General features: G+C 67.4%; 51 protein-coding genes (2 of these 51 cut by a window edge). 20 read left to right on the top strand and 31 right to left on the bottom strand.

The annotated features are described in order from the left end of the window. From IEW24_RS06375 to IEW24_RS06400, 6 genes are all read right to left on the bottom strand, one after another. On the bottom strand, window positions 1-649 hold the 5' portion of the coding sequence (locus tag IEW24_RS06375; RefSeq protein WP_188576445.1) for a branched-chain amino acid ABC transporter permease. 326 nt of this gene lie to the left of the window's left edge; the window shows 649 of its 975 coding nt (coding positions 1-649); the start codon lies at window positions 647-649; the stop codon falls past the left edge of the window. Further along, a complete protein-coding gene (locus IEW24_RS06380; protein ID WP_188576447.1) occupies window positions 618-1,364 on the bottom strand; it encodes an ABC transporter ATP-binding protein in 747 nt (248 codons plus the stop codon). Before IEW24_RS06380 ends, IEW24_RS06375 begins: the two co-directional genes overlap by 32 nt. Further along, window positions 1,361-2,500 (bottom strand): ABC transporter substrate-binding protein, encoded by a 1,140-nt coding sequence (locus IEW24_RS06385; protein ID WP_188576449.1) that lies wholly within the window; start codon window positions 2,498-2,500, stop codon window positions 1,361-1,363. The genes IEW24_RS06380 and IEW24_RS06385 overlap by 4 nt, the downstream gene beginning before the upstream one ends. A gap of 84 nt (window positions 2,501-2,584) precedes the next feature. Further along, complete coding sequence (locus IEW24_RS06390; protein WP_244644184.1) at window positions 2,585-4,147, bottom strand: hydantoinase B/oxoprolinase family protein; 1,563 nt, start codon at window positions 4,145-4,147, stop codon at window positions 2,585-2,587. Between the two features lie 11 nt (window positions 4,148-4,158). Then, a complete protein-coding gene (locus IEW24_RS06395) occupies window positions 4,159-6,222 on the bottom strand; it encodes a hydantoinase/oxoprolinase family protein (RefSeq protein WP_188576451.1) in 2,064 nt (687 codons plus the stop codon). A gap of 3 nt (window positions 6,223-6,225) precedes the next feature. Continuing rightward, window positions 6,226-7,083 carry an IclR family transcriptional regulator gene (locus IEW24_RS06400; protein WP_188576453.1) on the bottom strand — a complete coding sequence of 286 codons (858 nt, stop codon included), beginning with the start codon at window positions 7,081-7,083 and terminating at the stop codon, window positions 6,226-6,228. Window positions 7,084-7,609: 526 nt separating this feature from the next. Between IEW24_RS06400 and IEW24_RS06405 the strand changes: the two genes are divergently transcribed. Beyond that, window positions 7,610-7,789 carry a hypothetical protein gene (locus IEW24_RS06405; RefSeq protein ID WP_188576455.1) on the top strand — a complete coding sequence of 60 codons (180 nt, stop codon included), beginning with the start codon at window positions 7,610-7,612 and terminating at the stop codon, window positions 7,787-7,789. A 113-nt stretch (window positions 7,790-7,902) separates the two neighbouring features. On the opposite strand, the gene IEW24_RS06410 is transcribed toward IEW24_RS06405, so the two are convergent. After that, window positions 7,903-9,249 (bottom strand): dicarboxylate/amino acid:cation symporter, encoded by a 1,347-nt coding sequence (locus IEW24_RS06410; RefSeq protein ID WP_188576457.1) that lies wholly within the window; start codon window positions 9,247-9,249, stop codon window positions 7,903-7,905. Between the two features lie 304 nt (window positions 9,250-9,553). Here IEW24_RS06410 and IEW24_RS06415 point away from each other — a divergent pair, with 304 nt between their 5' ends. Beyond that, window positions 9,554-11,392 carry a sensor histidine kinase gene (locus tag IEW24_RS06415; protein ID WP_244644185.1) on the top strand — a complete coding sequence of 613 codons (1,839 nt, stop codon included), beginning with the start codon at window positions 9,554-9,556 and terminating at the stop codon, window positions 11,390-11,392. A gap of 4 nt (window positions 11,393-11,396) precedes the next feature. Then, window positions 11,397-12,731: a sigma-54-dependent transcriptional regulator gene (locus IEW24_RS06420; protein WP_188576459.1), complete on the top strand. Its 1,335-nt coding sequence runs from the start codon at window positions 11,397-11,399 to the stop codon at window positions 12,729-12,731. 136 nt (window positions 12,732-12,867) lie between these two features. On the opposite strand, the gene IEW24_RS06425 is transcribed toward IEW24_RS06420, so the two are convergent. Both IEW24_RS06425 and IEW24_RS06430 read right to left on the bottom strand, forming a co-directional pair. Then, window positions 12,868-13,218 (bottom strand): ArsC family reductase, encoded by a 351-nt coding sequence (locus tag IEW24_RS06425; protein WP_188576461.1) that lies wholly within the window; start codon window positions 13,216-13,218, stop codon window positions 12,868-12,870. Window positions 13,219-13,251: 33 nt separating this feature from the next. Continuing rightward, on the bottom strand, window positions 13,252-14,178 hold the full coding sequence (locus IEW24_RS06430) for a LysR family transcriptional regulator (RefSeq protein WP_188576463.1): 927 nt from the start codon (window positions 14,176-14,178) through the stop codon (window positions 13,252-13,254). Window positions 14,179-14,270: 92 nt separating this feature from the next. Here IEW24_RS06430 and IEW24_RS06435 point away from each other — a divergent pair, with 92 nt between their 5' ends. The 3 genes from IEW24_RS06435 (at window position 14,271) to IEW24_RS06445 (ending at window position 17,981) form a co-directional block, all read left to right on the top strand. Next, window positions 14,271-15,254 carry an NAD(P)H-binding protein gene (locus IEW24_RS06435; protein ID WP_188576465.1) on the top strand — a complete coding sequence of 328 codons (984 nt, stop codon included), beginning with the start codon at window positions 14,271-14,273 and terminating at the stop codon, window positions 15,252-15,254. A 64-nt stretch (window positions 15,255-15,318) separates the two neighbouring features. Then, entirely contained in the window at window positions 15,319-16,530 is a 1,212-nt protein-coding gene (locus tag IEW24_RS06440) for a putative DNA modification/repair radical SAM protein (protein ID WP_188576467.1), read from the top strand. 20 nt (window positions 16,531-16,550) lie between these two features. Continuing rightward, the gene (locus IEW24_RS06445) at window positions 16,551-17,981 is read left to right on the top strand and encodes a UdgX family uracil-DNA binding protein (RefSeq protein ID WP_188576469.1); all 1,431 of its coding nucleotides are present in this window, start codon (window positions 16,551-16,553) and stop codon (window positions 17,979-17,981) included. Between the two features lie 316 nt (window positions 17,982-18,297). On the opposite strand, the gene IEW24_RS06450 is transcribed toward IEW24_RS06445, so the two are convergent. The 8 genes from IEW24_RS06450 to IEW24_RS06485 form a co-directional block, all read right to left on the bottom strand. Further along, window positions 18,298-18,993 (bottom strand): ABC transporter ATP-binding protein, encoded by a 696-nt coding sequence (locus tag IEW24_RS06450; RefSeq protein WP_188576471.1) that lies wholly within the window; start codon window positions 18,991-18,993, stop codon window positions 18,298-18,300. Continuing rightward, a complete protein-coding gene (locus tag IEW24_RS06455; RefSeq protein WP_188576472.1) occupies window positions 18,993-19,754 on the bottom strand; it encodes an ABC transporter ATP-binding protein in 762 nt (253 codons plus the stop codon). The genes IEW24_RS06450 and IEW24_RS06455 overlap by 1 nt, the downstream gene beginning before the upstream one ends. After that, entirely contained in the window at window positions 19,751-20,635 is an 885-nt protein-coding gene (locus tag IEW24_RS06460; RefSeq protein ID WP_188576474.1) for a branched-chain amino acid ABC transporter permease, read from the bottom strand. Before IEW24_RS06460 ends, IEW24_RS06455 begins: the two co-directional genes overlap by 4 nt. After that, window positions 20,635-21,501, bottom strand: coding sequence for a branched-chain amino acid ABC transporter permease (locus IEW24_RS06465; RefSeq protein WP_188576476.1), 867 nt, complete (start codon window positions 21,499-21,501; stop codon window positions 20,635-20,637). The genes IEW24_RS06460 and IEW24_RS06465 overlap by 1 nt, the downstream gene beginning before the upstream one ends. A gap of 208 nt (window positions 21,502-21,709) precedes the next feature. Beyond that, window positions 21,710-22,936: an ABC transporter substrate-binding protein gene (locus tag IEW24_RS06470; RefSeq protein WP_188576478.1), complete on the bottom strand. Its 1,227-nt coding sequence runs from the start codon at window positions 22,934-22,936 to the stop codon at window positions 21,710-21,712. A 48-nt stretch (window positions 22,937-22,984) separates the two neighbouring features. After that, entirely contained in the window at window positions 22,985-24,220 is a 1,236-nt protein-coding gene (locus IEW24_RS06475; RefSeq protein WP_188576480.1) for a metal-dependent hydrolase family protein, read from the bottom strand. A 19-nt stretch (window positions 24,221-24,239) separates the two neighbouring features. After that, entirely contained in the window at window positions 24,240-24,974 is a 735-nt protein-coding gene (locus IEW24_RS06480; RefSeq protein WP_244644249.1) for a TetR/AcrR family transcriptional regulator, read from the bottom strand. Between the two features lie 148 nt (window positions 24,975-25,122). Beyond that, entirely contained in the window at window positions 25,123-25,911 is a 789-nt protein-coding gene (locus IEW24_RS06485) for an SDR family NAD(P)-dependent oxidoreductase (RefSeq protein ID WP_188576483.1), read from the bottom strand. A 499-nt stretch (window positions 25,912-26,410) separates the two neighbouring features. On the opposite strand from IEW24_RS06485, the gene IEW24_RS06490 reads away from it, so the two are divergent. The 5 genes from IEW24_RS06490 (at window position 26,411) to IEW24_RS06510 (ending at window position 31,019) form a co-directional block, all read left to right on the top strand. Beyond that, the gene (locus IEW24_RS06490; RefSeq protein ID WP_188576485.1) at window positions 26,411-27,331 is read left to right on the top strand and encodes an amino acid ABC transporter substrate-binding protein; all 921 of its coding nucleotides are present in this window, start codon (window positions 26,411-26,413) and stop codon (window positions 27,329-27,331) included. Window positions 27,332-27,460: 129 nt separating this feature from the next. Continuing rightward, window positions 27,461-28,192: an amino acid ABC transporter permease gene (locus tag IEW24_RS06495; RefSeq protein ID WP_188576487.1), complete on the top strand. Its 732-nt coding sequence runs from the start codon at window positions 27,461-27,463 to the stop codon at window positions 28,190-28,192. Between the two features lie 3 nt (window positions 28,193-28,195). Beyond that, window positions 28,196-28,888: an amino acid ABC transporter permease gene (locus tag IEW24_RS06500; RefSeq protein WP_188576489.1), complete on the top strand. Its 693-nt coding sequence runs from the start codon at window positions 28,196-28,198 to the stop codon at window positions 28,886-28,888. A 24-nt stretch (window positions 28,889-28,912) separates the two neighbouring features. Beyond that, the gene (locus IEW24_RS06505) at window positions 28,913-29,644 is read left to right on the top strand and encodes an amino acid ABC transporter ATP-binding protein (protein WP_188577431.1); all 732 of its coding nucleotides are present in this window, start codon (window positions 28,913-28,915) and stop codon (window positions 29,642-29,644) included. Between the two features lie 88 nt (window positions 29,645-29,732). After that, the gene (locus IEW24_RS06510) at window positions 29,733-31,019 is read left to right on the top strand and encodes an NAD(P)/FAD-dependent oxidoreductase (protein WP_188576491.1); all 1,287 of its coding nucleotides are present in this window, start codon (window positions 29,733-29,735) and stop codon (window positions 31,017-31,019) included. A gap of 7 nt (window positions 31,020-31,026) precedes the next feature. Here the strand turns inward: IEW24_RS06510 and IEW24_RS06515 are convergent, their stop codons facing one another. Both IEW24_RS06515 and IEW24_RS06520 read right to left on the bottom strand, forming a co-directional pair. Beyond that, window positions 31,027-32,109, bottom strand: coding sequence for a helix-turn-helix transcriptional regulator (locus IEW24_RS06515; RefSeq protein WP_188576493.1), 1,083 nt, complete (start codon window positions 32,107-32,109; stop codon window positions 31,027-31,029). A gap of 107 nt (window positions 32,110-32,216) precedes the next feature. Then, window positions 32,217-33,314, bottom strand: coding sequence for a LacI family DNA-binding transcriptional regulator (locus IEW24_RS06520; protein WP_244644186.1), 1,098 nt, complete (start codon window positions 33,312-33,314; stop codon window positions 32,217-32,219). 104 nt (window positions 33,315-33,418) lie between these two features. Between IEW24_RS06520 and IEW24_RS06525 the strand changes: the two genes are divergently transcribed. The 9 genes from IEW24_RS06525 (at window position 33,419) to IEW24_RS06565 (ending at window position 44,249) form a co-directional block, all read left to right on the top strand. Continuing rightward, on the top strand, window positions 33,419-34,435 hold the full coding sequence (locus IEW24_RS06525) for a TRAP transporter substrate-binding protein (RefSeq protein WP_188576494.1): 1,017 nt from the start codon (window positions 33,419-33,421) through the stop codon (window positions 34,433-34,435). Window positions 34,436-34,573: 138 nt separating this feature from the next. Further along, entirely contained in the window at window positions 34,574-36,454 is a 1,881-nt protein-coding gene (locus tag IEW24_RS06530) for a TRAP transporter large permease (RefSeq protein WP_188576496.1), read from the top strand. A 28-nt stretch (window positions 36,455-36,482) separates the two neighbouring features. Further along, the gene (locus tag IEW24_RS06535) at window positions 36,483-37,022 is read left to right on the top strand and encodes a VOC family protein (protein WP_188576498.1); all 540 of its coding nucleotides are present in this window, start codon (window positions 36,483-36,485) and stop codon (window positions 37,020-37,022) included. Between the two features lie 7 nt (window positions 37,023-37,029). Beyond that, window positions 37,030-38,295 (top strand): ribulose-bisphosphate carboxylase large subunit family protein, encoded by a 1,266-nt coding sequence (locus IEW24_RS06540; protein WP_188576500.1) that lies wholly within the window; start codon window positions 37,030-37,032, stop codon window positions 38,293-38,295. A gap of 13 nt (window positions 38,296-38,308) precedes the next feature. Continuing rightward, a complete protein-coding gene (locus IEW24_RS06545; RefSeq protein ID WP_188576502.1) occupies window positions 38,309-39,598 on the top strand; it encodes a four-carbon acid sugar kinase family protein in 1,290 nt (429 codons plus the stop codon). A 117-nt stretch (window positions 39,599-39,715) separates the two neighbouring features. After that, complete coding sequence (locus IEW24_RS06550) at window positions 39,716-40,084, top strand: YciI family protein (RefSeq protein WP_188576504.1); 369 nt, start codon at window positions 39,716-39,718, stop codon at window positions 40,082-40,084. An 11-nt stretch (window positions 40,085-40,095) separates the two neighbouring features. Beyond that, complete coding sequence (locus IEW24_RS06555; protein WP_188577435.1) at window positions 40,096-41,397, top strand: RNA polymerase sigma factor; 1,302 nt, start codon at window positions 40,096-40,098, stop codon at window positions 41,395-41,397. An 18-nt stretch (window positions 41,398-41,415) separates the two neighbouring features. Next, the gene (locus IEW24_RS06560; RefSeq protein WP_188576506.1) at window positions 41,416-41,919 is read left to right on the top strand and encodes an SRPBCC family protein; all 504 of its coding nucleotides are present in this window, start codon (window positions 41,416-41,418) and stop codon (window positions 41,917-41,919) included. A gap of 125 nt (window positions 41,920-42,044) precedes the next feature. Beyond that, entirely contained in the window at window positions 42,045-44,249 is a 2,205-nt protein-coding gene (locus IEW24_RS06565; protein WP_244644187.1) for a TonB-dependent receptor, read from the top strand. A 118-nt stretch (window positions 44,250-44,367) separates the two neighbouring features. Here IEW24_RS06565 and IEW24_RS06570 read toward each other — a convergent pair whose 3' ends face one another. From IEW24_RS06570 to IEW24_RS06625, 12 genes are all read right to left on the bottom strand, one after another. Next, entirely contained in the window at window positions 44,368-45,060 is a 693-nt protein-coding gene (locus IEW24_RS06570) for an isochorismatase family protein (RefSeq protein ID WP_188576508.1), read from the bottom strand. Between the two features lie 23 nt (window positions 45,061-45,083). Next, entirely contained in the window at window positions 45,084-46,394 is a 1,311-nt protein-coding gene (locus IEW24_RS06575; RefSeq protein ID WP_188576510.1) for an amidase, read from the bottom strand. 23 nt (window positions 46,395-46,417) lie between these two features. Then, window positions 46,418-47,746: an amidase gene (locus IEW24_RS06580; RefSeq protein ID WP_188576513.1), complete on the bottom strand. Its 1,329-nt coding sequence runs from the start codon at window positions 47,744-47,746 to the stop codon at window positions 46,418-46,420. After that, complete coding sequence (locus tag IEW24_RS06585) at window positions 47,743-47,952, bottom strand: hypothetical protein (protein WP_188576515.1); 210 nt, start codon at window positions 47,950-47,952, stop codon at window positions 47,743-47,745. The genes IEW24_RS06580 and IEW24_RS06585 overlap by 4 nt, the downstream gene beginning before the upstream one ends. 15 nt (window positions 47,953-47,967) lie before the next feature. Then, entirely contained in the window at window positions 47,968-49,407 is a 1,440-nt protein-coding gene (locus tag IEW24_RS06590) for an amidase (RefSeq protein ID WP_188576517.1), read from the bottom strand. A gap of 10 nt (window positions 49,408-49,417) precedes the next feature. Then, the gene (locus IEW24_RS06595) at window positions 49,418-50,524 is read right to left on the bottom strand and encodes an AbrB family transcriptional regulator (RefSeq protein WP_188576519.1); all 1,107 of its coding nucleotides are present in this window, start codon (window positions 50,522-50,524) and stop codon (window positions 49,418-49,420) included. A gap of 8 nt (window positions 50,525-50,532) precedes the next feature. Then, window positions 50,533-51,567, bottom strand: coding sequence for an ABC transporter ATP-binding protein (locus IEW24_RS06600; RefSeq protein WP_188576521.1), 1,035 nt, complete (start codon window positions 51,565-51,567; stop codon window positions 50,533-50,535). Continuing rightward, window positions 51,564-52,628 carry an ABC transporter ATP-binding protein gene (locus IEW24_RS06605; protein WP_188577440.1) on the bottom strand — a complete coding sequence of 355 codons (1,065 nt, stop codon included), beginning with the start codon at window positions 52,626-52,628 and terminating at the stop codon, window positions 51,564-51,566. Before IEW24_RS06605 ends, IEW24_RS06600 begins: the two co-directional genes overlap by 4 nt. Before the next feature lie 49 nt (window positions 52,629-52,677). Beyond that, a complete protein-coding gene (locus IEW24_RS06610) occupies window positions 52,678-53,580 on the bottom strand; it encodes an ABC transporter permease (RefSeq protein ID WP_188576523.1) in 903 nt (300 codons plus the stop codon). 16 nt (window positions 53,581-53,596) lie between these two features. Further along, window positions 53,597-54,550 (bottom strand): ABC transporter permease, encoded by a 954-nt coding sequence (locus IEW24_RS06615; protein WP_188576525.1) that lies wholly within the window; start codon window positions 54,548-54,550, stop codon window positions 53,597-53,599. 64 nt (window positions 54,551-54,614) lie between these two features. Then, the gene (locus tag IEW24_RS06620; protein WP_244644189.1) at window positions 54,615-56,246 is read right to left on the bottom strand and encodes an ABC transporter substrate-binding protein; all 1,632 of its coding nucleotides are present in this window, start codon (window positions 56,244-56,246) and stop codon (window positions 54,615-54,617) included. A gap of 100 nt (window positions 56,247-56,346) precedes the next feature. Continuing rightward, on the bottom strand, window positions 56,347-57,419 hold the 3' portion of the coding sequence (locus IEW24_RS06625; RefSeq protein WP_188576527.1) for an amidase. The gene runs 355 nt beyond the window's last position; 1,073 of the gene's 1,428 nt are visible here — the last part of the coding sequence; its start codon lies beyond the right edge, outside the window; the stop codon is at window positions 56,347-56,349.

The following is a 57,419-nucleotide window of genomic DNA, read 5'->3' on the forward strand; positions in this document are numbered from 1 at the left end:
CCGCGATGCCCAGCGCCCGCGCCGCCTCCTCGCTGCCGGCCACCGCCGAAAGCGCCCGGCCCATGCGCGAGCGCTTGAGGCGGGCAGAGAGGAAGGTCGCCGCCGCCACCACGCTCGCCAGCATGATGAGCTGGCCGCGATCGGAGGTGATCTCGAAGCCGAAGGCACCCATGGGCGGGATGCCGGAGAGGCCCATGTAGCCCTGCGTCACCGAGGTCCACTCGACGGTGATCTCCTGCACAATGAGGCCGATGGCCAGCGTGCCCATGGCCAGATAATGGCCCTTCAGGCGCAGCGTCGGCCAGCCGATGAGGCCGGCGATGACGAGGGCCGCCGCCATGCCCACGCCCATGGCGGGCAGGGGTGTCCACTCATAGGTGGCTGTGAGCACGGCCGAGGTGTAGCCGCCGATGGCGGCGAAGGCGTTCTGGCCGAACGACACCTGATTGGCGAAGCCCATGAACAGGTTGAGGCCGATCACGAACACCGCGTAGATGAGCGCGAAGCCGACCACGGTGGCGGGATAGCCGCCCACCGCGATGGCATAGCCCACCACCGCCGCCGCGAAGCCATAGGGCAGCACGGTGCGCCACGACAGCCGGGGGCGGTGCGCCGTTTCAGGCGAAGTAATGCTGAGCGAGCTCGTCATAGGATGTGATCTCGCGTGGATCGAGGGTGGCGACGATCCGGCCCACCGAAAGCAGGTAGGCGCGGTTGGCGAGTTCCAGCGCCAGCGGCGCCTTCTGTTCCACCAGAATGATGGAGAGCCCCTCGCCATTCAGCGTGCCGAGGGTGGCGAGGATCTCCTCGGTGACGCGGGGGGCGAGGCCCAGCGAGGGCTCGTCCAGCAGCAGCACCTGCGGCCCGGCCATGAGCGCGCGGCCGATGGCCAGCATCTGCTGCTCGCCCCCGGACATGGATCCCGCCACCTGCGTCAGCCGCTCCTTCAGGCGCGGGAACAGCGTCATCACCCGCTCGCGGCGGCGGGCGAACTCGGCCCGGTCACGCAGGCGATAGGCGCCGAGTTCCAGATTCTCCGCGACGCTCATGGGACCGAAGATGCCGCGCCCCTCCGGCACCAGAACGACACCGCGGGACGCGACCGCCACCGGATTCTGCCGGGGGAGGGGCGTTCCGCGCAGGCTGACCGTGCCGGAATTGCTCACGAGGCCGAGGATGGCGCGCAGCAGGGTGGATTTGCCCGCGCCGTTCGGCCCCAGCACCGCCACCAGCTCGCCCTCGGCCACGTGCAGGTCGATGGGATGGAGCGCCTCCACATGGCCGTAGCGCGCCGCAAGGGCGCGCGCCTCCAGCACCGGGGCGGTGCCGGAGGTGGCATCAGGCAAGGCGTGGACGACGCTCATTGCACCACCTTGATCTTGCCATCCACGATGGTGGCGATGAGGAAGGGATTCTCGGTGATGCCCTGATGCACCTCGGGCGAGAAATTGTAGATGCCCGTGGTGCCCTGGAAGCCGGTGATGCCCTCATAGGCATTGCGCACCGCCTCGCCCTCGAACGACTTGCCCTTCTCGATGGCGGCGACCGTCAGCATCAGCCCGTCCCAGCCGCGCGAAGCCCAGTTGGGGTCGCGATCGCCATACTTGGCCTTCCAGGGGCCGAGGAACTTGCCGATCTCGGCCTTCAGCGGGCTCTCGGGGATGGCGTCATAGACCTGCGAGGGCGCGGCAACGAACAGGAACTTGTCGCCCAGCACCTCGGCCACCGGCTTGAAGACGGCGATGTCCTCAAGGCTGGTGAGCAGCAGCATATCGGCACCGAGCTGCTTGATGTTCTTGGCGGCGGTGAGCGTGGAGCCGCCAAGGCCGATCTTCAGGATGGCGCCGGCCCCGGCCGAGCGCATCTTGCTGATCTGCACCGACAGGTCGGCATCATCCTGCTTGTACTGCTCGATGCCCACCACCTCGATGCCGTACTTGGCGGCGATCTTCTCGGCCACGCTCTTCTGGAGGTTGGCGTAGGGGGTGGGATCGTGCAGCACGCCCACCTTGCGGATCTGCGTCTTGTCGCGCAGATATTCGAGCCGCTTCTCCACCTCGAAGCCGGCGGGCGGCAAAGTGGAGAAGGCCCATTTCAGCTGGGCATCCTGCTGCGGCAGGATGGAGCACAGCATCATGGGCACCTTGGCGCGCACCAGCAGGCCGGCGGCGGCGAAATTGCCCGCCGAGACGCAGCCTGAGACGAACACCTGCGCGCCATCGGACGACAGCATCTTGCGATAGACGGTGACGGCTTCCTGCGGTTCGGAGCGGTTGTCCTCCACGATCACCTGGATCTTGCGGCCCATCACGCCGCCGCGGGCGTTCACCGTCTCGGCGGCCAGCTCCACGCCATCGCGCCAGGCGCGATCGACGGTGGCGGCATAGCCGGTGAGGCCGGCGGAAATGCCCACCTTGTAGGTCTCCTGCGCGCTGGCGGGCGCGGCGAGGATCGTGGATGCGGCCAGCAGGGTCGCTGCGGCGAGGGTGCGAAAAGTCACGGCGTCCTCCCTGTCATTCTTGTTATGGATGGCGGCGTGGCCCGGCTGTCTGGCGTCCGGGCCACGGCCTCTTGTCGGGTCGTGTCAGGCGGCGGTGCCGAAGCCGCCGCCGCCGGGGGTGTCCAGCACCACCACGTCGCCGGCCTGCATGGTGAGCTTCTTGGCCTCGCTCACCGGCTTGCCATTGACGAGGAAGCGCCCCGCAGCGCCCGGCGCGCCACCGGCAATGCCGTCCGGGCCGTTTTCCAGCCGGCTCGGCACCGCGTTGAGCAGCCACGGATAATCGGTGCGCATGTGGAACTGGATGGACTGGCCGTCGCCGCCCCGCGTGCGCCCCGCGCCACCGGAGCCGCGCCGCAGCTCCTTGCGGTCGAACACGATGGGCATGGCCGCTTCCAGGATCTCGATCGGCACCGCCGCGACGCCGGTGGGATAGCAGGTGGCGCTGGGGCCGTGCTTTTCCGCCCGCGCGCCCATGCCGCCGGAATAGTTGAACATGGAGGAGGTGAAGGGCCGCCCGTCCGCCTGCCGGCCCTGGATCTGGATGGTCCACACCGCGCCCGAGCCTTCCGCCAGCACGCGCTCCGGCATCACCTGATGCAGGGCTTTGAGGATCGGCATGGGCACATACATGCCCACCACATGGCGGGCGTTCACCGGGGCCGGATAGGCGCAGTTGATGATCGAGCCTTCCGGCGCCTGGATCACGATGGGCGCCAGCGAGCCGGTGTTGTTCGGCAGGTCCGGATTGAGGCAGGAGCGGATGGCGAAGGTGGAATAGGCGTGGGTGTAGTTCAGCACCACATTGATGCCGGTGGCCGTCTGCGGGGATGAGCCGGTGAAGTCCACGGTGATGGTGCCGGTGTCCGCATCCACGGTGACGGCGGTCTTCAGGGTGATGATCTCGCCGCCGGGCACGTCGAACTGGCTCTCGCCATGATAGGTGCCGGGCTTCAGCTTGCGGATGGCGTTGCGGGTGGCATCCTCCGAGCGCTGGATGATCTCGTCCGAGAGCTGCTCGATGTCTTCAAGCCCGGCGCGCTCGCACAAGGCGATGAGATGCTCGGCCGCCGCCTGCCCGGAGGACACCTGCGCCGAGAGATCACCGAACACCGCATCCGGGGTGCGCACGTTGCGCCGGATCATGGTGTGCAGCACCTCCACCGGCTGGCCCTTCTCATAGAGCTTCAGCGGCGGGATCCACAGCCCTTCCTCATGCACGTCCCGCGCGCCCGCACCGATGCCGTAGCCGCCGATGTCGGTGTGGTGGATGGTGGATCCGATATAGGCGATCAGCCGCTCACCGTTGAAGATCGGGGTGAGGATGGTGATGTCGAAGAAATGGCCTGCCGACAGCCAGGGGTCATTGGTGATCAGCACGTCACCGGGGGCGCACCTGCCCTCGAATTCGCGCACCAGATGGGCGCCGGCGAACGCCAGCGAATTGATGTGGCCGGGGGTGCCGGTGTTGGCCTGTGCCACCATGCGGCCGCGCAGGTCGAACAGGGCGCAGGCGAGGTCGCCCGCCTCGCGCACGATGGGGCTGAAGGCGATGCGCTGGAGGGCTTTCGCCCGCTCCGTCACCACGCCGATCAGGTTGGACCACAGGATTTCCAGCTCAACGCCGTCCATTTTGAGTTCAGACATGACGCAATTCCTCAATTCTTGGTGGCGACGATGCAGCCGAAGCGGTCGATGGTGGCGGTCCAGCCGGGCGGGATGGCGGTGGTGGTCTCGCGCTCCTCGATGATGGCCGGGCCGGCGACGCTCTGGCCCACCGCCAGCGTCATGCGCTCATAGACGGCGGCGTCCTGATCATCTTCCCAGGCATGCACCTTGCGGAAACCCTTCGGCGTGCCGGGGGCCTGCGAGGCGCGCATGGTGGCGTGGAAGGGCACCACCGGGCCGCGCGCGGTCACGCGCCAGGTCACGATCTCCATGGGGACGTGGGAGGGGTTCACGCCATAGAGGTGATGGTAGGCGGCCGCGAACAGATCGCCGATGGCGGCGGTGTCGCGGGCGATGCGCGGATCGGCCTCGAAGGTCACGGTCACTTCGTGCTGCTGCCCGAAATAGCGCATGTCGGCGCCGATCAGGATGGTGACGTCGGCAGCCGCGCAGCCGGCCTCGCGCAGGGCGGCGCGGCCCTCGGCTTCCAGATCGCCGAGGATGCGGGTCACGCGGTCCCAGTCGAGATCATCGAGGCTGGTGAGGTCGGAGCGCACGAGATCGAGGCGCACCGGCGTCACCAGCGTGCCGAAGGCGGACAGGACGCTGGACTGCGGCGGCACGATCATGGCCGTGCTTTGCAGCAGCTCGGCGACGCCGCAGGCATGCAGCGGGCCGGCGCCGCCGAAGGCGAACAGGGGCAGGCCGCGATAATCCACGCCGCGATCGGTGGCATGGGTGCGGGCGGCGGAGGCCATGGCCTCGGTGACGATGCGATAGATGCCGCGCGCGGCCTGCACGCTGGACACCTTCAGGTCCGCGCCCAGTTTGCCCATGGCGGTGCCGGCGGCCGCCAGATCCAGCGGCATGTCGCCGCCGAGGAAGTTATCCGCATCGATGAGGCCGAGCACGAGGTCGGCGTCGGTGACGGTGGCGTTCTTGCCGCCGCGTCCGTAGCAGGCCGGTCCCGGATTGGAGCCGGCGCTCTCCGGGCCGACCTTCAGGAGGCCGAGATCGTCCACATGGGCGATGGAGCCGCCGCCGGCGCCGATCTCGATCAGGTCGATGGAGGGCACGGTGACGGGCAGGCCGGAGCCTTCCTTGAAGCGATAGCGGCGATCCACCTCGAACAGGCCGGTGACGAGGGGGGTGCGGTTCTCGATCAGGCACGCCTTGGCGGTGGTGCCGCCCATGTCGAAGCTCATGAGCCGGTCGATGCCCAGCATCTCGGCATAATGGCAGGCGGCGAGCGCGCCCGCGGCCGGTCCGCTCTCGATCATGCGCACGGGATTACGCCCGGCGGTCTCCGCGCCCACCACGCCGCCGGAGGAGAGCATGATAAGCGGGGTGTTGGCGAAGCCCTCGTCGCGCAGGCGCTCGGAGAGGCGGCGCAGATAGGGTTGCGAGATGGGCATGGCGTAGGCGTTCACCGTGGCGGTGGAGGCGCGCTGGTATTCGCGGATCTGCGGCGCTACGTCGGACGAGGTGCAGATGAAGGTGTCGTTGAGCAGGCGCTGCAGCTCGGTCGCCACCTTGGTCTCGTTGGTGCCGTTGGCGAAGGAATTGAGGAAGCAGATGGCCACCGCCTTCGCGCCGGAGGTGCGAATGGCCTCCGCCAGCGTGGCGATGTCGGCGTCGGTGGGGCTTTCGAGCACGGTGCCGTCCGCCAGCACGCGCTCCTTGATGCCGAAGGTCAGGTCGGAGGAGACCAGCGGCTCGGGGAATTCGATCTGCGGATCGTACATGTCGTAGCGGTGCTCGTTGCGGATGGCGAGCACATCGCGAAAACCGTCCGTGACCACGAGGGCGGTGGGAAAGCCCTTGCGCTCGATGAGCGCGTTGGTGACGACGGTGGTGGCATGCACCACCACGCCATTCACGTCGTCGGCGGAAACGCCGGCCTTGTGCAGCACCTGATCAACGCCGCGGAAGAAGCCTTCCAGCAGGTCGTGATGGGTGGTGAGCGTCTTGTCCACCTGCAGGCGCCCGTCGGAATGGCGCAGCACGATGTCGGTGAAGGTTCCGCCGATGTCGACGGCCAGCGAATAGGTCATGGGTCAGCTTCTCCATCCGAGGCTGCGGGAGATACGGCCGGCGGCGCCGGTCACTTCCGAAACCTGCGCGTCTTCGGGATCGGGGGGGATGAACTGCGTGGCGCCGACGATGGCGAGCGAGCCGACCAGCGCGCCGCGATGGTCGAACACCGGGGCGGCCACGGTGTTGACGCCGGTGATCACTTCGTCCGGCGCGGTGGCCCAGCCGCGGGCCTTCACCTCGGCGATGGCGGCGGTGAGCGCCTCCGGGGTGGAGAGGGTGCGCGGGGTCCAGCTCTTCAGCGGGGCGGCCAGCACCCGCTCGGCCAGTTCCGTGGGGCCGAAGGCCAGCCACACCTTGCCATGGGCGCTGGCGTGGAAATCGAGCCTTGTGCCGGGGCGGGTGGCGAATTCGATGAGGGTGCGGCCCTGCACCAGTTCCAGCACCACCAGTTCGCCGTCGATGAGGGCGCAGATGGTGACGGCCTGCCCGGTGCGGTCGCGCAGGTCCATCAGCTCCGTGCGGGCGGCGGAGAGCACATCGAAGCGGGCGCGCAGGGCCTCGCCCAGCACCATGAGCTTGACGCCGGCCTCATAGCGGCCGGTCTCCGGCTCCTGCCGCACGAAGCCGTGGCGCTGGAGCGTCACGAGGTGGCGATAGCAGGTGGCCTTGGAGGCGGCGAAATGGCCGGCGATCTGGGCCAGCGGCAGCGGCCGGCTTTGCAGCGCAAGGTATTCCACCATGCGCAGCGCGAGATCGAGCGTGCTCGTTCCCGTGGCGGAAGATGACTGCCCGTTGGCCGAAGACGGGCCGGCTCCGGATTTGGCGTCCGGTGGCGGCGCGGCTTTGCTGCGGGCATGCGTGGTCGTGCGTGGTGGCACGCGCCCATTCCCTTGCTGGCGTTTCCTCTGATGTTTCGTTTTGAATAATGAAACATCGTTTTGTTATAATCAGGCTACGATGCGTTTTCTGCTTGGTCAAGCATGCGATCTACTTTCCTGCGGGGAGGCCGGAAGCGGGAAATCGACCCGGAAGGACGCTATTCGACGGCGCCAGCATGTCTCTGCTCAGAGATAATCATCGGATCAGTAATGCATATGAGGAAAGGGCGGTGGCGCGGGCTGGGCCTGCGCGGAACTTCGGTCGCGGGCAAAGCATGCTGCTCCCGCAGATGATCGAATGCACAATTTATGACAGATCGCTGGCGGCGGGGCGAACCCCGGGGCGGGGCCTCCATGCAGCACGGCGTTTCCGACCGTTATGGGTCGATTTCGGACTGCCACAGGCCGCGCTGCCACGCTTGTCGAGTCCGGCTTGGTCATGGACGGAACGCAAGGCCCGCCGTCGATGGACCGCCCCGCAGCTGTAAATTAGGATGGGCTGGGGGAATTCTAGCGGAGCATCACCATGAGCGACGAGCGGACAGCAGCGGACAAGGCCGCCAACCCGGAAGCCGAGACGGTCGATACGTCGGTCCCGGCAAGCCAGCCGGAGCCCCTGTCCGACAAGGCGCTCGACGCGGTCGCGGGTGCCGGCCGCATTAATTCCAGCCAGTATCCCAAGGGCTGGGTCAGCGAGACGGAATAGTGGCGCGCCGGGCCATCCGCCGCCGGTAACGCCGCAAACAAAAAAGGCGGGCCGAAGCCCGCCTTTCTCGATCAGGAAAACCCGAGGCGCTTGCTCGCCTCGGTCTCCGTATGTCATTCGGCCGGGACGGGGGCCGGGAAGGTCTCGGGGCCGTCCTGCTCCAGCGGGATCGGGTTTCCGGCCAGAGCGGCGTTGAGGCGCTCCACGTCCAGCTCGCCTTCCCAGCGCGCGACCACGATGGTGGCCACCGCATTGCCGATGAAGTTGGTGATGGCGCGGCATTCCGACATGAAGCGGTCGATGCCGAGGATCAGCGCCATGCCGGCCAGCGGCACGGTGGGCACCACCGAGAGCGTGGCGGCCAGCGTGATGAAGCCCGCACCCGTGATGCCGGCGGCGCCCTTGGAAGAGAGCATCGCCACCAGCAGCAGCAGGATCTGGTCCCACAGGCTCAGGTGGATGCCGGTGGCCTGCGCGATGAAGAGCGCGGCCAGCGTCATGTAGATGTTGGTGCCGTCGAGGTTGAAGGAATAGCCCGTCGGGATGACGAGGCCCACCACCGACTTGCGGCAGCCGGCCTGTTCCATCTTCTCCAGCAGGCTCGGGAGAGCGGCTTCCGAGGAGGAGGTGCCGAGCACCAGCAGCAGCTCTTCCTTGATGTAGCGCAGCAGCGCGAAGATGGAGAAGCCGTTGTAGCGGGCCACCAGACCCAGCACGACCACCACGAACAGGAAGGACGTGAGGTAGAAGGTGGCGATGAGGAACAGCAGGTTCGCCACCGAGCCGATGCCATAGCGGCCGATGGTGAAGGCCATGGCGCCGAAGGCGCCGATGGGGGCGGTCTTCATCAGGATGTGCACGAGGCGGAACATGGCGGCGGACGCGGACTGGAACAGCCGCATCACAGGCTCGCCGCGATCACCCACGCCGGCCAGGGCGATGCCGAACAGCACCGAGAAGAACAGCACCTGCAGCACGTCGCCGGAGCCGAACGCGGCCACCGGGGTCGCCGGGATGATGTTCATCAGGAAGCCGACGATGGTGCTGTCATGCGCCTTCGCCACGTAGGAGGCGGTGGCCTTGGGGTCCAGCGTCGCGGGGTCGATGTTCATGCCCGCGCCGGGCTGCACCACATTGGCGATGATGAGGCCGATGATCAGCGCCAGGGTGGAGAAGGTGAGGAAGTAGAGCATGGCCTTGCCGGCCACGCGGCCGACCTTGCCGAGATCGCGCATGCCGGCGATGCCGGTCACAACGGTGAGGAAGATCACCGGCGCGATCACCATCTTCACCAGCTTGATGAAGGCATCGCCCAGCGGCTGCAGCTGCACGGCGAAGGCCGGATAATAGTGGCCGAGCACGATGCCGACGAGGATGGCGAACAGCACCTGCACATAGAGCTGCTGATAGATCTTGCGCGGCTTCTTCGGGGCCGACCCCGCTGGGATGGCGATGGCCATGGACGTTTCTCCTGTCGGCCCTTCCTGCCTCGGAAACACGGGCAGCGTGGGGAACCGGGTGGACACACGAGGCGTGACGCCTCTGCGGCAGGAAACCGCAAGAGGCGTGCCAAGTGCGCCGAGCCACCTTTCGGCCGCCAGATGACTGAATCTTAAGGAGAAGTTTTTCGCCCCGCGCGGCCGATTTGACCGGATGTGCGGAAAATCGCACATTGTGGCCGCCGGGGCTGTGTGAAATCTCGCACAGAATGGCCCGGGAGAAGGCTTCCGGAAGGCTTTTCAGAGAACGCGTGGGATCTGCGCCGTGACCACTGATCTGCGCGACCGGCCGTTTCCGGTTGCTCGCAAGGCTCGACCTATATCGTGGCTGTTTCTGGGCGTGCTGGCCATCGCCAGCCTGATCGCGCTGGATGCGCTGGCGCGGCGGGGGGCGGAGCGCTGGGCGCTGTCGCAGGTGCGGCTCAATGCCGAGGCGGCGGTGGGGCTTCGCGTGGCCATGCTGCGCTCGGAGATCGAGAAGCAGCGGACCCTGCCGCTGGTTCTGGCCGAGGACCCCGGCGTGCGCGCGGCGCTGGAACGGCCGGAGGAGGCCCGCCTGCTCTCGCTGGACGCCCGGCTGGAGGCGCTGGCCGAAGCCACGCGCGCAGGCGCCATCTATCTGCTGGATACGCGCGGCATGACCATTGCCGCCAGCAACTACCGTTCCGACGAGAGCTTCGTCGGCAGCGACTATTCCTTCCGGCCCTATTTCCAGACCGCCATGACGGACGGCCACACCGAGCATTTCGCCTTCGGCACCGTGAGCCTGCGCCCCGGCCTCTACATGTCCCGCCGGCTGGAGGGGAACACCGGCCCGTTGGGCGTGATCGTGGTGAAGGCCGAGTTCGGGCAGGTGCAGGACGAATGGCGGCGCTTCGTGGAGCCCACGTTTGCCACCGACGAGCGTGGCATCGTGCTGGTCTCCAGCGAGGCCGCCTGGCGGTTCCGGGCCACGGTTCCGGTGCCGGAGCACCAGCGGGCGGAAATCCGCACGAGCCTCCAGTTCGGCGATGCGCCGCTGGACATCCTGCCCATCCGCCCGGTGCAGGTGCCGCCCGAGACGGTGGTTGTGGATGCCCCGCAGGCACTGGCCGGCCAGACCTTCGTGGAGGTGGAGGCGCCTGTCCCCACCACCGGCTGGACCCTGCACATGCTGGCGCCCACCGCGCCCTCGCTGCCGCTGGCCACCACAGCGGCGCGCTCGCTGGCGCTGCTGTTCGCGGTGGCCGGCTTCGGCTCGCTCGGCTTCTGGCTGGCCCGCCGGCGACGGCTGGAGGAGGAGCGCGAGCAGGAGGCCGCCGCCCGTCGCGAGCTGGAAGCCCGCGTCGCCGAGCGCACCGCGGAATTGTCTGATGCCAACGATCTTCTGCGCGGCGAGATGGAAGAACGCCAGCGCACGCAGGCGGAAGTGACCGAATTGCAGGACGAACTGGTGCAGGCCTCCAAGCTGACCGTGCTGGGCCAGATCGCCGCCAGCGTGGCCCATGAGGTGAACCAGCCGGTGGCCGCCATCCGCACCTATGCGGAGAATACGAAGCTGTTCCTCGATCGTGGCGATCAGGATGCCGCCCGGCAGAACCTTGCCATCATCGGCAATCTCACCGATCGCGTGGGCAGCATCACCGGCGAACTGCGCGCCTTCGCCCGCAAGAGCCCGGCGGAGGTTTCGCGGGTGTCCCTGCGCGCGGTGATCGACGGGGCGGGTCTCCTCGTGGGCCACCGCCTGCGCCAGCAGGATATCGCGCTGGAGGAGGAGCTGGGCGCTGAAGACCTCACCGTGCTCGCGGCCCCCGTGCGGCTGGAGCAGGTGTTCGTGAACCTGTTGCAGAACGCGGCCGAGGCGCTGGGCGACAGGGAGGGCGGGCGCATCCGCATCGCGGCGCGGGCCGATGCGGAGCGGGTGATCATCACCGTCTCCGACAATGGCCCCGGCCTGCCGCAGGAGGTGCGCAAGGCACTGTTCATGCCGTTCGTCACCACCAAGTCCGCCGGGCTCGGCCTCGGGCTGGTCATCTCGCGCGACATCATCACCGAATTCGGCGGCACCTTCAGTGCCGACGAAGGGGAGGGCGCCATCTTCACCATCACCCTGCCGAGGGCCTGACGCCATGGATGTGGCCTTCATCGACGACGACGAGATTCTGCGCGCGGCCAATACGCAGGCGCTCATGCTGGCGGGCCTGAAGGTGGCGCCCTACGGCTCGGCGCAGGCGGCGCTGGAGGAGATCGACGCCAGCTTCGCCGGCGTGGTGGTGAGCGACGTGCGCATGCCGCGCATCGACGGGCTGGAGCTGTTCCGTCGCCTGAAGCGCATCGATCCGCATCTGCCCGTCATCCTCATCACCGGCCATGGCGACATCGCCATGGCGGTGGAGGCCATGCGCGAGGGCGCCTATGACTTCCTCGCCAAGCCCTATGCCGGTGATCGCCTGCTCGGCAGCATCCGCCACGCGCTGGAGAAGCGCCGGCTCGTGCTGGAGAACCGCGAGCTGAAGCGCACCGCGCAGGCGGGCGGGGATGCCTTCCCGCTCATCGGCGCCGATCCGGCCATGGAGCGCCTGCGCCAGACTCTGCACCAGCTCGCGGATGCCGACGTGGACGTGCTGGTGGAGGGCGAGACCGGCTCCGGCAAGGAGGTGGTGGCCAATCAGCTGCATCTCCTGAGCCACCGTGCCCAACGCCCGTTCGTGGCGGTGAATTGCGGCGCGCTGCCGGAGACCATGATCGAGAGCGAGCTGTTCGGCCATGAGGCGGGGGCTTTTACGGGCGCGGCCAAGAAGCGGGTGGGGCGCATCGCCTTCGCGCACGGGGGCACGCTGTTTCTGGATGAGATCGAGGCCATGTCGCCGGCCCTGCAGGTGAAGCTCCTGCGCGTGCTGGAGGCGCGCGAGGTGATCCCGCTCGGCGCCAACGAGGCGCGCAAGGTGGATATACGCGTGGTGGCGGCCTCCAAGATCGACCTGCTGGACCTCGTGCGGACGGAAAAATTCCGCGAGGATCTCTACTACCGCCTGCATGTGGCGTCCGTGCGTATCCCGGCGCTGCGCGAGCGGCGGTCCGACGTGCCGCTGCTGTTCGGCCACTTCCTGGCCCATGCGGCAAAACGCTTCCGTCGCGAGCCGCCACTGGTGGAGCGCTCGGTGCTGGACCATCTGGAGGGGCATGACTGGCCGGGCAATGTGCGCGAGCTGATGCACTATGCCGAGCGTGTGGCGCTGGGGCTGGAAGGGGCGCGTCCGGCGCAGCCTGCTGCCGACGTCTCCCACCTCACCTTGCCGCAGCGCATGGATGCCTTCGAAGCCGACCAGATCCGCGCCGCGCTCGCCGCCAGCCAGGGCGATGTGCAGGCCACCGTGAAGGAGCTCGGCATCCCGCGGAAAACCTTCTACGACAAGCTGCACCGCCACGGCATCGACCAGAACGCCTTCCGGGTGGGGAAGTAGGGAGGGGCCTCGCCGTCCCGCGCCACAGGCTCCCTCTCCCGCTTGCGGGGGAGGGTTGGGGAGGGGGCTGGACCAGGTGCGCCACTGTTCAAGAGCGCATGGCGTGGTGTGCGTTGGAGAGGGCCTCCCTCTCCGCTTAGCCCGCGAACGCCTCATACTCCGCCGGCTTGAAGCCGACGAGGATCTTGCCGCCCTTCGCCAGCACCGGGCGCTTGATCATGGAGGGCTGCGCCAGCATGAGGGCGATGGCCTTCTCCTCCGTCAGGTCCGCCCGGTCGTCCTCGGGCAGCTTGCGGAAGGTGGTGCCGGCGGTGTTGAGCAGAGGCTTCCAGCCCACGAGCCTGATCCAGCCTTCCAGCGTCTGCCGGTCGATGCCGGAGGCCTTGTAGTCATGGAAGGCGTAAGCGACCTTGTGTTCGTCGAGCCACGTGCGGGCCTTCTTCATGGTGTCGCAGTTCTTGATGCCGTAGATGGTGGGCGCGGCCATGGCGGGGTCCGTGAAAACAGGAAAGACGGGCGCTTATAGCAGAGGATGCGTGTGCGCGCCGGGGCCGGGTTCCGCGCAATAGGCTTTCAGCGCCTGTGCCAGATGATCGAAGGTGACGCGCACCCGCCGCACCCGGCCGAGGTCCGCGTGCATGGCCAGAAACGTCTCCAGCCCATGCGAGAACAACTCCGGCAGCACCGGCACGAGACACGGTGCGCGAGCTGCCAGCGCCACCTGACAGAGGCCGATGCCGGCCCCGGCGCGAATGGCGGAGAGCTGGGCAAGGTGGCTGTCGGTGCGATAGCGCAGCGCCCGCGCCACATCCACGCCCAGCGCGTCCACGATCTGTTTCAGCTCTTCGCCGAGGCGGTCGGGCCCGATGATGGGGAAGGCGGCAAGCTCGCCGAGTGTGCGCGGCGTGCCGTGACGGGTGACGAAATCCGCGCTGGCGAACAGGCCGAGCCGCACCACGCCCACGCGCTTGATGCGCAGCGCTGCCTGCGCGGGGCGTACCATGCGCACGGCGATGTCCGCCTCCTGCCGCATCAGATCCTGCGTGCGGTTGGAGAGCTGCACCTCGAAGGCGAGGGCGGGGTGGCGCGCGCTCAGGTCCGCCAGCATGGCGGGCAGAACTTCCGCGCCCACGATCTCGCTGGCGGTGATGCGGACGGTGCCTTCCAGCGCCTTGCCCGGCCCGGAGGCCGCGCGCTGGAAGGCGGCGGCGGCAGACGCCATGGCTTCCGCATGCGGCCCGAGGGCGCGGGCGGCGTCCGTAGGCATCAGGCCGGCGGGCGAGCGGGTGAAGAGCGGCGTGCCCAGCGCCTGCTCCAGCGCCTCCAGCCGGCGCCGCACGGTGGGCTGCGCCACGCCCAGCGCGCGGGCGGCGGCGGAGAGGCTGCCGCCGGTGAGCACGGCGAGAAAGGCACGCTGGTTTTCCCAGTCGGAGGCGGCGAGGTTCATATAAAACAGACTAGCAGTCCGTACGTCTTTGGCAATTCTGTTCCAGCCGTGGTGCGCACATGGTCCGTCCCATGATGGAGAGGACGGATCACATGGACCGACAGGACACACGCACCGCACTGGTGCTGGGCGCCACGGGCGGCATCGGCGGCGAGACGGCAGCCGCGCTGTTGCGCCGTGGCTGGCGGGTGAAGGCGCTGGTGCGCGATCCTGTTTCCGCCTCCCGCCGCTGGCCGTTCGCGGGGTCGGCGCCGGAATGGATCGCCGGGGACGCCATGATGCGGGATCAGGTGATCGCGGCGGCCGAGGGCGCGCAGCTTATTGTGCACGGGGTCAACCCGCCGGGCTATCGCGACTGGGACAGGCTGGTGGTGCCGATGATGGAGAACACCATCGCCGCCGCCCGCGTGGCCGGTGCCCGCGTGGTGCTGCCGGGCACCGTCTATAATTTCGGCCCCGACGCCTTCGCCGACCCACATGAGGATGCGCCCCAGAACCCGCTGACCCGAAAGGGCGCCCTGCGGGTGGAGATGGAGCGCCGGCTTGAAACGGCGGCGGGCGAGGGCGTGCCTGTCCTCATCGTGCGCTTCGGCGATTTCTTCGGGCCGCGTTCCGGCAACACCTGGTTCGCGCAGGGGTTGGTGAAGCCGGGCAAGCCGGTGACGTCCATCGCCAATCCCGCCGCGCCCGGCATCGGCCACCAGTGGGCCTATCTGCCGGATGCAGCCGAGACCATCGCCCGGCTGGTGGAGCAGGCAGACCACCTGCCGGCCTTCGCCCGCTTCCACATGGAGGGCCATTGGGATGCGGACGGCACGGAGATGGTCGGCGCCATCCGCCGCGTCACCGGCGGCACGGCCAGGGTGAAGCATTTTCCGTGGTGGGTGCTGCCGCTCGCGGCGCCCTTCGTCACCGTGTTCCGCGAATTGCGGGAGATGCGCTACCTCTGGCAGGTGCCGCTGCACATGCGGAACGCCCGCCTCGTGGCGATCCTCGGCGCCGAGCCGCACACGCCGCTGGATGAAGCCGTGCGCGCGACGCTGCGGGGCCTCCGCTGCCTGCCGCGCTCACCTTGAGCGCGGCCGCAACTGGTAATTCCGTGCGGTTGCATGCGGAACAAAATAAGAACATTTTGATGCTATGGACCTCGCCCGCAAACTCTCCATCCTCGCCGACGCCGCCAAATATGACGCGTCCTGCGCCTCCAGCGGCACCAGCCGGCGCGACTCGGTGGGGGGCAGGGGCATCGGCTCCACGGAAGGGGCGATCTGCCATTCCTATGCGCCGGACGGACGCTGCATCTCGCTGCTGAAGGTGCTGCTCACCAATGCCTGCGCCTTCGATTGCCTCTATTGCGTGAACCGCGCCTCCTCCAACGTGCCGCGTGCCCGCTTCACGGTTCAGGAGGTGGTCGATCTCACGCTGGATTTTTACCGGCGCAATTATATCGAGGGCCTGTTCCTCTCCTCCGGCATCATCCGCTCGCCGGACTACACCATGGAGCAGGTGGTGGCGGTGGCCCGCACCCTGCGGCAAACCCACGATTTTCGCGGCTACATCCACCTCAAGACCATTCCCGACGCCTCTCCCGAGCTGATGGCCGAGGCGGGGCTTTATGCCGACCGCCTCTCCATCAATATCGAGCTGCCCTCGGAGGCGAGCCTGAAGACGTTGGCGCCGGAGAAGGACGTGCGCGCCATCCGCCGCTCCATGGGCCGCATGCGAGCCCGCATCGAGGAGGCGAAGGAGGAGAAGCGCGCGCCCGCCTTCGCGCCCGCCGGCCAGAGCACGCAGATGATCGTGGGGGCGGACGATGTGAACGACCGCACCATCCTCGCCACCAGCGCCAATCTCTACGGCGCCTATCGCCTGAAGCGGGTCTATTATTCCGCCTTCAGCCCCATTCCCGACGCCAGCCGCATCCTGCCCCCGCAGGCGCCGCCCCTCGTGCGCGAACACCGGCTCTATCAGGCCGACTGGCTGATGCGCTTCTACGGCTTCGAGGCCGGGGAGATCGTGGATGAGGCGCAGGGTAATCTTGCGCTCAACATGGACCCCAAGCTCGCCTGGGCGCTGCGGAACCGGGAGCGGTTTCCGCTGGACATCAACCGGGCCGACAGGGGCGAGCTTCTGCGCGTGCCCGGCCTCGGCAAGACGGCGGTGGACCGCATTCTGGCCGCGCGTCGCGTGCGCGCGGTGCGGCTGGAGGATCTGCCGCGGCTGAACGTGCCGCTGGGCAAGGTGATGCCCTTCATCATCTGCCCCGGCCACCAGCCGCATAGGCTGATCGACCGCGCGGATCTGGCCAGCCGGCTGGCGCCCAAGCCGCGCCAGCTGGCGCTGGCTTTGTGACCCCGCTGGAGGAGGCCGCCATGCTGCATGTGACGCTGGAGAGCGAGACCGATTTCGAGGGCTGGCGGCGGCAGGCGCGGGCTCTGGTGCGGCGGGGCGTGCGCCCGCGCGATGTGGTGTGGTCGCCCGGCGGCACGGCGGACCTGTTCGGCGGTGGCGAACTGCCGGAGATGGGGGAGGGGCAAGGGGAGGCGGCCGCCTTCACCGTGCCGCGCGCCTTCGTGGAGCTGGCCGAAACGGTGGTGCTGCACGCCGATCCGCAGCGCTTCGCCCGGCTCTACAACCTGCTGTTCCGCCTGCGCGAGACGCCGCGCCTGATGGAACTGGCCATTGACCCGGATGTGGCGCGCCTCCAGGCCATGGCGAAATCCGTGCGCCGCGACATCCACAAGATGCGCGCCTTCGTGCGCTTCCGGCGGGTGGAGCTTGAGGGCGTGGAATGGTTCGTCTCGTGGTTCGAGCCGGAGCACCATATCCTGAAGGCCAACGCGCCCTTCTTCAGACGCCGTTTCGCCGGCATGAATTTTTCCATCCTGACGCCGGAGGCGAGCGCGCATTGGGATGGTGTCGCGCTCAGCTTCGGCCCCGGCGCCACCCGCGCGGAGGCACCGACCGACGATGCGCTGGAAGAGCTGTGGCGCGGTTATTACGCCAGCATCTTCAATCCCGCCCGGCTGAAAATCTCGGCCATGAAGAGCGAGATGGCGGTGAAATACTGGCACAATCTGCCGGAGGCGCAGTTGATCGCGCCGCTGATCGCCGATGCGCAGCGCCGCACCGTGCACATGATGGAGGAGGGGGCGACCGCCCCCAATGCGCGGCCGCACAAGCCCGCACCGCAGGTGGCGGAGCCGGTGCCACAGGACGCCCTCGCCGCCGCCCGCGCGGAAGCGGCCTCCTGCCGCGCCTGCCCGCTCTGGGCGCCGGCGACGCAGACCGTGTTCGGCGCAGGGCCGGTGGATGCGCCGGTGATGTTCGTGGGCGAGCAGCCGGGTGATCAGGAGGATCTGGACGGCCGGCCCTTTGTCGGTCCGGCTGGGAAGATGTTCGATCGTGCGGCGCAGGAGGCCGGGCTGGAGCGGGCGCGCGCCTATGTCACCAATGCGGTGAAGCACTTCAAGTTCGTCCCGCGTGGCAAGCGCCGCATCCACCAATCGCCGGCTGTTGCGGAAATCCGGGCCTGCCGTCCGTGGCTGATGCGCGAACTGGAGCTGGTGCGACCGAAGCTGGTGGTGGCCATGGGCGCCACGGCGGCGCAGGCGGTGTTCGGCAAGGCGATGCCCGTGGGCAAAAATCGCGGCCGGCTGCTGGCGCTGGAGGATGGGCGACAGGCGCTGATCACCGTCCACCCCTCCTATCTGCTGCGCCTGCCGGATGCGGCGGCGCAGGCTGAGGAATATGCGCGTTTCGTGGAGGATCTGAAGCTGGCGCGGCCGTTTCTGGCGGTGTGAGGGAGGTTGATGGTCAGTCGATCATCAAATCCCGCCCTAATCACTCGTCATGCCCGGACTTGATCCGGGCATCCACGTCGGGCCGATGGCGGATCACTGAGGGGCAAGGAGCGCGTTTCCGCTCTCATCCCAATCCGTCCTCCGAGCGGAGGGACGTGGATGGCCGGATCAAGTCCGGCCATGACGAGTGGAGAGGGGGCGCCTTATCCCGAGGGAGGGCCATCCCCATTCATCGCACCGTCATGCCGGGACAAGCCCGGGCATGACGTTGTGCTGTGGCCGAAACGTTGTGGCGCGATCCAGAACGTACGCTAACTCAGGCGTGGCCGAGATAGAGCTTCGCCGCGCGCTCGTCCGCCAGCAGCGAGGTCGCCTCGCCCGCCAGCGCCACCTTGCCGCCGTCGAGGATGGCGCCGCGCTGGGAGATGGCGAGCGCCTGACGCGCCCGCTGCTCGATCAGCAGCACCGCCGTGCCGGTCTTCGCCAGCGCGGAGATGCGGGCGAAGCTCTCGTCCACCTTGGCGGGGGAGAGGGCTGCGGTGGGCTCGTCCAGCACGATGACGCCGGGCCGGGTCATCAGCGCGCGGGCAAACGCCAGCTGCTGGCGCTCGCCGCCGGAGAGACTGCCGGCGCGCGAGCGGCGGCGTTCCGCCAGTGCGGGGAACATCTCCAGCATTTCCGCCACACGGGCCGAGCGGTCCTTCACGCCCTCCACCACCTGCAGATTCTCGGTGATGGAAAGGGAGGGGAAGACGTTCGACACCTGCGGCACATAGCCGATGCCGGCCTTGGCGCGCAGCTCGGCGGGCAGGCGGGTGATGTCCTTGCCCTCCAGCAGCACGCGGCCTTCCACGCGCGGCAGCAGGCCGACGACGGCCTTGGCGAGCGTGGACTTGCCGGCGCCGTTAGTGCCGGCAACGGTGAGGATCTCGCCGGCATTGAGCACGAGGTCGATGCCGTTGAGGATGTTCACTTCGCCGTAGCCGCCGGCGAGATTTTCGATGGTGAGCATCAGGCGGCCGCGCCTCCCAGATAAGCGTCGCGCACGCGCGGATTGGCGAGCACCTCGGCGGGCGTGCCGGAGGCGATCAGCTCGCCGCGATCCATCACATGCAGCGTGGACACCAGCTTGTTGAGGGCCGGCAGGTCATGCTCGATGATGAGGAAGCCGATGCCCCGCTCGTTCAGCTCGCGGATGCGCACGGACAATTCCTCGATGAGCACCGGATTGACGCCGGCGAAGGGCTCGTCGAGCAGGATCATGCGTGCGCCGGTCATCAGCGCGCGGCCCAGCTCCACCAGCTTCTTCTGGCCGCCGGACAGGCGCCCGGCCGGCACGTCCGCCACCTTGGCGAGGCGCAGGAAGGCGATGGTCTCCTCCACCTTCGCCGCGATCTCCTTCTCCTGCGCCTTCACGGTGCCGAAGCGGAAGAAGGCGTCGATGAGACGCTCGCCCGCCTGTCCCGGAGCTGCGGCCATCAGGTTCTCGCGCACGGTGAGGTGCGAGAATTCGCGCGGCACCTGGAAGGTGCGCACCATGCCCGAACGCGCCCGCTCCATGGGGGAGGCGCGGCCGAGCGAGCGGCCCTCGAAGGCCACGTCGCCCGCATCAGCGGCCAGGAAGCCGGTGATCAGCGAGAAGAGGGTGGACTTGCCGGCGCCGTTCGGCCCGATCACCCCCACGAGGGCGCCCTTGGGCACCTCGAAGCGCACGTCGCTCACGACATGCAGGCCACCATAGGCCTTGGTCAGTCCCTGGATTGCGAGGCTCATTTGCGGGTGAAATCCCCCATCAGGCCCTGCGGGCGATACATGGTGAAGAGGACGAGCGCGAGGCCCACCACGCCGAGGCGCACGCTGGCCATGGCCACTTCCGAGATGAAGGGCATGACATCGCGCAGGAAGCGGGAGCCCTCGAGGAACACCATCAGGATGATGGCGCCCACCAGCGCGCCGGAGATGCGCCCGACGCCGCCCATGATGATCGCCATCCAGATCTGGAAGGTGATGAGCGGGATGAACTGCTCCGGCGAGATGAAGCCGATGTAGTGGGCATAGGCCGCCCCGGCGAGGCCGGTGAGGGCGGAACCCAGCACCAGCACCTGGATCTTGAAGCCGGCGGGGTCCTTGCCCAGCGCCTTCACCGCCTCCTCATTGTCGCGGATGGCCTCGATCATGCGGCCGAAGGGCGAGCGCACGATACGCAGCATGGCGGCGATGGCGACGAGGTTGAACACCACCAGCAGGCCGAGCACGGCCAGCGCCTGCGTGGTGCCGGAGAACGTGCCGAACATCTTGGGGATGCCGGGGATGCCCTGCACGCCCTGCGTCAGCCAGCCCTCGCTGGTGGCGACAAGCCGCACCACTTCCGAGAAGCCGAGCGAGACGATGGCGAAATAATCCTCCCGCAGCCGGATGCTCACCAGTCCCAGCGGCCAGGCGAAGGCCATGGCCAGCAGGGCTGCGAGCGGGAAGGTGATGTACTGCGGCACGCCCTTCTGGCTGAGGATCGCCGTGGTGTAGGCACCCACGCAGAAGAAGCCAACGACGCCGAAATTGACCAGCCCGGTGAGGCCGTACTGGAGGTTCAGCCCCAGGGCCATCAGCACGTAGATGGCCGTGATGATGGCGATGGCAATGAGATAGGCATCCATCAGCGCACCCCCTCGACCCGGCCGAACAGGCCCTTCGGACGCACCAGCAGCACCACCAGCAGGATGATGAAGGCGAGTGCCAGCTTGTAGGTGAAGCCCACATAGGGCGTGGCGATTTCCTGCACGACGCCGAGGATGACGCCCGCCAGCACCGCGCCCACCGGGTGGCCGATGCCGCCCAGAACGGCGGCGGCGAACACCGGAATCAGCATTTCCCAGCCCATCTCGGGCCAGATCACGGTGCGGATGCCGAGCAGCACGCCGGCCAGTGCCGCCACCGCGCCGCTCATGGCCCAGAGTGCGAACATCACCTTGCGCGGGGCGATGCCGGAGACGCGCGCCAGCATCGGATCATCCGCCACCGCGCGCATGCGCCGGCCGATGGGGGTGGCGTGCAGCACGAGGAAGACGACGAGAAGCGCCAGGAGCGCGGTGGCGCCGATCTTCAGGTCGTTGGGCTGGATGCGCACGTCGAAATAGCGCCAGGGGCGCACCAGCGGCAGCTGGAACACCTGCTGGCCGTGGCCGTAGATCACGCCCAGCACGGAGCGGATGATGAAGCCGACGCCGATGGAGGCGAGCAGCGCCGAGACCGACGGCCGGCCTTCCAGCACCCGGAACACCAGGAAATAGGAGATGACGCCCGACACCGCACCGATGAAGAGGCCGAGCAGGCCGCCGATGACGATGGAGCCGGTGGCGGTGAAGCCGAACACCGCCGCATAGGCGCCGATGGTCATGAAATCGCCGGTGGCGGCATTGGCGAAGCGCGCCACGCCGAACACGAGGGTGAGCGCGAGGGCGGCGAGGCCGATGACGAGACCCGACATCAGCCCGCTGATCGCGAGTTCAAGGAAGCCGCTCATGACGACCTCGCGGAGGGGGCGACCCTCGCGGAACTGGCGGCCCGTGCGGGCGCGCGGCGGGAAACGGATGCGGTCTTGGTCACGGTTCTGTCGGTCCTCTGCCTCGGCCGGGGCGCGGCGGGGTAGGGGGGATGGCCCGGAGGGACCGGGCACGGAAATGGGTGGAGGCCCGCCCCGTCCGGAAGACGGGGCGGGCGGATCATCGGGATCAGGCGCTGAGCTTGACCACGTACTTGCGCTCGATCTTGCCCTTCTCGGCGACCGAGACGGAGAAGTCCGGCGTCACGTCGCCAAACTTGTCGAAGTCGAGCACGGAGGAGGCGCCCTGATAGTCGATCTTGCCCGACTTCAGTGCTTCCTTGCCTTCGGCGAAGGTGGCGACCGGCTTGCCGCCGGGGCCGGCGACCTCGAACATCTTCTTGGCGATGGCCGGCACGTCGGCGTTGGGGCCGGCGGCCTCCATGGCCAGCGCCAGCACGATCACCATGTCCCAGGTCATGGCGGCGTAGACGTTGTTGAGGCCGCTCTGGCCCATGGCCTTCTGATAGGCCGCGTCATAGGCCTTGAACGCCTCGGAGCCCTCGTTGGAGATGCTGTCGACGGCGATGATGCCTTCGGAGACCTCCGGGCCGAGCGCCTTCACGAGGTCCGGATTGCCGGCCCATGCGGGCATGATGAACTTGGTGGTCTCGCCGGTCTGGAACCACTCGCGCAGGATGATGGTGGTGTCGGCGAGGTAGGAGCCCATCACGATGACGTCGGGCTTGGCGGCCAGCGCCTTCTGCAGCTCGGCGCGGTAGCTGGGCTGGTTGGGCTCGTACACGATGCTCTCGTACACCTTGCCGCCCTGCGCTTCCCAGGCCTTCTTGAAGCCGTCCGCATTGCCGATGCCGGAAGCGTTGTTGAACGCCATGGTCACGGGGCGCTTGAAGCCTTCCTTCTTGGCCACTTCCGCGAAGGCGCGGCCGAAGCGGTCGTTGGTGGCCTGGAAGCGGAACAGCAGGCCCTTGGCATTGGCCGGCGGCACCGAGAGGGCCGGGGCGCCGGAGGTGTTCATGAGCATGATGTTGGCGTCGTTGGTGAGCGGCGCCACGGCCAGCGACACGCCCGAGGCCCAGGTGCCGAGGATGGACTGCACCTTGTTGACGTCGATCAGCTTCTTGGCGGCCAGCACGGCGGCCTGCGGCTGGCTCTGGTCGTCCTCGGCGAAGACTTCCAGCTTCTTGCCGGCGGCGCCGCCGGCGGCATTCACCACCTCGGCGGCGGCCAGGATCATCTTCTGCATGCCGGAGCCGTAGGCGGCGCCGGAGCCGGTGATCGGGTTCAGCGCGCCGATGCGGAAGTTGGCGGCCTGCGCGAAGGCGGTCCCGGACAGGGCCGGAAGCAGCATGGTGCTGGCGAGGCCGGCGAGGGTCTGGCGACGGGTGATGTTCATTTTTCTATCCCTTCAGGTCTGGAAGTGATGGTGTTCTTGTTCATCAACTCAGTTGAGGCCGGTGTTCTTGAACGCCACGCCGCCCTGCATGATCAGCGGCATGTGGGCACCCTGGCGGGTGAGCAGGGAAAGATCCTTCAGCGGATCGCCGTCCACCACGATCAGGTCGGCGAAGGCGCCGGCGGCGATGGTGCCGATCTGGCCTTCCATCCGCAGCAGCTTGGCGGCGATGGAGGTGGCGGAGGCGATGACCTCGTGCGCCGGCATCACGCGGCCGCGGATCACGAACTCTTCCGACTGGTGGCGGTGCATCTCGCCCAGCAGGTCCGAGCCATAGGCCATCAGCAGGCCGGCTTCGCGCATGATGGCGATGGATTCCATGCCGGCGAGGCGCACGTTGTCGATCTTGGCCACCGAGCCGGCGGGGAAGCCCATTTCCGCGCCCTCGCTGGAGAGCTTGTCGTACGTCACCAGCGTGGGCACCGCGATGGCGCCCTTGCTGGCGGCGAACTTCGCGGTCTCGGACTTGATGAGGTTGCAGTGCTCCAGCGAGTGGACGCCGCACTCCACCGCGCGGCGGATGGCCTCGTCGGTGTAGAGATGGGCGGACACGTAGGTGCCGGCATTGGCAGCCTCTTCCACCACCGCGAACAGCTCCTCGCGAGAGAAGCCGAGGAAGTGGATGGGATCGGTGGGCGAGGCGACGCCGCCATTGGCCATGATCTTGATGAACTCGGCCCCGCCCTTGATCTCCTCGCGGGCGGCGCGGCGCATCTCCGGCACGCCGTCCACCACGCGGCCGAGGGCGCCGAGCTTGAAGCCGGTGCGGGTGGTCTCGCGATCGTCATAGGGGCCGCGGAAATCGCAATGGCCGCCGGTCTGGCTCAGCGCCTTGCCGCAGACGGACAGGCGCGGAGTGGGCAGGGCGCTTTCCGCCGCCGCCACCTTGAGGCCCTTGTCGGCGCCACCCACGTCACGCACGGTGGTGAAGCCGCGCATCAGCATCTCGCCCATCAGCTTCATGGCGCGCACGGCGACGAGGCTGTCGGGCAGCTTGGCGTTGGCGCCGAGGTCCGGGTTGCAGGCGATGGTGTGCACGTGGGCGTCGATCAGGCCGGGCATCAGGGTGCGGCCCTTGAGGTCGATGACTTCGGCGCTCGCGGAGGTGATCTTCGGGGCCACCTCGCGGATGGTTTCGCCCTCGACCAGCACGTTGACCGGCGCGCCGCGCTCGGCCTGGCTGCCATCGACGATATGGGCGTTGGTGAACAGGAACGACGACATGTTTCTACTCCGGACGTGTTCAGACGCGGGCCCCGCGCGGACGCGCGGCGCGGGCGGGGGATTGCGAGGGGCGGGCCGGCGCGGCCTTCGGGGCGGGTGCCGGCTTGAGGGAGCTGTTGGTGGCCGGGGGCGGGACGGCGACAGCGGCCCCCTGGTCGGGGAATTGCTGGGCGAGCTGCATCTTCCAGAAGCCCAGCATGTCGGAATAATAGCCGGGGTCTTCGCGCAGCACGGTCTGGGCGATCATGCCGCGCACCAGGCACATGGTGGTGTTCATCACCGTGCGGGTGTGGTCGGGATCCACGCCGCGGCTGGTGGCGAGCGCCATCCAGATGGCGTCGAGGCCGGCATGGAAGTTCTTCACCACCGGGATCAGCCGGTCCTTGAACTCGTCATTGTGCCGGGCCTCCGGCAGATATTCCATGGTCACGTAGAACAGCCGGTCGGACATCATCCGCCAGATGTAGTCGACGATCTCGTCGCTGGAGCCGCGCCGGCGGGCGATGTCCTCCGCGAAACGGTGGAGGTCCGCCGTCACCTGTTCCAGCATGTGGTTGATGGCGTCCGTCACCAGTTCCTCCTTGGAGGAGAAATGGTGGGTCAGCGCGCCGCGCGAGACGCCGGCCTGGGCGGCGATGAGGGGCGTGGAGAGGCGCGAGAAGCCATTGTCGTGCAGGAGATCGACCGTCGCGTTGAGCAGCCGGGCGGAGGTTTCCGCCGCGCGCTCATGCTGGGATCGCCTGCGACGCTCCACCAATTTCCACCTCCACCGGCTGGTATACCGCTAGAGCAAGCCATCCAACTTACAAACAGTCAAGCCTGTTTATAACGCATTATATGGCTAGCTAACGAGCAGTTCCCCGGTAGGGGCTCTCCGGCCGGAACCGGAGAGCGGAGAGGGATCAGCCGTTGCCGCTGGTGCCGCGCAGGGTGGGCAGGCCGATGCCGGCGGCATCGAAGCCGCCATCCACCGCCAGCTCCTGGCCGGTGATGTAGCTGGCCCGGTCGCTGCACAGGAAGAAGATGGCCTCCGCCAGTTCCTCTTCCAGCCCGTAGCGGGCGAGGGGAATCGCGTCGTGATAATCCTTGCGGATGGCAGCGGAGTGCACGAGCTTCGCCATGGCTGTTTCCACCGGGCCAGGCGCCACAGCATTGACGCGGATGTTGGAGCTGGCCAGCTCCACCGCCAGCTGCTTGGTCAGATGGGCGAGGCCCGCCTTGCTGGTGCCGTAGGCGGCCCGGAGCGTGGAAGCGCGCAGGCCCGAGATGGACGTGATGTTGACGATGGCGCCGCCACCGCCATCACGCATCAGAGGTGCAGCCGACTTGGTGCAGTTGAAGGGGCCAGCGAGATTGACCGCCAGCACGCGGTCCCACTCCTCGTCCTCGATGTCGAGAATCGGCTTGAAGACGGCGACGCCCGCATTGTTCACCAGCGCATCGAGTCGGCCGAAGCGCTCCGCCACCTTGGCGACGGCGGCCTTCACGCCGGCCCGGTCGGCCACGTCGCAGGGGAGCGCCAGCGTGCGCTCGGGCTCGTTCAGCTCCTTGACGGCGGCGGCGAGCAGTTCGCCCTCGATATCCAGCAGGGCGACATTCCAGCCCTCGGCCAGCGCGCGCCGCGCCACTGCCAACCCGATGCCCCGCGCCGCGCCCGTGACGAGAGCGACCTTTGCCTGCGACTTTACCATGGCGTCCTTGTCCTCACCTTTTGGGTCTTGATGTTGGCCCCTGTTTATAGCGGGCGATGAAAAACGGGAACGCCCCCTGCCGCATAGCTCGACGCCCGGTCCAAAGTTTGCCGCAGGTCTGATCTTCGCATTGCTGAGATGATGCTGCAAAACGCTGCAAGTGAAGGAAAATATATGGGTCCAAATTGTGGACCTTGCGATGGGGTAGCAGCAAATAGCGCTCCTGACGCGATTGCGACCATTGTCGCGTATGGCATGGCTTCCCGACAGCCGTCCCGCTGCGGTAGGCTCACGGTGGTTCCGCTGCAGGACGAGGCCCGTGCCATGACGTCATCTTTGGTCGCCGACGGTGCTCCTGCCAGCGCGTCCCGGGCTTTTTCATGCCCGGGGGTGGACCTCATCACCGACACCATCTGACATTGCCACCGGCGGGCGACGCAGAAGCGCCCGGCGGATCCGAACATCGTTCCGGCACCTGTTCATCCAGAGGAGAAGTCACATGCGCACCGCACGTCTGTTGTTGGCCGGTTGCCTTGCCGCAGCCTTCAGCCTGCCCGCCGCCATCCCGGCCTCCGCGCAGGAGCTGACCGGCACGCTCAAGAAGATCAAGGACACCGGCGCCATCACCATCGGCTACCGGGAATCGTCCGTGCCCTTCTCCTATCTCGACGACAACCAGAAGCCCGTGGGCTTCGCCATGGACATCTGCGCCAAGATCGTCGACGCAGTGAAGAGCAACCTCAAGCTGGACAAGCTGGAGGTGAAGTATAATCCCGTCACCTCCGCCACCCGCATCCCGCTGATCGCCAACGGCACGGTGGATCTGGAGTGCGGCTCCACCACCAACAATGTGGAGCGCCAGAAGCAGGTGGGCTTCACCAACACCCACTTCCTCACCGCCAGCCGCTTCGTCTCCAAGAAGGCGAGCAACATCAAGTCCATCGCCGATCTCAAGGGCAAGACGGTGGTGTCCACCGCCGGCACCACCAATATCAAGCAGGTGACGGAAGCCAACGCCGCCAAGAGCCTCAACATCAACGTGGTGCCGGCCAAGGACCACGCCGAGGCCTTCCTCATGGTGGAGACCGACCGCGCCGTCGCCTTCGTGATGGACGACATCCTGCTGGCGAGCCTTGTTGCCGGCTCCAAGGATCCCTCCGCTTATGTGATCTCGGAGGACGCCTTCTCGCTGCCGGAGCCCTACGGCATCATGCTCCGCCGCGATGATCCGCCGTTCAAGGCGGTGGCCGATGGCGCGACCGCCGCGCTCTACAAGAGCCCGGAGATCCAGACCATCTACACCAAGTGGTTCCAGAGCCCGATCCCGCCGAAGAGCCTCAACCTCAACGTGCCGCTGGGCGCCGAGCTGAAGAAGGCTTTCGCCACGCCCACCGACAGCGGTGATCCGGCCGCCTACTGAGCTTTGGGCACCGGCTGAGCCCGGTATCTGACGCAAACGCGATCCGCCGTCCCCGCGGCCGGCGGATCGCATCATTTCGGCATGCCCATTGCATGACGAAGGCCGGGGATGGCTGCCGGGAGTCGGGGCGTGAATTATCACTGGAACTGGGGCATCCTGCTGGAGCCTTCGCCGGACGGGCAGGGCACCTATCTCGACATGCTGCTGGGCGGCCTGCGCTGGACCATCGTCACCGCGCTCTGCGCATGGGTGGTGGCGCTGGTGTTCGGCTCGGCCATCGGCGTGCTGCGCACCCTGCAGTCGCGCACGGCCCAGTGGGTGGCGGGCGCCTATGTGGAGCTGTTCCGCAACATTCCGCTGCTGGTGCAGCTGTTCCTCTGGTTCTTCGTGGTGCCGGAACTGCTGCCGCGCGAATGGGGCATCTGGATCAAGCAGTTGCGCTACGGCGCCTTCTACACGGCGGTGGTGGCCATCGGCCTCTACATGTCGTCGCGCGTGGCGACGCAGGTGAGCGCGGGCATCAGTGCCCTGCCCAAGGGCCAGCGCATGGCGGGAACCGCCATCGGCCTCACCCCTGCGCAGACCTATCGCTACATCCTGCTGCCCATGGCCTATCGCATCGTGCTGCCGCCGCTGACGTCGGAATTCCTCAACACCATCAAGAACACCTCCGTGGCCCTCACCATCGGGCTGATGGAGCTGACGGGCGCAGCGCGCTCCATGCAGGAATTCTCCTTCCAGGTGTTCGAGGCCTTCACGGCGGCCACCGTCATTTATCTCCTGCTCAATGCCATCGTGACCTTCGGCATGCGGGCGCTGGAACGCCGTCTGGCGGTCCCCGGCTTCAACGCGGCGAGGTGAGCGATGTTCAGCGATTTCGACTTCGGGGTCATCCTGCGCTCGCTGCCCTACCTCTTCAAGGAGGGCATGACCTTCACCCTCACGCTGACGGCGGTGGCGACCGTGGGCGGCGTCATCCTCGGCACGCTGATCGCCATGATCCGGCTCTCATCCCTGCCGGTTCTGCCCAAGATTGCGGCAGGCTATGTCAATGTGATGCGCGCCTTGCCGCTGGTGCTGGTGATCTTCCTCTTCTACTTCCTCATGCCCTACATCGGCCAATGGGCGCTGCGCGCGGACCAGCCGATCCAGGTGGGGGCGCTGTCTTCCACCATCATCACCTTCACTTTGTTCGAGGCGGCCTATTTCTCCGAGATCATGCGGGCGGGCATCCAGTCCATTCCGCGCGGACAGGTGGCGGCGGGTTATGCCATCGGCCTCACATACCGGCAGGTGATGAGCTATGTGGTGCTGCCGCAGGCGTTCCGGAACATGCTGCCGGTGATCTTCACCCAGACCATCGTGCTGTTTCAGGACACCTCGCTGGTCTATGTGCTCTCCATCACCGATTTCCTCGGCGCCGCCTCCAAGATCGCCCAGCGTGATGGGCGGCTGGCGGAAATGTATCTGTTCGCAGCCGCCGTCTATTTCCTCATTTCCTTCACTGCGTCCATGCTGGTGAAGCGGCTGCAACGCCGCCTCGCCGTCGCCCGCTGACGCGCCCGGAGTAGCCACATGTCCATGATCTCCATGCGCAATGTCAGCAAGTGGTACGGCCCGCAGTTTCAGGTGCTGAAAGACTGTAGCGTCGAGGTGGAGAAGGGCGAGGTGATCGTGGTGTGCGGGCCGTCCGGCTCCGGCAAGTCCACGCTCATCAAGACGGTCAATGCGCTGGAGACCATCCAGAACGGCGAGATCGTGGTGGATGGCGTCACCGTCAACGCGTCCAAGACCAATCTGCCCAAGCTGCGCGCCCGCGTCGGCATGGTGTTCCAGCATTTCGAGCTGTTCCCGCATCTCTCCATCATCCAGAACCTGTGCCTCGGACAGGAGAAGGTGCTCGGGCGCGGGCATGATGAGGCGGTGGCCAAGGCCGAGGCGCTGCTCAAAAGGGTGGGGCTGAGCGCCCACGCCCAGAAATTTCCCGGCCAGCTCTCCGGCGGCCAGCAGCAGCGCGTCGCCATCGCCCGCGCGCTGGTGATGGACCCGGTGTGCATGCTGTTCGACGAGCCCACCTCGGCGCTGGACCCGGAGATGATCACCGAGGTGCTGGACGTGATGGTGGAACTGGCCCGCGAGGGCATGACCATGATGGTCGTGACCCACGAGATGGGATTCGCCCGCAAGGTGGCCCATCGCGTTGTCTTCATGGATCAGGGCGAGATCGTGGAAGATGCCCTTAAGGAAGACTTCTTCGGCACCCCGCGCAGCGAGCGGGCCCGGAATTTTCTCTCCAAGATTTTGTCGCATTGATGTTGCAGTGCAGCATATATCGCGCAACAAGCGATGTATGCGGCAGGGCGTTTCCTTGCCAAGGTAGAGCGGCAAGGAGTGGTTTTTCATGGGTGAGCATCACGTCGTGGTGGTCGGGGGCGGCTTCGGCGGCATCCAGCTGGTCCACGACCTGCACGGGCCCGACGTTCGCATCACGTTGATCGACCAGCGGAATCATCATCTGTTTCAGCCGCTGCTGTATCAGGTCGCGACCACCCTGCTGGCCACCTCCGAGATCGCCTGGCCGATCCGCCACCTGTTCCGCGACCGGGCTGACGTAACGACACTCCTCGCCGAGGTGAAGGGGGTGGATCGTGCGGCACAGCAAGTGATCCTCGCCGATGGTCAGCGGGTTGCCTATGACACGCTGGTGCTCGCCACCGGCGCCCGCCATGCCTATTTCGGCCATGACGAATGGGAGCCCCATGCGCCCGGCCTGAAGACGCTGGAGGATGCCACCACCATTCGGCGTCGCATGCTGCTGGCCTTCGAGCAGGCTGAGCTGGAAGAGGATCCCGCCCGGCGCGCAGCGCTGCTCACCTTCTGCATCATCGGTGCGGGACCGACCGGAGTGGAGTTGGCCGGCATCATCTCCGATCTGGCCAAGAAGGCGCTGGTGAAGGAATTCCGCCGCATCGATACCCGCAATGCCCGCATCCTGCTCATCGAGGCCGGCCCGCGCGTGCTGCCCGTCTTCTCGCCGGAGCTGTCCGCTTATACGGCGCATGAGCTGGAGCGGCTCGGTGTCGAAGTCCGCACCGGCACGCCCGTGACCAATTGCGATGCCGAGGGCGTCACCATCGGCACCGAGCTGGTGCCGAGCCGCACCATGATCTGGGCCGCCGGCGTGCAGGCCTCGCCCGCCGCCGCATGGCTCGACGCGCCGGCCGACCGCGCCGGCCGCGTCAAGGTGGAGCCGGACCTCACTGTGCCGGGGGACGCGAATATCTTCGTCATCGGCGACACGGCCGCCGCCTCCACGGCGGATGGCAAGCCGGTGCCGGGCGTGGCCCCTGCCGCCAAGCAGCAGGGCAGCTATGTGGCCAAGGTGATCAAGGCCCGCCTCGCAGGCCGGCCGGCACTGCCGCCTTTCGCCTACCGGCACCTCGGCAATCTGGCGACCGTGGGCCGCAGCGTGGCGGTGATCGAATATGAAGGCTTCAAGCTGAAGGGCTGGCTGGCGTGGTGGATCTGGGGCCTCGCCCACATCTACTTCCTGATCGGCACCCGCAGCCGCCTCGCGGTGGCGATGAACTGGTTGTGGATCTTCCTCATCGGCCACCACTCGGCCCGCCTGATCACCCAGCGTGACCATCGCCGGGCACCGCCGCCGCCGACCCCTCCGGCGGAGTAAGAGGCCTTCAGCGCAAGCTGGCGATGATCGAGACGACCTCGGCCTGCCGGTTGACGTCGAGCTTGCGGAAGATCGACTTGATGTGGATGCGAGCCGTTTCCTGCGAGATGGCCCGCACTTCCGCGATCTCCTGCACGCTCTTTCGCTGCGCGAGCAGGAGGGCGATGACAGCCTCGGCCGGGGTGAGGCCGAAGGCTTGCTGGATAGTCCTCGGGTCTGGCTGCGGCGGCATCTCCAGATCGGTAATGATGGCCATGACCTTGGCTCTGGCGAAGAAATCCCGGATGAAGCCGCTGACCTGCTGGAAGCGGATGACGAGAGGCCGCTTCCCGTCGCGCGACAAACGGACGGCATCGGCCATCGTCACATCACCGGCGAGGCCCGCCGCGATCCGGATCTGACGATGCAATTGCTTGGTCTCGGCGGGGAGGCGCGCCCGAATCTCCCCTCTTGAGACGTTAAGATCCTCGCCCATCAGGGCTTCGGCGCAGGCATTCATGCGCACGACGTGGCCGCCCCGGTCGAAAAAGATGGCGCCGGTTTTCATGCGGTCGAACGCCTCGCCGAGACCCTCGACCTTGGCATCGGAAATCGCGCTGGCGAATGACGCCGCCAACGTCAGGCGCTCTGACAATCCATTCAGTATCAGGGCTTCTTCCGGGCTGTAAGGCGCGGCGTCTGCGTGGCGGTGCAGGGAGCAGGAGAGAGCCTGCTTTCCCGACCCGAAACCCACGAGCGCACTGTACTTCAACTTGTGGGAGCCCATGAACCGAAAGAATTCGTTATTATAGTCCTCCCCAGACATGAAATCGCTATCAATGATGACACGCTGCGTCTGGAAAAGGGGAATGGCCCGGGCGCGATAATCCCGCTCGGCCCAGCCTTCGGCGAAATACGCCTCCACCGACCTGGAGATGCTGGAGCTGTACTGGATGGCGGGAAATGAGCTGGCAGCGCTCATGAGGTTGACGCCCTGGGCGCCTGTTGCGATCTGCAACTGATCAAGCGTCTCTGTCCATCCGGTCACACCCATTGCGGCCGGGAGAACCCCCTCCATGGCGATTTGCAGACGACCAAGGTCGACCTTCATCAGTCGCCCCCACAGGCTTTGATGTACGCCTTATGGTTGTACTGCGCGGAGCGAATTGCCATCCTTTTCTGCAGGGCAAGTGAGCACGGGGGCGCGTTTCGTCGGCCTCAGGGCAGGTTCTCCCGCAGCACGATGTCGATGCGCGGTGGGGCGATACCCATCATCGGATCACGCCCGGCACGCAAATTCGAGAAAATGCCGACGCAGCTCTGGATCGCGCTTTCCGGATTCTGCGTGATCACCGCATCCATGGTGCCGTCCAGCAGCAGTGCGCGGGTATCCGGGGTTAGGCCGTGGCCGACGAACACAACGTCGGTGCGGCGCATCTCGCGCAGCGCCTTGCCGACGCCAGCCGCGCCGCCGCCGATATTGTAGATGCCCGCGAGATCGGGATGCTTGGCGAGGAACTGCCGGGTCTGGCGATAGTTGCGGGCCTCGTCGTCCTGTCCCTCGCGCAGACCCACCACCTCGATCTGCGGATACATCTCCTCGAACAGATGCAGGAAACCCATCTCGCGCTCCTCATGGGCGCGGTAGGAGAGTGAGCCGGCGATCATCGCCACCTTTCCCGGCCGCGCGCCAATGAAGCGGGCGATGAGCGAGCCCGCCGTGCGCCCCGCCGAGCGGTTGTCGAGGCCGATGCAGGCCACGCGCTTCGCAGCCCCCAGGTCCGAGATCAGCGTCACGGTGGGCACGCCCTTGTCGGCCAGTGCGTTCACCGCCTCGCGCACCGCCGGGTGTTCCAGCGCCATGAAGGCAATGCCGTCGGCGCTCTTGCCGTGCTGGAGCAGGGCGCGGGCCAGAAGGTCGGGGCTGAAGCTCTTGATATATTCGACCTTGGCATGAATCTGCCGCTCGGCGAGGTCCGGCGCGCCGCTCGCGATCAGTCGGCCCAGCAGGCCAAGGAAACGGTTGGTGCCGGCGGGCAGGAGAAAGACGAGGCGCAGCGGCGCCACCGGTGGCGCGATCTCGCTTTCCAGAATGTAGTTCAGCTCCGCCGCCGCTTTCAGCACCCGCTGCACGGTGACGGGGCGCACGCCCGGCCGTTTGTTGAGGACGCGGTCCACTGTCGCAGTGGAAACACCGGCCCGGCGCGCCACGTCCGGCAGGCGGGCGAGGGCAGGGCGCGGCAGGCCCCCGCCGCCATTGGCCTCGTCTCCACCGGCGGACTCCGGAATGCCTGATGTCATGGCATCGGAAGACATCAAATCACATCATTCTTTCAAATTGACGGCACTGGATGGTACTTCATATCATCGCAAAACGTTGCAGGAAAAACATCAAAAAACATCATTTTGGGGAGGATCCGATGCCGTCTCTGTCCCGCCGCCAGTTCGTTGCCGCCGCCGGTGCCGCTTCCGCCGCAGGCCTCATCGGCATGCCGAGCATCCTGCGTGCCGCCGAATATGAGCTGCGCTACGCCAACAACCTGCCCATGACCCATCCCCTCAACATCCGCGCGCAGGAGTTTGCGAAGCGGGTGGAGGCGGAGACCAAGGGCCAGGTTACGATCGCGATCTTCCCCAACAACCAGCTCGGCGGCGACACCGACATGCTGGCGCAGGTGCGCTCGGGCGGCGTCACCTTCTTCACCCCCTCGGCGCTGGTGATTGCGACCCTGGTGCCGGCCGCCGCCATCAATGCGGTGGGCTTCGCCTTCGCCGATTATGATCAGGTGTGGAAGGCCATGGATGGCGCGCTCGGCGCCCATGTGCGCGGCGCCATTTCCAAGGTCGGCCTCTATGCCTTCGAGAAGATGTGGGACAACGGCTTCCGCCAGATGACCTCGTCCAAGGCGCCGATCAAGGAAGCCAAGGACATGGAGGGCCTCAAGATCCGCGTGCCGGTGAGCCCGCTCTCCGTCTCCATGTTCAAGGCGCTGGGCTCGGCTCCCGCCAGCCTCCAGTTCTCGGAAGTCTATTCCGCGCTCCAGACCAAGATCGTGGACGCGCAGGAGAATCCGCTGCCCATCATCCAGGTGGCCAAGCTCTATGAGGTGCAGAAGTTCGCCTCGCTGACCAACCACATCTGGGACGGCTACTGGTTCATCGCCAACGGCCGCGAGTGGAAGGGCCTGCCGGAGAACCTGCAGAAGATCGTCGCCTCCGCCATCAATGACGCCGGTCTCGCCCAGCGCGCCGACATCAAGTCCCTGAACCAGGGCGTGCAGGCGGATCTGGAGAAGAACGGCCTCGCCTTCAACACCACCAACCCCGACAGCTTCCGCGCCAAGCTGCGCGACAGCGGGTTCTACGTGGAGTGGAAGGGCCGCTTCGGCGATGACGTGTGGGGCCTGCTGGAAGGCGCGGTCGGCAAGCTCGCCTGATCCTCGATCCCGGTCATCCGGCGGACGTGCGCGGCACGTCCGCGTCGGGATTGCCAAAGAACGGAACGGAGCCATCCCGCTTGTCCTCGGAAGAGGCGGGAGGCCCGGACTTTTGCTGAACGTCTGAACGGAGGCCCCATGTCCGGCTCCCTGTCTCACACGGCGGCCGATGCCTCGGCCGCCGAACGACCGGCTGCGTCCGCCGTCGCGCGGGTGGAAGGGGCCTTCTTCGGGCTCATCGAGCTGGCGGCGGCGGCCATCGTTCTGGTGGAGATCGTCGTCCTCTTCGCCGGCGTGATGGCACGCTACGTCTTCCACGCCCCGCTGGTGTGGTCGGACGAGCTGGCCTCCATTCTCTTCCTCTGGCTGTCCATGCTGGGCGCGGTGATCGCGCTCCGGCGCGGTGAGCACATGCGCATGACCGGCTGCCTCGGCTTCGCCGGTCCACAGACCCGTGCCGTGCTTGAAGCGCTCGGCATCGTCGTGCCGCTGGCCTTCCTCGGCCTCATCCTGCATCCGGCGCTGGACTATGCCATCGAGGAGCAGTTCATCGTCACCCCGGCGCTGGAGATTAGCAATTTCTGGCGCGCTTTGGCCATTCCGGCCGGCCTCGCGCTGATGGTGCTGGCTTCCTTCGCCCGCCTCGCGCGCTTCGGCTCGCTGAAGGCGCTGCTGACGGCCATCGCCATCACTGCCGTGCTGATGGGCGCCTTCTATTTGCTCGGCCCGGTGCTGAAGCCGCTCGGCCAGCTCAACCTCATCATCTTCTTCGTCGGCGTGGTGGGGCTGTGCGTCTTCACCGGCGTGCCCATCGCCTTTGCCTTCGCGCTGGCTACCTTCGGCTATCTGGCGCTCACCACCCGCACGCCCATGCTGGTGATGGTCGGGCGCCTCGACGAGGGCATGAGCCATCTCATCCTGCTGGCGGTGCCGCTGTTCATCTTCCTCGGCGCGCTGATCGAGATGACCGGCATGGCCAAGGCCATGATCGCCTTCCTCGCCAGCCTGCTGGGCCATGTGCGCGGCGGCCTGTCCTATGTGCTCATCGGCGCCATGTATCTGGTGTCCGGCATCTCCGGCTCCAAGATCGCCGACATGGCGGCCATCGCGCCCATCCTGTTCCCGGAGATGAAGGCCCGCGGCGCCAAGGAGGGCGACCTCGTGGCTCTGCTCTCCGCCACCGGCGCGCAGACGGAGACCATTCCGCCCTCCATCGTGCTCATCACCATCGGCTCGGTCACGGGCGTCTCCATCGCCGCGCTGTTCACCGGCGGCATGGTGCCGGCCCTCGTACTGGGCGCGTGCCTGTGCACCGTGGTGTGGTGGCGCTACCGCAAGGAAGACCTGAGCCACATCCGCAAGCCCTCGGCGGCGGAGATCGGCAAGCTGGCGCTGGTGGCGATCCCGGCCATCGCGCTGCCCTTCGTGATCCGCGCCGCCGTGGTGGAAGGCATCGCCACCGCCACGGAAGTGTCCACCATCGGCATCGTCTATGCGGTGGCGGCGGGGCTGCTGATCTATCGCCGGTTCGACTGGCGGCGTCTCAAGCCCATGCTGATCGAGACGGCCTCGCTCACCGGCGCCATCATCTTCATCGTGGGCTGCGCCACGGCCATGGCCTGGGGCCTGACCCAGTCCGGCTTCTCGCAGAATCTCGCCCGTGCCATGGCGGCGATCCCCGGCGGCGCCTACGGCTTCCTCGCCATCTCCATCGTGGCGTTCATCATCCTCGGCAGCGTGCTGGAGGGCATCCCGGCCATCGTGCTGTTCGGGCCGCTGCTGTTCCCCATCGCGAAAGCGGCGGGCGTGCACGAGGTGCATTATGCCATGGTGGTGATCTTCGCCATGGGCATCGGCCTCTTCGCCCCGCCGTTCGGGGTTGGCTATTACGGCGCCTGCGCCATCTCCAAGATCAATCCGGACGAGGGCCTCAGGCATATCTGGGGCTATGTGGCGGCCCTGCTGATCGGGCTCGTCATCGTGGCAGCCATTCCGTGGTTCTCGATCGGCTTCCTGTGATCCATCGCTCAATAAACGAGGTAACGTCATGAGCCGCTTTTTCGGCGACATCCGGCAGGCCGGATATGTGGTGAAGGACATCGAGGCGGCGATGGACTACTGGAGCCGGGTGCTCGGCATCGGCCCGTGGTTCTATAATCCGCGCGTCCCGATCGTGAACTACACCTATCGCGGCGAGCGCTACGAGGTGCACAATTCCGTCGCGCTGGCCAATTCCGGCCCGTTGCAGATGGAACTGATCCAGTGCCGCAACGACGCTCCCTCCATGTATCGCGACTTCCTGCAGGCGGGGAACACCGGCCTCCAGCACGTGGCCTACTGGACCGAGAATTACGACGCCGATCTTGAGCGCCTCCTCAAGGAAGGCTTCAAGCCGGTGATGGGCGGCGAAGTGGGCGAGAAGGGCCGCTTCATCTATTTCGACACCGAATATCACCCCGGCACGGTGATCGAGCTGTCCGAAGTGGCTGGCCCCAAGGGCAAGCTGTTCAAGATGATCCGCGAAGCCTCCGAAGGCTGGGACGGCACGGATCCGGTGCGGCCCTTCCCCGATCTCTCGACGCTCTGAGGCTGTCATGTCGCGTTTCGAGGCCAGTTACCTGATCGAGACCCCGTTCGATCCCGCCAAGGTGGCGGACGTGATGGCGGGGGAACAGTCCAGCGGCACCTTCACCCGGGTGCATGGCGAGACGGACGAACTGCGCGCCCGCTCACGCGCGGAAGTCCTCTCCGTGGTCGAGCTTGAAACGCGCGATACGCCCAGCCTGCCCAACGCCTTCCTGGAACGGCGCGGCGTCACCGGGCCCTATCGCCGGGCGCGCATCCGGCTGGCTTTTCCGGTGATCAACGTGGGCGCCAACCTGCCCACGCTCGCCTCGACGGTGGCCGGCAATCTGTACGACCTCGGCGAGGTCACGGGCATGCGGCTGGAGAGCATGTGGCTGCCCGACGACTACCGCCTCGCCTTCGACATGCCGAAGCAGGGCCTTGCGGGCACCCGCGCCCTCACCGGCGTGGAGGCAGGGCCGCTTGTGGGCTCCATCATCAAGCCGAACGTGGGCCTCTCGGCGGAGGAAACGGGCGAACTGGCGGGGCAGCTCTGCGCCGCCGGGCTCGATTTCATCAAGGATGACGAGATCTGCGCCAATCCCGCCCATGCCCCGCTCGCCGAGCGCGTGCCGGCGGTGATGCGCCGGGTGCGCGACCATGCGGAGCGCACCGGCAAGCTGGTGATGGTCGCCTTCAATATCACGGACGAGACCGACGCCATGCTGCGCCATGCGGAGCTGGTGACTCGCGAAGGCGGCACCTGCGTGATGGCGAGCCTCAACTGGTGCGGCTTCTCGGCCATCCAGACCCTGCGCCGCGCCACCGATCTGGCGCTGCATGGCCATCGCAACGGCTATGGCGCCTTCGCGCGCGATCCGTTGCTCGGCATCGGCTTCCAGGCCTATCAGGTGCTCTGGCGTCTGGCGGGTGTGGACCACATGCATGTGCATGGTCTGCAGGGCAAGTTCTCGCAGCCGGACACCGAGGTCGTCGAAGGCGCGCGCGATTGCGTGCAGCCGCTCTCCACCACCGAGGACGACCGGGTGATGCCCGCCTTCTCGTCCGGCCAGTGGGCCGGCACGGTGCCCGCCACCTATGCGGCGACCGGCAATGCGGACCTGCTGTTCATGGCCGGCGGCGGCATCATGGCCCATCCCGATGGGCCGGCGGCGGGCGTGGCCAGCATCCGCGAGGCGTGGGAAGCGGTGATGGCGGGCGAGAGCCTGGAGAGCGCCGCCACCCGGCATGACGCGCTGGCGAAGGCGCTTGCCTTCTTCGGCAAGAAGCACTGACAGGCAGAAACTGATGGCCCCGCGCTACGGCTGGTACGGCGACGACTTCACCGGCGCCAGCGATACGCTCGCCGTGCTGGCCCAGCGCGGGCAGAAGGCGATCCTGTTCCGGGGCATCCCCACGACGGACCAGCTCCGTCGTGCCGGCGACCTCGATGCGGTGGGCATCGCGGGGGCGTCGCGCGCCATGGCGCCGGGCGAGATGACGGCGGAACTTCTGCCCGTCGCGGCCTTCTTCGCCGATCTTGGCGTGCGGCTGATGCACTACAAGTGCTGCTCCACCTTCGACAGCGCGCCGCATGTGGGCAGCATCGGGCATGCGGTGTCCGTGCTCGGCGGGGCCTTCCCGAACGCGCTGAGCCCCATCGTCGGTGGGCAGCCGAACATCGGGCGCTTCTGCACCTTCTCCAATCTGTTCGCGGCGGCGGGCACGGGCGGGGAGGTGTTCCGCATCGACCGCCATCCCACCATGAGCGTGCATCCTGTGACGCCCATGGCGGAGGCGGACCTGCGCCGCCATCTGGCCGCGCAGGGACTCGCCCGCGTGGCGGGGCTGCACTATCCGGCCTATGCGGAGGGCGCTGACGCCCTCGACGCGCGGCTGGGCACGCTACTGGCGGACACGCCGGACGCGGTGCTGTTCGATGTCTCCCGCGTGGAAGATCTCGCCATCGTCGGCCGCCTCATCTGGCAGGCGGCGGAACGGGAAAAGGTTTTGGCAGTGGGTGCCAGTTCCGTCGCACAGGCGGTCTGCGCCCATTGGGGGGCGGAGCCGGGCCCCTCCGCACGGCTCGCGCCGTCGGAGGGGCCTGTGTTCCTTCTGGCGGGCAGCCTGTCGCCCATCACCCGGCGCCAGCGCGAGGCGGCGGTCTCCTATGTGAAGCTCCAGCTCGACGCGGAGCAACTGGCGCGCGATCCCGCCTATGCCGCAGCGCAGGCCGAGGCCATCGGTGTGGACCTGAAGGCCGGACGTTCCGTGCTCGCCACCACCGCGCCCGAGGGCGGGGAGGGGGACACGACCCTGCCGCCGGGCGAAGTGGCTGTTGCCACGGCCGCCTTCCTGAATGCGGTTCTGGCCAAAGCGCCGGTGAAGCGGCTGGGCATTGCGGGCGGCGATACGTCGAGCCGCGCGGTGCAGGCGCTGGACCTGTGGGGCCTTGCTTATCTCGGCATGCCCTCGCCGGGCGTGGCGCTCTGCCGGGTGCACAGCGATGCGCCGGGGCTGGATGGGCTCGAACTCATGCTGAAGGGCGGCCAGATGGGCTCGCCGGACCTGTTCGAGCGCCTGATCCACGGCGACTGAATAAAATCGGATCTGAATGTCGGCACCTGCATGCCGTCTGCGTCCTTTGGGTATCGGCGGCTTGGGGCGGGGTGCATCCCGCTCTAAGCTCGCCGCTCCAATGGGAGAGACGCCACCATGCAGTATGCCATCCTTTGCTATCATTCCGAGGACGTGGTCGGGGCCTGGAGCGCCGAGGAGGATGCGGCGGTTATGGCGCGCCTCATGGTGGTGCAGGATCGCCTCGCCAAGGAGGGCAAGCTCGGCCCGGTGGTGCGCCTGCTGCCCACCACCGCCGCCACCACCCTGCGCAAAGACACCGACCCGCCGCTGGTCATCGACGGCCCGTTCGCGGAGACGCGCGAGCAGCTTCTGGGCTTCTACATCATCAACGCAGAATCGCTGGACGAGGTGCTGGACATCGCCCGCGAGCTCGGCAGCGCCAATCCCGGCGGTTCCTATGAGATCCGCCCGACCGCGCTGTTCTTCCCCGGCCCGCCCGCATGAGCGCCATCGACATGCCGGACGCTGGCTGGATCGCCGCCACGCTGTCCGGCGCGCGGCCGCAGGCAGTGGCGGCGCTGCTGCGCTATTTCCGCGATCTGGATGCCGCCGAGGAGGCGGTGCAGGATGCCTGCCTCAGGGCGCTGAAGCACTGGCCGGAGAACGGTCCGCCGCGCGATCCCGTGGCATGGCTGGTGATGGTGGGGCGCAATGCCGGCATCGACGGCGTGCGGCGACGCCAGAAGCTCACCGAATTGCCGGACGAGGCGGTGCTGTCCGATCTCGATGATGCGGAAGCCGATGCGGCGGAGCGGCTCGATGGCGCGCATTATCGCGACGACGTGCTGCGCCTGATGTTCATCTGCTGCCATCCCGACCTGCCCGCCACCCAGCAGATCGCGCTTGCCCTGCGCATCGTCTCCGGCCTCTCCGTGAAGCAGATCGCGCGGGTGTTCCTCGTGGGCGAGAGCGCCATGGAGCAGCGGATCACCCGGGCCAAGGCGCGGGTGGCAGCGGCCGGCGTGCCGTTCGAGACGCCCGGTGCGGTGGAGCGCAGCCAGCGGCTCGCGGCAGTGGCGGCCATGCTCTATCTGGTTTTCACCGAGGGCTACACCGCTGCCACGGGAGATGGCGAGACGCGCGGTGCGCTGTGCGAGGAGGCCATCCGCCTCGCCCGCCTGCTGCTGCGCCTGTTCCCCGCCGAGCCGGAGCTGATGGGCCTGCTGGCCCTCATGCTGCTCCAGCACGCCCGCGCCGCTACGCGCACGGATGCGGAGGGCGCGGTGGTGCTGCTGGAAGATCAGGACCGCACCAGGTGGAACCGGCGCATGATCGCCGAGGGGCTGGCACTCATCGACAAGGCCATGCGCCACAGGGCGCGGGGGGCCTATCAGATCCAGTCCGCCATCGCCGCGCTGCATGCGCGGGCAGAGCGGGCGGAAGACACCGACTGGCCGCAGATTGCCCGGCTCTATCTGGCGCTGGAGCGGCTCAATCCCTCGCCGGTCATCACCCTCAACCGGGCGGTGGCGGTCTCCAAGGCCGAGGGGCCGGAGGCGGCGCTGGCGCTGGTGGAGACGCTGGGCGAGCGGCTTGGTGGGTATTTCTATTTCCACGGCGTGCGCGGCGGCCTGCTGATGCAGATCGGGCGCGGCCGCGAGGCGCGGGAGGCCTTCGACCGCGCCATCGCGCTGGCCTCCACGGCGGGAGAGGCAGCGCACATCCGCATGCATCTCGACAGGCTGGAAAAAGAGGCGGCGGATGTCGGGTCCGGCATTCCGCACGCGTCCTCGGAAGGCGCCCGCAGCGGCGCGTAAAGGGAAAGGGAACCGCCAATGAGTGACGCCACCACGCTCCCCGTCTTCCACCTGAGCCGCCGCTTCGCCGCGCCGCGTGACACGGTGTGGGCGGCCTTCACCAAGGCTGACCAGCTGAAGCAATGGTGGGGGCCGAAGGATTTCACGGTCGGCAGTGCACAGCTGAACCTCGTGCCCGGCGGCCTGTTCGTGTTCCAGCTGCTGGGGCCGGAGAATGCGGAGATGTGGGGCCGCTGGCTGTTCCGCGAGATCGCGCCCACCCGCCGGCTGGAAGTGCTGCACGGCTTTGCCGACGCGAGCGGCCATTCCGTGCGCCACCCCGCCATGAGCGACTGGCCGCAGGACATGCTCGGCCAGTTCGGCTTCCATGCCGACGGCGGCGAGACCCGGCTGGAGCTGGACTTCTCGCCCTATCAGGCGAGCGCCGCCGAGGCGCAGGTGTTCGGCGCCAATCTCGAGAGCCTCAATACCGGCTTCTCCGGCACTTTCGACAAGCTCGACGCCTTCCTCGCCAAGGGGTGATGTTGCCGCCGTGCCACGGTTGCGGACGGGCCGTGTGGAGGGCATGGATATACTGTATCATTCTGTTGCGTTCCGGCTTCGCTTCCGTCAAATGATGCAATGTATCATTTGCTGGAGGGCCGGCCGTGGCTGCCGTTTCACGTTTTCTCGTTTCCGTCGGCATGCTTGCGCCGCTCGTCTCGCTCGCGTCCGCAGCTCCCGCTCAGGCGCAGTCCCGCAGCAATGCGGCGGATGCCACCGCGATGGAGCTGCCGGCCGTGAACGTGACCACCGCCAGCCCCATTGGCGGCGACGGCGCGGCGGCGGCGTTCTGGAATTACGGCTCCTTCTCCTTCGTCAATGACGCCTTCGCGCCGGTGACGGTGGCTGGCCAGCGGCAGATCGAACTGTCCCCGGCGGCGACGCTGGCGGACGTGCTGTTCACCCAGCCCGGCATCACCTCCAGCACGTTTGCCCCCGGCGCGAGTCGGCCGGTCATCCGCGGGCTTGAAAGCGTCCGCGTGAAGATGGCCGAGAACGGCATCGATGCCATGGACGTGTCCGCACTGGGCGAGGACCATGCGGTACCCATCGACCCCATGTCGGCGCAGCGTATCGAAGTGATCCGGGGACCGGCGACCCTGCGCTACGGCTCGCAGGCTATCGGCGGTGTGGTGAATGCGGAGAACAACCGCATTCCCACCGAGCTGACCAAGGACGGCTACAAGGGCTCCATGCAGGGCGCCGGCACGGTGGTGGATGACGGCATCGACGGTTCGGTGAGCGTCGATGCACGGCAGGGGGCCTGGGCGGTGCATGCTGACGCCTTCGGCCGCTCCTTCGGCGACTATTCCATCCCCGGCGGCGGCAAGGAGGCGAACACCTATGTGCGCTCCAACGGGCAGGCGGTGGGCCTCACCTACAATTTCGACGGCGGCTATGTGGGCTCGGCGCTGACGCGCTTCGCCTCCACCTACGGCATTCCGGGGGGCGAGGAAGCTGAGCTTCAGACCAATATCGACATGGAGCAGCTCAAGTGGCTGAGCAAGGGCGAGTATCGCTTCGCGTCCGGCCCGGTGGAATCGGTGCGTTTCTGGACCGGCCTGTCCAAGTATGAGCACAGCGAGCGCGGCCTTGAGCACGAGCACGACCATGAGGAAGGCGAGGAGGAATCCGCCGCCGACATCCTGGCCGCGAACCAGCAGGTCACGCACGGTAGCTTCAAGAGCAAGGCGTTCGAGGGCCGCGTGGAGATCGCGCACGTGCCCGTCGGCACGCCGATCGGCTTGATGCGGGGGGCGCTGGGCTTCCAGTTCAACTATACCGACCTCGACACGACCGGCGAGATGTACGAATTCCTCGCCCCGACGCGCACCACCAGCGCGGCCTCCTACCTGTTCGAGGAATTCACCCTCGCCCCTTCCACCCGGGTCCAGATGGCCGGCCGCATCGAGGGCGTGAAGGTCAATGGCGCGGCGGGCGACATCCCGGCCAACTATCTGCCGCCGCCGGAGGAACTGACCACCACGGGTGCCGAGCGGACCTTCGTGCCGGTGAGCGTTTCCGTGGGCCTGTTGCAGGATATGGCCTGGGGCATGACCGGCCGCCTGACGGCGCAATATGTGGAGCGCGCGCCCACCGCCCCCGAGCTCTATGCCAAGGGCGCCCATGACGCCACGGGCACGTTCGACCTCGGCAATCCCGACCTCCAGAAGGAAGGCGCCAGCAGCATCGAGATCGGCCTGTCGCGCACCGTTGGGCCGGTGCGCTTCGATGCCAGCGCCTATTACACCCGCTTCAACGGCTTCATCTACAAGCAGCTCACCGGCATCACCTGCGGCGAGGATTTTGCCAGTTGCGGCGCTGCGGACGGCGAATTCGACCAGGTGGCCTATGACCAGCGCAACGCCACCTTCTATGGCGTGGAACTGAAGGCGCAGTATGACGTGGGCGCGCTGTGGGGTGGCGTCTGGGGCGTGGAAGGCCAGTATGACTTCGTCCACGCCACCTTCTCGGACGGCTCCTATGTGCCGCGCATGCCGCCCCATCGTCTCGGCGGCGGCCTGTACTGGGGCGATGGCGCCTTCGCGGCGCGCGTGAACCTGCTGCATGCTTTCGGGCAGGATCAGGTGGCGGCCTTCGAGGACACCACGCCCGGATACAACCTGCTCAATGCCGAGCTGAGCTACACCCGCAAGGTGGGTGACTACGGGCTCAATCCGGTGATGCTCACGGTGGGCCTGACGGGCACCAACCTGCTCGACGAGGACATCCAGAACTCGGCCTCGTTCAAGAGCGACGTGCTCCTGCCCGGCCGCAACCTGCGCGGCTTCGCCAAGGTCACGTTCTGAGATCTGCCGATCCCCGCCGTACATCCGGTACCGGCGGGGACGGCACATGGCGACTGTCGGCCCCCGCCCGGCAGTCGTGCGCACCCGCAGCGGCAAGGCGCTGCGGGTGTTGCGCTTTTCAGGTGTTGAGCAAGGGCTGCTCTTCGAGGCTGGCCACATAGGCCAGCGCCTTTTCCAGCGGCTCCACATCGCCGAACTTGGCGTCGATGTCGAACAGGTTCCAGGCCACCGCACCGGCGATGCGGTCGCCCACCGCCTCGCGCACCACGATGGGCCGGAAGCCTTCCGCGATGGCGTCCTCGCAGGAATGGCGCACGCAGGCCGAGGCGGTGACGCCGGTGATGATCACCGTATCCACGCCCATGGCTTTCAGCATGCTGGAGAGGTTGGTGCCGTGGAAGCCGCTGGCGCGCTTCTTCAGGATCACGAACTCGCCGTCCGCCGGCTTCAGCGCATCGTCGATGGCCGCCTCCCAGCTGCCGGTCTTCATGGCTTCCAGCGGAACCTTGCGCGACCACAGGCCCATGTCCGTGTTCGGGCCGGAGGTGACGTCATAGGCGGTGGTGGTGAAGACCACCGGCAGGCCCTTGGCGCGGAAGGCGGCGAGCAAAGCCTGATTGGCCGGGATCACCGTTTCCATGCCGCCGCAGGAGAAGGGGCTGCCGGGCTGGGTCCAGCCATTGGCCATGTCGATGATCACGAGGGCGGGCTTCCTGCCATAGCCCACCCGCCGCTCGAAGCCGCGCTCGTTATAGAAAGCCGAGTTGGCGGCAAAGATCGCCTGAAGGCTTTCGGTCATCACGTCGGTCATGTGGAAGCTCCAATCCCAGCGTTTCAGGCTGCGGCCGCATAGGATGCGGTTTCCTGGTCGATGACGGGCGCCAGTGCTTCGCCGAGCGCCAGCAGGCGGGCATCGCCATAACGCGGCGCGACGATCTGCACGCCCACCGGCAGGCCCTTTGGGCCGGTGGTGCAGGGGATGCCGAGGCAGGGCACGTGCAGCAGCGTCCACATGGCGTTGAAGATGTGGTTGCCGGTGTTGTAGCTGCCCTCCGGCGCCTCGCCGGGGGAGGCGGGGGTGAGCACCACGTCGAAATCGGCATAGAGCGCCTCGAAGGCGCGGCGGCATTCGGCGGCGAGATTGTAGGCGGCGATCAGCTTCTCCGGCGTGATGCCGAGGGCATTGTTCGCCCGATCATGAAAATCGGCATGCAGGCGGTCGCCGAACTCCAGCGACACGTCGAGGAAGGACGCGCGCCCTTCCGCCATCATGATGGTGTTCTGGGCCTCGAACATGCCGTCGAAGGCGGGCGGCAGGGTCAGCTCGATGAGTTTGGCGCCGGCCTTTGCGAGGCGGTCCCGCGCCATTTCCAGTGCCTTCTCGCCCGCCGGCTCGATCTGGTCCCAGAAGGGCGAGCGGCACCACGCGACCTTGAGGCCGGCCACGTCCGGCATCGCCACCTCGCCCACGTCATGCAGGCGGAACGCGGACCCCACGAGCGCCAGATCGGCCACCGAGCGGCCATACCAGCCGATGGTGTCGAGCATGTTGGAATACTGCTTGGCGCCCTCACGGCTCACCGAGCCCCAGGTGGGCTTGAGGCCATAGATGCCGTTGAAGGAAGCGGGGCGGATGTGGGAGCCGCCGGTCTGGGTGCCGAAGGCGAGCTGCACCTGCCGGTCGCCCACCGCCGCGCCCGAGCCGGAGGAGGAACCGCCGGGCGTGTGGGCGAAGTTCTTCGGATTGCGGGTGGCGGCGCGGCGACCGGCGGTGGCGAATTCCACCGTATCCGTCTTGCCGAGGATGACGGCGCCGGAATAGCGCACCACACCCACGCAGGCGGCATCGCGCGCCGGCTGGTAGCCCTGAAAGACCGGCGAATTATAGGTGGTGGGCATGTCGGCGGTGTCGATCATGTCCTTCACGCCGAAGGGCAGGCCGTGCAGCGGGCCCATGGGCGCGCGCTTGTCCAGCTCGCGGGCGGTGGCGATGGCCTTCGCCTTGTCCACATAGAGCCACGCCTTCACGTCAGGGTCGCGCTCCTCGATGCGCTCGATACAGGAGCGGATCAGGGCCTCGCTGGTGAGCGTGCCGGCCCGCATGGCGGATGCCGCCTCGGCGGCGGTCAGGAAGCAGGGTTCCATAAGCGTTCGCTTTCTCTGGCTGTTCAGGCGGCGGCGAGGATTTTGGCGCGGGTGTCGGCGAAATCGTCCAGCACGTGCTGGAGGCTCTGCGCGACCGCCAGCAATTTGGCGTCGGACAAACGCGGGCCGACGAGCTGCACGCCCACCGGCAGGCCGATATCGCCCAGCACCGAGGGAATGGCGACGCAGGGCGTGTGCAGCAGGGTCCACAGACCGTTGAAGATCCAGTCGCCCACCGTATGCAGGCCCTTGGGCGCCTCGCCGGTGGCGGCGGGGGCGAGCACGGCGTCATAGCCGGCCGCGATGGCGTCGAACTCCATGCGGCAGGCATCCGCAAGGTCATAGGCAGCGACGAGCTTTTCCGGCGTCACGCCGCGCCCGTTCTCCACGGTGAGCTTCAGCTCAGGATGGAGATTGCCCCCCTGACGCAGATATTCGTCATAGAGCGCCACGCGCCCGTCGCCGAACATGATCATGGTGTGGGCTTCGGAGATGTCGGCGAAATGGGCCGGCAGCACGATCTCCTCCACGATGGCGCCGGCCTTCTGAAGCCGCTCCACCGCCAGCGCCATGGCCTTCTTGGCGCCGGTCTCGGCGCGCGACCAGTAGGGCGTCTCGCAATAGCCGATCTTCAGTCCCTTCACGTCGCGGGGGCTGAGGCTCTCGATGCCCGGCAGGCGGAAGGCTTCCGCGCCGAGGATCAGATCGTCCACGCTGCGGCCATACCAGCCCACCGTGTCGAGGATGGGCGAGATCAGGTGCACGCCCTCGCGGCTCACCGTGCCCCAGCTCGGCTTGATGGCGTAGATGCCGTTGAAGGAGGCGGGGCGGATGTGGGAGCCGGCGGTCTGGGTGCCGAAGGCGCATTGCACCTGATAGTCGCCCACCGCAGCGCCCGAGCCGGAGGACGAGCCGCCTGGCGTGTGGGCGAGATTGTAGGGATTGTGGCTCGCCGCCTTGCGCGAGTTGAAGGCGAACTCAACGGTGTCCGTCTTGCCGAGGATCACCGCGCCAGCCTGCCGGACGATGTTCACGCAGGCCGCATCCCGCGTGGGCCGGTGGTCCTGCCAGGTGGGCGAATTGTAGGTGGTCGGCATGTCCGCCGTGTCCATGATGTCCTTTACGCCGAACGGAATGCCGTGCAGCGGCCCCATGATCGGGCGCTTGTCCAGCTCGCGCGCCTTGCGGATGGCGAGGTCCGGATCCACGTGCAGCCACGCTTTGACGGCGGGATCGCGGGTTTCGATGCGCTCCAGGCAGGAGCGGATCAGCGCCTCGCTGGTCAGCGTGCCGGCCTTCATCTGCGCGGTGGCTTCAGCGGCGGTGAGGAAGCAGGGTTCGGTCTTTTTCATTTCGTGCCTCGCGGGGCCGTCATGGTGAAGAGATGGGCGGGTTCGTCTTCCTTGGAGGGCATGCGCGGCAAGGCGAGGCCCGCTTCGCGCACGGTCTGGGCAAGCTCGCCGAGCCGGGCGAACTGGTCTTCCGGCAGGCCTTGCAGCCCGTGCCGCGCGGCATAGAGCCGGATTTCCTCGATCGTGGGTGTCTGGAGGTCGGACATGTGTCTCTCCGGGGATCAGAGCGTCGGGCGGCGGCTGCGCCACGGGGTGGCGGCCTCATAGGACTGGGCGACGCGCAGCACGGTCTCCTCATCGAAGAAGCGGCCGACGATCTGGGCGTTGAGCGGCAGGCCGCCGGGGTCATAGCCGGTGCAGACCGACAGGGCCGGGTGGCCGGTGACGTTGAACACCGTGGTGGCGGTGTCGGCGGTGAAGGGCGTGACCGTGTCCGGCGCATCGAAGCGCGGGGCCACGTGGAAGGCGCCGGCGATCAGCAGCGCATCGCAGGAGCGTACCAGCGCGTCGGTGGCATCCACGAGCGAACGGCGCAGGCGGGTGGCGGCGAGATAATCGGCGGCGCGCACATTGAAGCCGGACATCATCTTCTCGCGCAGGGCCTGCCCCATGAGGGCGCTGCGCTCCAGAAAATCCTGCTCGTGGATGGAATAGGATTCCGACCAGTTGATCACCTTGGTGACAGAGCGGTAGTGGGCCAGCGGGGCGGGCAGCGTGACCTCGCGGATGATGGCGCCCTGCGCTTCCAGCACGCGGGCGGCGTCTTCCAGCGCCTGCGCGTTGGCGTCATCCAGCGCCTCGCCTTCCGCGCCGAGGTCGCGCACGAAGCCGATCACCAGCCCCTTCACGCCCGCATGCAGGCTCTTGCGATAATCCGGCACCGCCACGTCGGCAGAGGAGGGGTCCGCCGGGTCGAAGCCGGAAATGGCCTGCATGACGATGGCATTGTCCTCCACCGTCCAGGTGAGCGGACCGGTGTGGTCCAGCGTCCAGCAATTGGGCAGGCAATGGGCGCGGCTCACGCGGCCGAAGGTGGCCTTGAAGCCTTGCAATCCGCAGGCCGCCGCCGGCAGGCGGATGGAGCCGCCCGTATCCGAGCCGAGCGCGAACATGGCGGTGCCCGCCGCCACCGAGGCGCCCGCACCCGTGGACGAGCCACCGGTGAAGCAGGCGAGATCCCATGGATTGCGCGCCACTTCGAAGGGCAGGTCGTGATAGACGCCGCCATTGCCGGTGCCGTACTCCCAGGTGTTGAGCTTGCCGAGCAGGATGGCGCCTGCCGCCTCAAGCCGCGCCACGGCGGTGGAGGTGGCGTCCGCCATGTAATCGAGCATCAGGCGCGAGCCGCCGGTCGTGGGCAGGCCGGCCACGTGGTAATTGTCCTTCACCGCGAAGGGGATGCCGTGCAGCGGCCCCTTCCAGCGGCCGGCGGGGATCTCCGCTTCCGCCTTCTGCGCCGCTTCCAGCGCGCGGGTGCCGGTTACGGTGATGTAGCTCTTGAGCCGCGCGTCAATGGCTTCGATGCGGGCAAGGAAGGCTTCCACCAGCGTGACCGGCGACAGCCGGCCGGAGCCGATGAGGCGGGAGGCCTCGGTGACGCTCAGGAAATGCAGCGGCGTGGCGGTCTCGGCGAAGGCGGCGGCGGTGCTCGGGCCGTTCATGAAACACCTCTCATTCGGCAGGCATGCGCGCCGTATCGCGCGCGGGGGCATGGTTTGGTGGCGTCGGCATCACCCCCACGGCCCGCAACAGGCGGAACAGGTAGGGCGCTGACAGGATGACGAGGAAGATGCGGACGATGTGGAAGGCGACCACGATCGGCACGTCGAGATGCAGCACCTTGGCGGTGATGCACATTTCGGTGACGCCGCCCGGTGAGGTGGCCAGCACCATGTTGCCGACCGAGATGCCGGAGGCATAAGCCACCAGCACGCCGACAGTGGCGCAGCCGCCCATCAGAACCGCCAGATTGACGAGGGCGGCCGGGATGAAGCGGCGCATGCTGGTGATGAGCGCGCGATCGAACTGCGCGCCGATATGCGCGCCCATGAGCACCTGTCCGAGCGCGGACAGCCACGGCGGCACGGAGGAGAGGTTCGCCTCGGTGAGCCCGAGCACGCAGCCCACCGCCATGGGCCCGAGCAGCCAGGCATTGCGAAAGCGAAAACGCGCCAGCAAAGCGGAGAAGGCGAAGGCGAGGGCGAGCGAGATGAGGAGGCCGCCCGGTGAGAAGGGCAGGGTGCCCAGCGCGCTGGTGCTGCCGCCGCCCGCGCCCAGCAGGGTGAGCGTGCTGGGAATGAGGATGGTGACGGAGACCACGCGCAGAAGCTGCGTGACGGCGATGGGCATGGGGCGGCCGCCGAAGCGCTCGCCCACCATGCTCATTTCGGCCACCCCGCCGGGCACGCTGCAGAAGAATGCGGTCACATGGTCGATGCGCGCCGTGCGTGCCAGCAGGAAACTGGCAGCCGCGCCAACCACCAGTGTGGTGCCGCTGGCGGCGATGATGACCGGCAGGTGCGCCAGCACGGCCACGGCCGCCTCGGGCGTGAAATAGAGGCCGAGCGCCAGACCGAGCACCAGCATGCCGCCGATGCGGCCCTCGCTGGACGCCTTCAGCGGCAGGCCGAGGAAGGTGGCCAGCCCGCAGCAGACGATGGGGCCGATCATCCACGGCAGCGGCGTGCCGATCCAGGCGAACAGGCAGCCGCCGGCAAGGCCGATGGCGAGCCCGAGCGCCACCCGGCCGAGCGCAGCCCGGTTGAAGGAAGCATGCATCTTCATCTCTATGCGGCGCAGCTCGCCTTCAGGGCCGGGGCCTGCGCGAAGCCGGAGCCTGGCGCATATTGCAGGCAGCGCGCCTGCTGGCCGCCGGGCAGCAGCACCAGCTCCGGCATATGCTCAAGACAGGGCTCGCGGGCGGCCGCGCAGCGGGGGGCGAAGGGGCAGCCGGGCGGCAGGTCGGTGAGATCAGGCGGCGCGCCGGGGATGGGATCCAGCGCCACGCCGCGCATGTCGGCATGGATGGTGGAGTTCATCAGACCCTGCGTATAGGGGTGGCGCGGATTGTCGATCACCTGCTCGACAGAGCCGCTCTCCACGAACTTGCCCGCATACATGACGGCGATCTTGTCGGCCACCTCGCAGGCGACACCGAGATCGTGGGTGACGAAGATGGTGGCCATGCCCATCTCGCGTTGCAGCTCGCGCAGCAGCAGCAGGATCTGGATCTGCACCGTGGCATCGAGCGCGGTGGTGGGCTCGTCCGCCAGCAGCAGCTTGGGCTTGCAGGCAAGCGCGAGGGCGATCATGCCGCGCTGGCGCAGGCCGCCGGACAGTTCGTGCGGATAGGCCTCCAGCCGCCTCTTGGCGGAGGGCACCTGCACCAGCTCCAGCAATTGCAACGCCCGCGCGTTGGCCGCGCGATAGGAGATGCCCTCGTGATAGACCAGCGTCTCGGCGATCTGCTGGCCGATGGTGAACACCGGGTCCAGCGCCGTCATGGGCTCCTGGAAGATCATGGAGATCAGCCCGCCCCGGATGCGGCGCAGCTGGTTCTCCTGCAAGGCCAGCACGTCGATGCCGTCCACGCGCACGGTGCCGTCGAGCCGGGCGGTGGGCGGGAACAGGCGCATGAGCGCGCGCATGGTCACGCTCTTGCCCGAGCCGGACTCGCCGAGGATGCAGAGCGACGAGCCGCGCTCCAGCGTGAAGGACACGCCATTGACCACGCTCACATCAAGGTCGCGGCCGGTGAAGCGGACGGTGAGGTCCTTGACCTCCACCAGCGGGCCGGCAGCCGGGGTTGCGATGCTGCTCAATGGACGGCTCCTTCCGCAGGCGCTGCGTTGTGGCCGGAGCCGGGGCGGTGGGCGTGGCAGGCGACGGGATGGGCTTCATCCCCCGGCACCGAGCCCAACACCGGGGCGATTTCGCTGCACACCTGTTCCGCGATGGGGCAGCGGGTGCGGAAGCGGCAGCCCGAGGGCGGATTGATGGGGTTGGGCGGATCACCCGAGAGCGGCGGGGCCGCCATGCGCTTGCGCGGGTCCATGGAGGGACGCGAGTTGAGCAGAGCGCGGGTGTAGGGGTGCTTGGGCGCGCGGTAGATTTCTTCCACCGGGCCGATCTCCACCGCCTTGCCCAGATACATCACCATCACCCGGTCGCTGATGTACTGGATGACGTTGAGATCGTGGGAGATGAAGATGTAGGTCAGCTCCAGCTTCTGCTTCAGCTCCTGCAACAGGTTCAGCACCTGCGCCTCCACCGACTTGTCGAGTGCGGAGACCGCTTCGTCGAGGATCAGCAGGCGCGGGCTCATGGTGAGCGCGCGGGCGATGTTCACGCGCTGGCGCTGGCCGCCGGAGAGTTCGTGCGGATAGCGCTGGGCGAACATGTCCGGCGTCAGGCCCACCATGCGCAGCATGGAGGCGGCGCGGGTCTTGGCCTCCTTCTGGCTCTTGCCTTGCGAGATCAGCCCGAAGGCGATGGAATCCTCGATGGTCATGCGCGGGTTGAGCGAGGAATAGCTGTCCTGGAACACCATCTGCATCTGCCGGCGCAGATCGCGCACGGAGAGGCCGCGCATGGCGCCCACCTGTTCGCCGTCGAAGATCACCTCGCCGGCATCGGGAATCATGAGGTGCATGAGCAGGCGGGCGGTGGTGGACTTGCCGCAGCCGCTTTCGCCCACGATGCCGAGCGTCTCGCCCTTGTTGACGGTGAGATCAACGCCGTCCACCGCCTGTACCCAGGCCTGCGGCCGGCCAAGCAGGCCGCCGCGGATGGGAAAGTGCTTCTTCAGGCCCTCGACGATGAGCAGAGGCTGGGCGGGGCCGCCGCGATCGCGCGGATCCACCTCGTTGGGAATGGCGGCCATGGCGACACCGTTCTTCTGGGAGGAAGGGGAGGGGTTCATACCGGCGCCCTCACTGCTTCACGTCCATGGCGCTGCGCAGGCCATCGCTCATGAGGTTGAAGCACATGGAGGTGATGAAGATCATCACGCCCGGCAGAACGGCATTGAGCGGCGCCACATAGATGGACTGGCGCAGCGTGTTCAGCATCAGGCCCCATTCCGGCTCCGGCGGGGTGATGCCGAGGCCGAGGAAGGAGAGGCCGGCGGCGAGCACGATGGACACGCTGATCAGGCTGGAGGCGTAGCTCAGGATGGGGCCGGTGACGTTTGGCACCACATGCGCCAGCACGATGCGCCAGTTGGCGGCCCCGGTGGCGCGGGCGGCCTCGACGAAATCCTGGTTGCGCATCTGGGTGGCTACGCTCTCGGCCACGCGGGCGACGGGCGGAATGAACACCAGCGTTAGCGAGAAGATGGTGTTGCCGATGCCGGCCCCCAGCACGCCGGAGATGGCGACCGCCAGCAGCACGGAGGGAAAGGCATAGAACACGTCGATCACGCGCATGATCAGCATGTTGATGGCCCCGCCCACATAGCCGGCGATGACGCCGAGCAGGCCGCCGATCATTGTCGCCAGCAGCACCGGGGCGAAGCCCATGAACAGCGACAGCCGCCCGCCATAGATGAGGCGCGAGAGCAGGTCGCGGCCGAGCTCGTCGGTGCCCAGCCAGTAGCGGGCATCGCCGGGCGGGATGAGGCGGCGGGCCATGCTGGTGCGATAGGGATCGTGCGGGGCCACATAGGGGGCGAAGATGGCGGCGAGCACGATCAGCAGCAGGATGGTGAGGCAGGCCATGCTGACCGGATCGTGCAGCAGGCGGCGGCCCACATTGCGCCAGAAGCTGCGGGTGGCGGGGCGCTTGCCCTTGGCGGGGGCCTTGGTGCCGGCGAGGGCGATGGCGGGCTGGGACATGGGGTTCGCTCTCCCGTCAGGCGCGCTTGATGCGGGGATCGACGGCGGTCTGCACCACGTCGACGGTGAGGTTGATGAGCACGAAGAACATCGCCAGCACGAGGATCGTGCCCTGCAGCACCGGCAGGTCGCGGGTGAAGATGGCGTTGTTGAGCAGGAAGCCCGTGCCCGGCCAGGAGAAGACCGTCTCCACCAGAATGGAGCCGCCGAGCAATTGCGCGAGCTGGAGGCCCATCACCGCCAGCACGGCGGGCAGGGCATTCTTGACCACATGCACGAAGATGCGTCGGCCCGGCAGGCCCTTGGCGTGCAGGGTCTGCATGAAGTCCTGTTTGCGCACCTCGGCGATGGTGCCGCGCACGGAACGGGCGATGATGCCGGCCGGGATCACCGAGAGGGTGAGGGCGGGCAGGATGAGATATTGCAGGCTGTCCCAGCCGAGGCCGAAGGTGCCGGAGCCGCCTTCGCCCATGCCGGTGGCGGGCAGCAGGTTCAGCTCCACGGCGAAGATCACCATCAGCACCATGCCCAGCCAGTAATGCGGGATGGAGACGCCGGTGATGGAGACGGCGGTGACTGCCTTGTCCGTGGGCTTGCCGGCCAGATAGCCGGAGACGACGCCGAACAGGCAGCCCAGCGCAAAGCCGAACAGCACGGCGGCGGCGGCGAGCACCAGCGTGTTGGCGAGCGCCGGCAGCACTTCGTGCATGACCGGGCGCTGGGTCATGATGGAATTGCCGAAATCCCCCATCACCACGTGCTGGAGCCATTTGAGATACTGCACCGGCAGCGGCTGGTCGAAGCCATAGGCGGCGCGCACCTGCGCCACGGTTTCCGGAGAAGCGCCTTCGGGGATGATGGCGCTCAGGGGGTCGCCGGGCGCGAGATGGATCAGCGCGAAGCACACGAGCGAGACGCCCATGGCGATCGGGACCGTGTAGAGGATGCGGCGCAGCACATAGACGAGCATGAAACGTCCCTTTTCAGGCATCGGCAGGTGACGGGCGGCCGCGCCGCCCGTCACAGGAAAGCGCTCAGGTCACAGAGACCGGCGTGAGATCCTGGAACCAGCTCTGCGCCTGCACGAAGCCCTTCACATTGGGCCGCATGGCGCGTGGATTGAGGTCGTGGACCACCCAGATCCACATGGCCTGATCCACGATGTGGCTGTGCAGCTCGGCGAGGATCTTGTTCTGCTCGGCGGGATCGAAGGCGGCCTTGGCCTTGGTGGACAGTTCATCCGTCTTGGCGTCGTTGAAGTCGCCCCAATTGAAGCCGCCGGGCACCTTGGCGAAGGAGGCGGCGGTGCCGATGAGGCCGATGTCCGGATCCCAATAGGCCCATGAATTGTTGATGCCGTGCCGGCCCTTGTTTTCCGGAGCCCATGCGCCGAGGCGGCGGCGGGCGCGCAGGGCCTCCCAGTCCAGCACCTCGAACTCCAGGTCGATGCCCACGTCCTTGAAGTTCTCCTTGATGAACTCGTTCATGGGCAGCGGTTGCATCTGGCCGGAACCGGAGGGCGAGATGATGAACTTCGCCTTCACGGGCTTGTCCGGCCCGTAGCCCGCCTCCTTCAGCAGCTTCTTGGCGCCTTCAGGATCGTATTTGATCTCGAAGGTGGGCTTGCCGAACCAGGGGTGCTTCTCGTCCACCATGCCCTTGGCGGGGGCGGCGAGGCCGCCGAGCATCTTCACGATCCCGTCGCGATCGATGGCGAGGTTGGCGGCCTTGCGCACCCGCACGTCCTTGAACGGCGAGTCATCAAGATAGGAGAGCTGGAACGGCCAGATGTGGGGATACAGATTGGTGACGATCTGCATCTTCTGGGATTTCAGGCGCGGCACCGCATCCGGCGGGGGGGCCTCGATCCAGTCCACCTGACCGGAGAGCAAAGCGGCGACGCGGGTGTTGGCGTCGGGCATGGGCAGCAGGATGAGGCGCTCGGACTTGGGTACGCGGGTCTTGTCCCAATGCTCGGCATTGCGGACCATTTCCGCGCGCTCACGCGGCTTGAAGCTCTCCAGAATCCATGGGCCGGTGCCGGAGGGCTTCTCGGCGAACTTCGACCAGTCCTTGCCCAGCTCTTCCCAGCGCTTGGGGCTGGACATAAACAGGCCGGCGAGATTGTAGGGCAGCACGGCGTCGATGCGCTTGGTGGCGATTTCCACCGTATAGTCGTCGATCTTCTTCCAGGAGCCGATGTTGGCGTCGTAGGAGGCGGCCTGGTTGGACTGCGCCTGATCGAACTGCGGGGAGTCCTGCTTCATCAGCTTGTCGAAGTTCCACACCACCGCATCGGCGTTGAACTCGGAGCCGTCGTGGAACTTCACGCCCTTACGCAGCTTGAAGGTCCACACCTTCTGGTCCTGCGGGTTCACCGTCCAGCTCTCGGCGAGATCGGGGATCACCTGCGCGGCCTGATCGGACTTGGAAAGGTCCCAGCGGGTCAGGCCGTCATAGAGCGTGATGCCCATGAAGCGGATGCCTTCCGCGCCCTGGCTGGGCTGGCCGGTGGTGAGCGGAATGTCGGCGGCGGTCATGGCCACGCGCAGCACGCCGGGCTTGCCCTGCGCCTGCGCCGGGCCCGCGCCCAGCCCCACCATCTGCCCCAGCTCCGTGTCCATGAGGGACACGGCGGCCACCGAGGCCCCCGAAAGCAGCTGCATAAACGAACGTCTGTTCATTGACGGAACCTTCCCCTGCTCTTGTCCGGTTACTCGTCGTGCGTTTCCCTGATGGATGGCGGCCTTGTGCGGCCGCTCATTTTCACTGCGCCGCCATGGCCTCCACCGGTTGCTCCAGCGAAGGCCGGCGGCTGCGGAAATCGGTCTCGCGCTCGAAGGCGGCCCCGAGGCGGAGCACAAGCGCGTCTTCCCCCGGCCGCCCGGCAAGCTGCATGCCGAGCGGCAGGCCCGCCGCATCGAAGCCGTTGCAGAGCGAAAGGGCCGGCTGGCCGGTGAGGTTGAACTGCGCGGTGAGGGAGGGCGCAGCCGCGCCGAAGAAGGTGGGCGGCTCGTCTGGCAGCAGCAGCGGGGCCGGCTGGGCGCTGGAGGCGGTGAGGAGGACATCCACGTCCTTCATCACCGCGAATACGGTGGCGGTCAGCTCCGCCCGCGCACGCATGGCCTGCACATAGTCCTCAGCGCGCAGCAGGGCGCCGGGGAGGATGCGGTAGCGCATGGATCGCCCGAAATCTTGCGGGCGCGCGCGCAAATCCTTCTCGTGCAAGGTGAAGATCTCGCCCGCCGTGAGCGGCATCTTTGAATCCGTGAAGGTGCGCAAGGTGGGCAGCCGCACCTCGGTGACGATGCAGCCGAGGCTGCGGAAGGTGGCGATGCTGGCGTCCATGGCGGCGATGACGGCGGGCGCTGCTTCCAGCTCGTCCTCATACCAGTGGCGCACCACACCGATACGCAGGCCGGCGACGGGGGAGAGGAGCCCGGAGGCGTAGTCCTGCGCGGGATAATCGATGGAGGCTGGATCGCGGGGATCATGGCCGGCCATGACGCCGAGCATCAGCGCGCAGTCTTCCACCGTCCAGGCCATGGGGCCGCAATGATCGAAGGAATAGGAATTGGGCTGCACGCCGTGGCGGCTGACGAGGCCGTAGCTGGGCTTCAGGCCGGCGATGCCGCAGACGGCGGCGGGCATGCGGATGGAGCCGCCGGTATCGCTGCCGGTGGCGGCCGGGCAGAGGCCGGCGGCGATGGAGGCGCCCGCGCCGCTGGATGAGCCCATGGGCGAGCGCCCGAGATCCCACGGATTGCGCGCCGGCGGCCAGGGCAGGTCGAAGGAGGGGCCGCCCATGGCGAATTCCCAGGTGGCCTGCTTGCCCAGCA

The sequence above is a fragment of the Azorhizobium oxalatiphilum genome, assembly GCF_014635325.1.
Taxonomy (GTDB): Bacteria; Pseudomonadota; Alphaproteobacteria; order Rhizobiales; family Xanthobacteraceae; genus Azorhizobium; species Azorhizobium oxalatiphilum.

Coding starts and splice junctions, on each gene's coding strand:
- IEW24_RS06380 (WP_188576447.1), bottom strand. CDS start 1,364: ATGAGCGTCGTCCACGCCTTGCCTGATGCCACCTCCGGCACCGCCCCG.
- IEW24_RS06390 (WP_244644184.1), bottom strand. CDS start 4,147: ATGTCTGAACTCAAAATGGACGGCGTTGAGCTGGAAATCCTGTGGTCC.
- IEW24_RS06395 (WP_188576451.1), bottom strand. CDS start 6,222: ATGACCTATTCGCTGGCCGTCGACATCGGCGGAACCTTCACCGACATC.
- IEW24_RS06405 (WP_188576455.1), top strand. CDS start 7,610: ATGAGCGACGAGCGGACAGCAGCGGACAAGGCCGCCAACCCGGAAGCC.
- IEW24_RS06410 (WP_188576457.1), bottom strand. CDS start 9,249: ATGGCCATCGCCATCCCAGCGGGGTCGGCCCCGAAGAAGCCGCGCAAG.
- IEW24_RS06420 (WP_188576459.1), top strand. CDS start 11,397: ATGGATGTGGCCTTCATCGACGACGACGAGATTCTGCGCGCGGCCAAT.
- IEW24_RS06425 (WP_188576461.1), bottom strand. CDS start 13,218: ATGGCCGCGCCCACCATCTACGGCATCAAGAACTGCGACACCATGAAG.
- IEW24_RS06430 (WP_188576463.1), bottom strand. CDS start 14,178: ATGAACCTCGCCGCCTCCGACTGGGAAAACCAGCGTGCCTTTCTCGCC.
- IEW24_RS06435 (WP_188576465.1), top strand. CDS start 14,271: ATGGACCGACAGGACACACGCACCGCACTGGTGCTGGGCGCCACGGGC.
- IEW24_RS06440 (WP_188576467.1), top strand. CDS start 15,319: ATGGACCTCGCCCGCAAACTCTCCATCCTCGCCGACGCCGCCAAATAT.
- IEW24_RS06445 (WP_188576469.1), top strand. CDS start 16,551: ATGCTGCATGTGACGCTGGAGAGCGAGACCGATTTCGAGGGCTGGCGG.
- IEW24_RS06450 (WP_188576471.1), bottom strand. CDS start 18,993: ATGCTCACCATCGAAAATCTCGCCGGCGGCTACGGCGAAGTGAACATC.
- IEW24_RS06455 (WP_188576472.1), bottom strand. CDS start 19,754: ATGAGCCTCGCAATCCAGGGACTGACCAAGGCCTATGGTGGCCTGCAT.
- IEW24_RS06460 (WP_188576474.1), bottom strand. CDS start 20,635: ATGGATGCCTATCTCATTGCCATCGCCATCATCACGGCCATCTACGTG.
- IEW24_RS06465 (WP_188576476.1), bottom strand. CDS start 21,501: ATGAGCGGCTTCCTTGAACTCGCGATCAGCGGGCTGATGTCGGGTCTC.
- IEW24_RS06470 (WP_188576478.1), bottom strand. CDS start 22,936: ATGAACATCACCCGTCGCCAGACCCTCGCCGGCCTCGCCAGCACCATG.
- IEW24_RS06475 (WP_188576480.1), bottom strand. CDS start 24,220: ATGTCGTCGTTCCTGTTCACCAACGCCCATATCGTCGATGGCAGCCAG.
- IEW24_RS06485 (WP_188576483.1), bottom strand. CDS start 25,911: ATGGTAAAGTCGCAGGCAAAGGTCGCTCTCGTCACGGGCGCGGCGCGG.
- IEW24_RS06490 (WP_188576485.1), top strand. CDS start 26,411: ATGCGCACCGCACGTCTGTTGTTGGCCGGTTGCCTTGCCGCAGCCTTC.
- IEW24_RS06500 (WP_188576489.1), top strand. CDS start 28,196: ATGTTCAGCGATTTCGACTTCGGGGTCATCCTGCGCTCGCTGCCCTAC.
- IEW24_RS06505 (WP_188577431.1), top strand. CDS start 28,913: ATGATCTCCATGCGCAATGTCAGCAAGTGGTACGGCCCGCAGTTTCAG.
- IEW24_RS06510 (WP_188576491.1), top strand. CDS start 29,733: ATGGGTGAGCATCACGTCGTGGTGGTCGGGGGCGGCTTCGGCGGCATC.
- IEW24_RS06515 (WP_188576493.1), bottom strand. CDS start 32,109: ATGAAGGTCGACCTTGGTCGTCTGCAAATCGCCATGGAGGGGGTTCTC.
- IEW24_RS06520 (WP_244644186.1), bottom strand. CDS start 33,314: ATGTCTTCCGATGCCATGACATCAGGCATTCCGGAGTCCGCCGGTGGA.
- IEW24_RS06525 (WP_188576494.1), top strand. CDS start 33,419: ATGCCGTCTCTGTCCCGCCGCCAGTTCGTTGCCGCCGCCGGTGCCGCT.
- IEW24_RS06530 (WP_188576496.1), top strand. CDS start 34,574: ATGTCCGGCTCCCTGTCTCACACGGCGGCCGATGCCTCGGCCGCCGAA.
- IEW24_RS06535 (WP_188576498.1), top strand. CDS start 36,483: ATGAGCCGCTTTTTCGGCGACATCCGGCAGGCCGGATATGTGGTGAAG.
- IEW24_RS06540 (WP_188576500.1), top strand. CDS start 37,030: ATGTCGCGTTTCGAGGCCAGTTACCTGATCGAGACCCCGTTCGATCCC.
- IEW24_RS06545 (WP_188576502.1), top strand. CDS start 38,309: ATGGCCCCGCGCTACGGCTGGTACGGCGACGACTTCACCGGCGCCAGC.
- IEW24_RS06550 (WP_188576504.1), top strand. CDS start 39,716: ATGCAGTATGCCATCCTTTGCTATCATTCCGAGGACGTGGTCGGGGCC.
- IEW24_RS06555 (WP_188577435.1), top strand. CDS start 40,096: ATGCCGGACGCTGGCTGGATCGCCGCCACGCTGTCCGGCGCGCGGCCG.
- IEW24_RS06560 (WP_188576506.1), top strand. CDS start 41,416: ATGAGTGACGCCACCACGCTCCCCGTCTTCCACCTGAGCCGCCGCTTC.
- IEW24_RS06570 (WP_188576508.1), bottom strand. CDS start 45,060: ATGACCGACGTGATGACCGAAAGCCTTCAGGCGATCTTTGCCGCCAAC.
- IEW24_RS06575 (WP_188576510.1), bottom strand. CDS start 46,394: ATGGAACCCTGCTTCCTGACCGCCGCCGAGGCGGCATCCGCCATGCGG.
- IEW24_RS06580 (WP_188576513.1), bottom strand. CDS start 47,746: ATGAAAAAGACCGAACCCTGCTTCCTCACCGCCGCTGAAGCCACCGCG.
- IEW24_RS06585 (WP_188576515.1), bottom strand. CDS start 47,952: ATGTCCGACCTCCAGACACCCACGATCGAGGAAATCCGGCTCTATGCC.
- IEW24_RS06590 (WP_188576517.1), bottom strand. CDS start 49,407: ATGAACGGCCCGAGCACCGCCGCCGCCTTCGCCGAGACCGCCACGCCG.
- IEW24_RS06595 (WP_188576519.1), bottom strand. CDS start 50,524: ATGCATGCTTCCTTCAACCGGGCTGCGCTCGGCCGGGTGGCGCTCGGG.
- IEW24_RS06605 (WP_188577440.1), bottom strand. CDS start 52,628: ATGGCCGCCATTCCCAACGAGGTGGATCCGCGCGATCGCGGCGGCCCC.
- IEW24_RS06610 (WP_188576523.1), bottom strand. CDS start 53,580: ATGTCCCAGCCCGCCATCGCCCTCGCCGGCACCAAGGCCCCCGCCAAG.
- IEW24_RS06615 (WP_188576525.1), bottom strand. CDS start 54,550: ATGCTCGTCTATGTGCTGCGCCGCATCCTCTACACGGTCCCGATCGCC.
- IEW24_RS06620 (WP_244644189.1), bottom strand. CDS start 56,246: ATGCAGCTGCTTTCGGGGGCCTCGGTGGCCGCCGTGTCCCTCATGGAC.